The 41,259-nt window shown below is 74.9% G+C and carries 50 protein-coding genes, 3 tRNA genes and 1 pseudogene (1 of these 54 running past the window's edge); 21 read left to right on the forward strand and 33 right to left on the reverse strand.

Features of this window, described 5'->3' with window-relative positions:
• The 10 genes from rplK to rpsR form a co-directional block, all read right to left on the reverse strand.
• On the reverse strand, positions 1 to 253 hold the 5' portion of the coding sequence (gene rplK / locus KDL28_RS08110; protein WP_252436746.1) for a 50S ribosomal protein L11. 182 nt of this gene lie to the left of the window's left edge; the window shows 253 of its 435 coding nt (coding positions 1–253); its start codon is at positions 251 to 253; its stop codon lies off the left edge, out of view.
• 56 nt (positions 254 to 309) lie between these two features.
• Positions 310 to 1,188 (reverse strand): transcription termination/antitermination protein NusG, encoded by an 879-nt coding sequence (gene nusG, locus KDL28_RS08115; protein WP_372496917.1) that lies wholly within the window; start codon positions 1,186 to 1,188, stop codon positions 310 to 312.
• Between the two features lie 38 nt (positions 1,189 to 1,226).
• On the reverse strand, positions 1,227 to 1,391 hold the full coding sequence (secE, locus tag KDL28_RS42075) for a preprotein translocase subunit SecE (RefSeq protein ID WP_372496918.1): 165 nt from the start codon (positions 1,389 to 1,391) through the stop codon (positions 1,227 to 1,229).
• A 211-nt stretch (positions 1,392 to 1,602) separates the two neighbouring features.
• Positions 1,603 to 1,675: transfer RNA gene (locus KDL28_RS08125), tRNA-Trp, on the reverse strand.
• Positions 1,676 to 1,798: 123 nt separating this feature from the next.
• Complete coding sequence (locus KDL28_RS08130; RefSeq protein WP_252436748.1) at positions 1,799 to 2,236, reverse strand: MaoC/PaaZ C-terminal domain-containing protein; 438 nt, start codon at positions 2,234 to 2,236, stop codon at positions 1,799 to 1,801.
• Positions 2,233 to 2,679: an FAS1-like dehydratase domain-containing protein gene (locus KDL28_RS08135; RefSeq protein ID WP_252436749.1), complete on the reverse strand. Its 447-nt coding sequence runs from the start codon at positions 2,677 to 2,679 to the stop codon at positions 2,233 to 2,235. The genes KDL28_RS08130 and KDL28_RS08135 overlap by 4 nt, the downstream gene beginning before the upstream one ends.
• 2 nt (positions 2,680 to 2,681) lie before the next feature.
• Positions 2,682 to 2,849 carry a 50S ribosomal protein L33 gene (gene rpmG / locus KDL28_RS08140; protein ID WP_252436750.1) on the reverse strand — a complete coding sequence of 56 codons (168 nt, stop codon included), beginning with the start codon at positions 2,847 to 2,849 and terminating at the stop codon, positions 2,682 to 2,684.
• Positions 2,850 to 2,895: 46 nt separating this feature from the next.
• Positions 2,896 to 2,971: transfer RNA gene (locus KDL28_RS08145), tRNA-Met, on the reverse strand.
• A gap of 27 nt (positions 2,972 to 2,998) precedes the next feature.
• Positions 2,999 to 3,074: transfer RNA gene (locus KDL28_RS08150), tRNA-Thr, on the reverse strand.
• 54 nt (positions 3,075 to 3,128) lie between these two features.
• On the reverse strand, positions 3,129 to 3,374 hold the full coding sequence (gene rpsR / locus KDL28_RS08155; protein WP_252436797.1) for a 30S ribosomal protein S18: 246 nt from the start codon (positions 3,372 to 3,374) through the stop codon (positions 3,129 to 3,131).
• 446 nt (positions 3,375 to 3,820) lie between these two features.
• Here rpsR and KDL28_RS08160 point away from each other — a divergent pair, with 446 nt between their 5' ends.
• From KDL28_RS08160 to KDL28_RS08180, 5 genes are all read left to right on the forward strand, one after another.
• Positions 3,821 to 4,078 carry a hypothetical protein gene (locus KDL28_RS08160; RefSeq protein ID WP_252436751.1) on the forward strand — a complete coding sequence of 86 codons (258 nt, stop codon included), beginning with the start codon at positions 3,821 to 3,823 and terminating at the stop codon, positions 4,076 to 4,078.
• 11 nt (positions 4,079 to 4,089) lie between these two features.
• Complete coding sequence (locus KDL28_RS08165; protein ID WP_252436752.1) at positions 4,090 to 7,122, forward strand: helix-turn-helix transcriptional regulator; 3,033 nt, start codon at positions 4,090 to 4,092, stop codon at positions 7,120 to 7,122.
• A 133-nt stretch (positions 7,123 to 7,255) separates the two neighbouring features.
• Positions 7,256 to 8,485, forward strand: a complete 1,230-nt coding sequence (locus KDL28_RS08170; RefSeq protein WP_252436753.1) for a cytochrome P450 — start codon at positions 7,256 to 7,258, stop codon at positions 8,483 to 8,485.
• Positions 8,486 to 8,523: 38 nt separating this feature from the next.
• Positions 8,524 to 10,233 (forward strand): AMP-binding protein, encoded by a 1,710-nt coding sequence (locus KDL28_RS08175; RefSeq protein WP_252436754.1) that lies wholly within the window; start codon positions 8,524 to 8,526, stop codon positions 10,231 to 10,233.
• Between the two features lie 155 nt (positions 10,234 to 10,388).
• Entirely contained in the window at positions 10,389 to 10,634 is a 246-nt protein-coding gene (locus tag KDL28_RS08180; protein WP_252436755.1) for a hypothetical protein, read from the forward strand.
• 19 nt (positions 10,635 to 10,653) lie between these two features.
• On the opposite strand, the gene KDL28_RS08185 is transcribed toward KDL28_RS08180, so the two are convergent.
• Positions 10,654 to 10,869, reverse strand: coding sequence for a hypothetical protein (locus KDL28_RS08185; RefSeq protein WP_250557955.1), 216 nt, complete (start codon positions 10,867 to 10,869; stop codon positions 10,654 to 10,656).
• Positions 10,870 to 11,072: 203 nt separating this feature from the next.
• On the opposite strand from KDL28_RS08185, the gene tenA reads away from it, so the two are divergent.
• Positions 11,073 to 11,750, forward strand: a complete 678-nt coding sequence (gene tenA / locus KDL28_RS08190) for a thiaminase II (protein WP_252436756.1) — start codon at positions 11,073 to 11,075, stop codon at positions 11,748 to 11,750.
• A 2-nt stretch (positions 11,751 to 11,752) separates the two neighbouring features.
• Here tenA and KDL28_RS08195 read toward each other — a convergent pair whose 3' ends face one another.
• From KDL28_RS08195 to lppU, 4 genes are all read right to left on the reverse strand, one after another.
• Complete coding sequence (locus KDL28_RS08195; RefSeq protein ID WP_252436757.1) at positions 11,753 to 12,148, reverse strand: phage holin family protein; 396 nt, start codon at positions 12,146 to 12,148, stop codon at positions 11,753 to 11,755.
• Positions 12,148 to 13,386, reverse strand: coding sequence for a serine hydrolase domain-containing protein (locus KDL28_RS08200; RefSeq protein WP_252436758.1), 1,239 nt, complete (start codon positions 13,384 to 13,386; stop codon positions 12,148 to 12,150). Before KDL28_RS08200 ends, KDL28_RS08195 begins: the two co-directional genes overlap by 1 nt.
• A gap of 66 nt (positions 13,387 to 13,452) precedes the next feature.
• The gene (locus KDL28_RS08205; RefSeq protein ID WP_252436759.1) at positions 13,453 to 14,325 is read right to left on the reverse strand and encodes an LppU/SCO3897 family protein; all 873 of its coding nucleotides are present in this window, start codon (positions 14,323 to 14,325) and stop codon (positions 13,453 to 13,455) included.
• Between the two features lie 70 nt (positions 14,326 to 14,395).
• A complete protein-coding gene (gene lppU / locus KDL28_RS08210; protein ID WP_252436760.1) occupies positions 14,396 to 15,289 on the reverse strand; it encodes an LppU family putative lipoprotein in 894 nt (297 codons plus the stop codon).
• Between the two features lie 640 nt (positions 15,290 to 15,929).
• Here lppU and KDL28_RS08215 point away from each other — a divergent pair.
• Both KDL28_RS08215 and KDL28_RS08220 read left to right on the forward strand, forming a co-directional pair.
• Positions 15,930 to 16,883: a patatin-like phospholipase family protein gene (locus tag KDL28_RS08215; RefSeq protein ID WP_252436761.1), complete on the forward strand. Its 954-nt coding sequence runs from the start codon at positions 15,930 to 15,932 to the stop codon at positions 16,881 to 16,883.
• A 211-nt stretch (positions 16,884 to 17,094) separates the two neighbouring features.
• The gene (locus tag KDL28_RS08220; RefSeq protein WP_252436762.1) at positions 17,095 to 17,643 is read left to right on the forward strand and encodes a TetR/AcrR family transcriptional regulator; all 549 of its coding nucleotides are present in this window, start codon (positions 17,095 to 17,097) and stop codon (positions 17,641 to 17,643) included.
• On the opposite strand, the gene KDL28_RS08225 is transcribed toward KDL28_RS08220, so the two are convergent.
• Positions 17,640 to 18,368: a molybdopterin-dependent oxidoreductase gene (locus tag KDL28_RS08225; RefSeq protein WP_252436763.1), complete on the reverse strand. Its 729-nt coding sequence runs from the start codon at positions 18,366 to 18,368 to the stop codon at positions 17,640 to 17,642. The two genes, KDL28_RS08220 and KDL28_RS08225, sit on opposite strands and share 4 nt — an antisense overlap.
• 83 nt (positions 18,369 to 18,451) lie before the next feature.
• Here KDL28_RS08225 and KDL28_RS08230 point away from each other — a divergent pair, with 83 nt between their 5' ends.
• Positions 18,452 to 20,131, forward strand: coding sequence for an FAD-binding dehydrogenase (locus KDL28_RS08230; protein ID WP_252436764.1), 1,680 nt, complete (start codon positions 18,452 to 18,454; stop codon positions 20,129 to 20,131).
• 64 nt (positions 20,132 to 20,195) lie between these two features.
• Here the strand turns inward: KDL28_RS08230 and KDL28_RS08235 are convergent, their stop codons facing one another.
• The 3 genes from KDL28_RS08235 to KDL28_RS08245 form a co-directional block, all read right to left on the reverse strand.
• Positions 20,196 to 20,378 (reverse strand): DUF4236 domain-containing protein, encoded by a 183-nt coding sequence (locus KDL28_RS08235; protein WP_252436765.1) that lies wholly within the window; start codon positions 20,376 to 20,378, stop codon positions 20,196 to 20,198.
• A gap of 89 nt (positions 20,379 to 20,467) precedes the next feature.
• Positions 20,468 to 20,653 carry a DUF4236 domain-containing protein gene (locus KDL28_RS08240; protein ID WP_252436766.1) on the reverse strand — a complete coding sequence of 62 codons (186 nt, stop codon included), beginning with the start codon at positions 20,651 to 20,653 and terminating at the stop codon, positions 20,468 to 20,470.
• Positions 20,654 to 20,746: 93 nt separating this feature from the next.
• Positions 20,747 to 21,109: a VOC family protein gene (locus KDL28_RS08245; protein ID WP_252436767.1), complete on the reverse strand. Its 363-nt coding sequence runs from the start codon at positions 21,107 to 21,109 to the stop codon at positions 20,747 to 20,749.
• Positions 21,110 to 21,186: 77 nt separating this feature from the next.
• Between KDL28_RS08245 and KDL28_RS08250 the strand changes: the two genes are divergently transcribed.
• Both KDL28_RS08250 and KDL28_RS08255 read left to right on the forward strand, forming a co-directional pair.
• Positions 21,187 to 22,110 (forward strand): SDR family oxidoreductase, encoded by a 924-nt coding sequence (locus KDL28_RS08250; protein WP_252436768.1) that lies wholly within the window; start codon positions 21,187 to 21,189, stop codon positions 22,108 to 22,110.
• Positions 22,111 to 22,412: 302 nt separating this feature from the next.
• Positions 22,413 to 23,135 (forward strand): SGNH/GDSL hydrolase family protein, encoded by a 723-nt coding sequence (locus tag KDL28_RS08255; RefSeq protein ID WP_252436769.1) that lies wholly within the window; start codon positions 22,413 to 22,415, stop codon positions 23,133 to 23,135.
• Positions 23,136 to 23,139: 4 nt separating this feature from the next.
• Here the strand turns inward: KDL28_RS08255 and KDL28_RS08260 are convergent, their stop codons facing one another.
• Positions 23,140 to 23,901, reverse strand: coding sequence for an SDR family oxidoreductase (locus KDL28_RS08260; RefSeq protein ID WP_252436770.1), 762 nt, complete (start codon positions 23,899 to 23,901; stop codon positions 23,140 to 23,142).
• A 123-nt stretch (positions 23,902 to 24,024) separates the two neighbouring features.
• Between KDL28_RS08260 and KDL28_RS08265 the strand changes: the two genes are divergently transcribed.
• Positions 24,025 to 25,095, forward strand: coding sequence for a MerR family transcriptional regulator (locus tag KDL28_RS08265; protein ID WP_252436771.1), 1,071 nt, complete (start codon positions 24,025 to 24,027; stop codon positions 25,093 to 25,095).
• A 3-nt stretch (positions 25,096 to 25,098) separates the two neighbouring features.
• Here KDL28_RS08265 and KDL28_RS08270 read toward each other — a convergent pair whose 3' ends face one another.
• Entirely contained in the window at positions 25,099 to 25,383 is a 285-nt protein-coding gene (locus tag KDL28_RS08270) for a type III PLP-dependent enzyme domain-containing protein (protein WP_252436772.1), read from the reverse strand.
• Positions 25,384 to 25,529: 146 nt separating this feature from the next.
• Between KDL28_RS08270 and KDL28_RS08275 the strand changes: the two genes are divergently transcribed.
• Positions 25,530 to 25,718, forward strand: coding sequence for a hypothetical protein (locus KDL28_RS08275; protein WP_252436773.1), 189 nt, complete (start codon positions 25,530 to 25,532; stop codon positions 25,716 to 25,718).
• Here KDL28_RS08275 and KDL28_RS08280 read toward each other — a convergent pair.
• Together KDL28_RS08280 and KDL28_RS08285 are read right to left on the reverse strand one after the other, a co-directional pair.
• Positions 25,625 to 26,239: pseudogene (locus KDL28_RS08280) on the reverse strand (alanine racemase); the annotation flags it as partial. The gene KDL28_RS08275 and the pseudogene KDL28_RS08280 sit on opposite strands and share 94 nt — an antisense overlap.
• Positions 26,236 to 26,913: a class I SAM-dependent methyltransferase gene (locus tag KDL28_RS08285; RefSeq protein ID WP_252436774.1), complete on the reverse strand. Its 678-nt coding sequence runs from the start codon at positions 26,911 to 26,913 to the stop codon at positions 26,236 to 26,238. The pseudogene KDL28_RS08280 and the gene KDL28_RS08285, both read right to left, overlap by 4 nt.
• Positions 26,914 to 26,983: 70 nt before the next feature.
• Here KDL28_RS08285 and KDL28_RS08290 point away from each other — a divergent pair, with 70 nt between their 5' ends.
• Together KDL28_RS08290 and KDL28_RS08295 are read left to right on the forward strand one after the other, a co-directional pair.
• The gene (locus KDL28_RS08290; protein WP_252436775.1) at positions 26,984 to 27,880 is read left to right on the forward strand and encodes an AraC family transcriptional regulator; all 897 of its coding nucleotides are present in this window, start codon (positions 26,984 to 26,986) and stop codon (positions 27,878 to 27,880) included.
• A 42-nt stretch (positions 27,881 to 27,922) separates the two neighbouring features.
• Positions 27,923 to 28,894 carry a ketopantoate reductase family protein gene (locus tag KDL28_RS08295; protein ID WP_252436776.1) on the forward strand — a complete coding sequence of 324 codons (972 nt, stop codon included), beginning with the start codon at positions 27,923 to 27,925 and terminating at the stop codon, positions 28,892 to 28,894.
• A gap of 1 nt (position 28,895) precedes the next feature.
• On the opposite strand, the gene KDL28_RS08300 is transcribed toward KDL28_RS08295, so the two are convergent.
• Entirely contained in the window at positions 28,896 to 29,255 is a 360-nt protein-coding gene (locus KDL28_RS08300) for an STAS domain-containing protein (RefSeq protein ID WP_252436777.1), read from the reverse strand.
• Between the two features lie 311 nt (positions 29,256 to 29,566).
• On the opposite strand from KDL28_RS08300, the gene KDL28_RS08305 reads away from it, so the two are divergent.
• On the forward strand, positions 29,567 to 30,982 hold the full coding sequence (locus tag KDL28_RS08305; protein WP_252436778.1) for an alpha/beta fold hydrolase: 1,416 nt from the start codon (positions 29,567 to 29,569) through the stop codon (positions 30,980 to 30,982).
• Between the two features lie 29 nt (positions 30,983 to 31,011).
• On the opposite strand, the gene KDL28_RS08310 is transcribed toward KDL28_RS08305, so the two are convergent.
• Positions 31,012 to 31,497: a GNAT family N-acetyltransferase gene (locus tag KDL28_RS08310; RefSeq protein ID WP_252436779.1), complete on the reverse strand. Its 486-nt coding sequence runs from the start codon at positions 31,495 to 31,497 to the stop codon at positions 31,012 to 31,014.
• Positions 31,498 to 31,731: 234 nt separating this feature from the next.
• Here KDL28_RS08310 and KDL28_RS08315 point away from each other — a divergent pair, with 234 nt between their 5' ends.
• From KDL28_RS08315 to KDL28_RS08325, 3 genes are all read left to right on the forward strand, one after another.
• Complete coding sequence (locus KDL28_RS08315) at positions 31,732 to 32,529, forward strand: endonuclease/exonuclease/phosphatase family protein (RefSeq protein ID WP_252436780.1); 798 nt, start codon at positions 31,732 to 31,734, stop codon at positions 32,527 to 32,529.
• 137 nt (positions 32,530 to 32,666) lie between these two features.
• The gene (locus KDL28_RS08320) at positions 32,667 to 32,807 is read left to right on the forward strand and encodes a hypothetical protein (RefSeq protein ID WP_252436781.1); all 141 of its coding nucleotides are present in this window, start codon (positions 32,667 to 32,669) and stop codon (positions 32,805 to 32,807) included.
• A 220-nt stretch (positions 32,808 to 33,027) separates the two neighbouring features.
• Positions 33,028 to 34,323: a BtrH N-terminal domain-containing protein gene (locus KDL28_RS08325; protein WP_252436782.1), complete on the forward strand. Its 1,296-nt coding sequence runs from the start codon at positions 33,028 to 33,030 to the stop codon at positions 34,321 to 34,323.
• A gap of 71 nt (positions 34,324 to 34,394) precedes the next feature.
• Here KDL28_RS08325 and KDL28_RS08330 read toward each other — a convergent pair whose 3' ends face one another.
• Together KDL28_RS08330 and KDL28_RS08335 are read right to left on the reverse strand one after the other, a co-directional pair.
• Complete coding sequence (locus KDL28_RS08330; protein ID WP_252436783.1) at positions 34,395 to 34,535, reverse strand: hypothetical protein; 141 nt, start codon at positions 34,533 to 34,535, stop codon at positions 34,395 to 34,397.
• A gap of 48 nt (positions 34,536 to 34,583) precedes the next feature.
• Positions 34,584 to 34,928 carry a VOC family protein gene (locus KDL28_RS08335; protein WP_252436784.1) on the reverse strand — a complete coding sequence of 115 codons (345 nt, stop codon included), beginning with the start codon at positions 34,926 to 34,928 and terminating at the stop codon, positions 34,584 to 34,586.
• Between the two features lie 116 nt (positions 34,929 to 35,044).
• Here KDL28_RS08335 and KDL28_RS08340 point away from each other — a divergent pair, with 116 nt between their 5' ends.
• Entirely contained in the window at positions 35,045 to 35,593 is a 549-nt protein-coding gene (locus tag KDL28_RS08340; protein WP_252436785.1) for a DinB family protein, read from the forward strand.
• 71 nt (positions 35,594 to 35,664) lie between these two features.
• On the opposite strand, the gene KDL28_RS41375 is transcribed toward KDL28_RS08340, so the two are convergent.
• The 4 genes from KDL28_RS41375 to KDL28_RS08360 all read right to left on the reverse strand — a co-directional run bounded on the left by KDL28_RS41375 (position 35,665) and on the right by KDL28_RS08360 (position 37,645).
• A complete protein-coding gene (locus KDL28_RS41375; protein ID WP_252436786.1) occupies positions 35,665 to 36,261 on the reverse strand; it encodes a YdeI/OmpD-associated family protein in 597 nt (198 codons plus the stop codon).
• A complete protein-coding gene (locus KDL28_RS08350; protein ID WP_252436787.1) occupies positions 36,258 to 36,701 on the reverse strand; it encodes a VOC family protein in 444 nt (147 codons plus the stop codon). Before KDL28_RS08350 ends, KDL28_RS41375 begins: the two co-directional genes overlap by 4 nt.
• A 307-nt stretch (positions 36,702 to 37,008) precedes the next feature.
• Positions 37,009 to 37,350, reverse strand: a complete 342-nt coding sequence (locus KDL28_RS08355; RefSeq protein ID WP_252436788.1) for a cupin domain-containing protein — start codon at positions 37,348 to 37,350, stop codon at positions 37,009 to 37,011.
• Between the two features lie 22 nt (positions 37,351 to 37,372).
• Positions 37,373 to 37,645: a hypothetical protein gene (locus KDL28_RS08360; RefSeq protein ID WP_252436789.1), complete on the reverse strand. Its 273-nt coding sequence runs from the start codon at positions 37,643 to 37,645 to the stop codon at positions 37,373 to 37,375.
• A gap of 141 nt (positions 37,646 to 37,786) precedes the next feature.
• Here KDL28_RS08360 and KDL28_RS41380 point away from each other — a divergent pair, with 141 nt between their 5' ends.
• Complete coding sequence (locus tag KDL28_RS41380; protein WP_252436790.1) at positions 37,787 to 38,026, forward strand: CGNR zinc finger domain-containing protein; 240 nt, start codon at positions 37,787 to 37,789, stop codon at positions 38,024 to 38,026.
• A 28-nt stretch (positions 38,027 to 38,054) separates the two neighbouring features.
• On the opposite strand, the gene KDL28_RS08370 is transcribed toward KDL28_RS41380, so the two are convergent.
• Both KDL28_RS08370 and KDL28_RS42400 read right to left on the reverse strand, forming a co-directional pair.
• Positions 38,055 to 38,654: a CGNR zinc finger domain-containing protein gene (locus tag KDL28_RS08370; protein ID WP_252436791.1), complete on the reverse strand. Its 600-nt coding sequence runs from the start codon at positions 38,652 to 38,654 to the stop codon at positions 38,055 to 38,057.
• A 694-nt stretch (positions 38,655 to 39,348) separates the two neighbouring features.
• Positions 39,349 to 40,464, reverse strand: a complete 1,116-nt coding sequence (locus KDL28_RS42400; protein ID WP_252436798.1) for an ice-binding family protein — start codon at positions 40,462 to 40,464, stop codon at positions 39,349 to 39,351.
• Between the last annotated feature and the right edge of the window lie 795 nt (positions 40,465 to 41,259).

Here is a 41,259-nt window from a genome sequence, read left to right on the forward strand (position 1 = left end):
CCTTCAGCAGCAGGCGCGCCGCCGGAGGGGTCTTGAGGGTGAAGTCGAACGAGCGGTCCTCGTAGACCTTGATCTCGACCGGCACGATGTCGCCGCGCTGGGACTCGGTGGCGGCGTTGTAGGCCTTGCAGAACTCCATGATGTTCACGCCGTGCTGGCCCAGCGCGGGGCCGACCGGCGGTGCCGGGGTCGCGGCCCCGGCCTTGATCTGGAGCTTGATGATCGCGGAGAGCTTCCGCTTCTTGGGGGGCATCGCGTCATTCCCTGTTCGTGGTTGAGCGCCCGCGGCCATGGCGACCGCGGTAGGAATCAGATCTTCGAGACCTGGCTGAACGCCAGCTCGACGGGCGTCTCGCGGCCGAAGATGGACACCAGGACCTTGAGCTTCTGGGCGTCCACGTTGACCTCGTTGATGGTGGCCGGCAGCGTGGCGAACGGCCCGTCCATCACGGTGACCGACTCGCCGACCTCGAAGTCCACCTCGATCGTGGCCTTGCCCGGCGACGCGGCGACGTCGGACTTGCCCGAGCCCGCGGCCTGCTTCTGCTCGACCCGCGGCATCAGGAACTTCAGCACGTCGTCGATGGTCAGCGGCGACGGCTTCGACGTCGCGCCGACGAATCCGGTGACGCCCGGGGTGTTGCGCACGGCGCCCCAGGACTGGTCGTTGAGATCCATCCGGACCAGGATGTAGCCGGGCAGCACCTTGCGCTGCACCTGCTTGCGCTGGCCGTTCTTGATCTCGGTGACCTCCTCGGTGGGCACCTCGACCTGGAAGATGTAGTCCTCGACGTCCAGGGTCTGCACCCGGGTCTCGAGGTTGGTCTTCACCTTGTTCTCGTAGCCGGCGTAGGAGTGGATGACGTACCACTCGCCGGGGGCGCGGCGCAGCGCCGCGCGCATCTCCTCGACCGGGTCGACGTCGACCTCGGGCTCGGGGTCGGCGACCGCCTCGGCCGCGCCCGCGCCGTCGGAGGCCTCGACGACCTCGTCGGGGTCGGCGTCGTCGACGTCGCCCGCGTCCTCGAGGGCGTCGGCGGCCTCGGCGGAACCCGCGGCCTCCGCGTCGACGGCCGCGTCGATGTCGGCCTCAGCGGCGGGCGCGGACTCCGCGGTGGCGTCCTCGTCCTGCACGCCGTCGACACGGTCGACGTCGGTCGGCCACTGGCCGCCGTCCTGGGAGGTCACTGTGGTCTCGCTTCCTTGGATCCGGAGGTGGTGGCCGGTCAGGTGCCGAACAGGTACAGCACACCCTGGGCGAACACGAGGTCCAGCAGCCACACGAGCGCGACCATGAACGACACGAAGACCAGCACGACGATGGTGTAGGTGACCAGTTGCCTGCGGGACGGCCAGATGACCTTCCGCAGCTCGGCGACCACCTCGCGCATGAACCGCGCGAGCCTGGCGGGCGGCGAGACCTTGGCCTGCCTGCCCTCGCGGACCGCCGTGGACCTACCCCTTCCCGCATCGGGTGCCGAACCGGAGCGCCGGCCCCGACGGTCGGCGGCAGAGGTCGGACGCTCGCGCCCGTCCTCGTCCCCCTCGCGTTGCTCAGCCACGCATCCTCCAGCTCGTCACCCGACAGTCATGCATTGAGGGCAGGGGTGACAGGACTTGAACCTGCAACCTGCGGTTTTGGAGACCGCTGCTCTGCCAGTTGAGCTACACCCCTATGCCACACCCGCCGTGGGCCAGCGACCCACCGACGGGAGGTGCGTCGACCAGCGGCGCACCCAGCAGATCGAGTGTACGGCACCGCGATCGGCGACCTCCAACGCGTACCCCTGCGGGCGCGTCAGGACGGGAGCAGCACCTCGGCGGTGGCCCGGCCGAGCACCGTGCGGCCGTCGAACTTCGCGGTCACGGCCACGGTGGCGACCCGACCGGCGTCGCTCTCGTCGACGCCGGAGACGGTGCCGGAGAGCTCGATGGTGGCGCCGGTCCCGTCGTCCGGGACGACGACGGGCCGGGTGAACCGCACGCCCAGCCCCCGCACGGCGGCGGGCCCACCGGCCCACGCGCTCACGAAGCGGCCGGCGAGGGCCATCGTGAGCATCCCGTGCGCGATGACCCCGGGCAGCCCGACCTCACCGGCGACGCGGTCGCTCCAGTGGATCGGGTTGAAGTCGCCGGAGGCCCCGGCGTACCGGACCAGGTCGGCGCGGGAGACCCGGACCGAGGTGGGGGCGAGCTCGTCGCCCTTCGCCGTCTCCGGCCCGGCGCTCGCGCTCATGCCTCGTCCGCCTTGGTGACCAGGACGGCCTTGCAGGTGGCGACCGGGGCGCCGTGCCCGTCGGCCACCTCGCAGCGCAGCGTCAGCATGTGGCTGCCGGCGCGGGTGCGCAGGTCGTCGACGTGGATCGTGGTGGCCAGCTCGTCGCCGGCGTGCACCGGGCGGTGCAGGGTGATGGCCTGCTCGGCGTGGACCATGTGGGCGTAGTCCCAGCCGACCTCGGGGTCGCGCAGGAACGACTCGATCGCCGGCAGCACGAACGCGATGGTGAACGTGGGCGGCGCCACGACGTCGGGGTGACCCGCGGCGCGCGCCGCGTCGACGTCCAGACACACGGAATCGCCCTCGCCGATGGCGAGGGCGAACTCTGTGATCTTCTGCCGTCCGACCTGGTACGGAGCGGTGGCCGGCAGCGTGCGGCCGACCAGGGACCGGTCGACCACCCTCAGCGGGTCTCGCGGTGCTCGCGGTGGGTGCCGCAGTTCGGGCAGAACTTCTTCATCGCGAGCCGGTCGGGGTCGTTGCGCCGGTTCTTCTTGGTGATGTAGTTGCGGTGCTTGCACTGCTCGCACGCCAGCGTGATCTTCGGCCGGACGTCCGTGGCCTTCGCCATCGCGGGAGCCTCCTGTGAACGACTTTCGATGTGGAGCGGGTCTGTCTGGTAGCGGTGGCCGGACTTGAACCGGCGACACAGCGATTATGAGCCGCTTGCTCTACCAGCTGAGCTACACCGCTGCACGGGGTGAGTGGACGAAACCCCGCTGGAGCCCCTTTACGGAATCGAACCGTAGACCTTCTCCTTACCATGGAGACGCTCTGCCGACTGAGCTAAAGGGGCGGCCGGCCGCGCGGTCGGTCTCTCCCGAGCGGCTTCGACAACTCTACACGGCCCTCAGCCGCGCCCCGCGCGGGGGTAGGGCAGCAGGGCCATCTCCCGAGCGTTGCGGATGGCGATGGCCACCTGGCGCTGCTGCTGGGGGGTCAGCCCGGTGACCCGGCGGGCCCGGATCTTGCCCCGGTCGGAGATGAACTGCCGCAGCAGCGTCACGTCCTTCCAGTCCACTTCCTTGATCCGCTTCGCGTGCAGCGGGTTGACCTTCTTACGCGGCGCCCTCACGGGCTTGCCGGCGGGGGGCATCTGCTCTCCTCCTCGTCGCATCGGTGCCGGCAGCCGCCGGACCTGTCCACCGTAACGCCGTCGCGTCGCGGACGTGCAGGCGGCAGGGGGTGCGGGGTTCTCACAGCGCTAGCCGGTCCTCGCAGCACGAACCGGGCCCTCGCAGCGCGCCGGCGGGCTGCGAGGACCACCCCCGCGCTGCGCGACGCCAGAACGACCTCGGCAACCGGGCGAAACGGCCCCCGGGCACCGCGCGCACCTCTTGGTCTCCGTGCACACGCCCTGACATGTGCGCGGAGACCAGGCGCTGTGCGCGGTGGCCTGGAACCAGCGTCCGGCAAGAGCTCAGCCCCCTTACCCCCACCCGACCCGACGCACCGACCCCTTACCCAGCCCTCTCCCTCAGCCCCGGCTCCCGACGCGATCGTCCGATGCCGCACCTCCGGCCTCAGCGCGAGGCTCTCAGCATGTTCAACGACATCACCAGGACCGCGATCGAGACCGACCACCGCCGCCAGGCGCTGCTCGCCGAGGCGCGGGAGCACCGCCTCGCCATGCTCGCCCGGGCCGGGCGCCGGGCGCTGCGCCGCGCCGCCGACGAGGCTGTGGCCCAGATCGCCGCCCGGGAGGAGCACCGCGAGCGGCACTCGCCGCCCACCGAGCCGCAGCGGGAGGGCCCGTCCGAACTGTCCGCTGTGGGCAAAGCCGTCGGAAACCGTCGGTAACCCGTGTCACGATGAGGCCCGTGGGGCGGTTGGGGGTCGGGATCGAGCTGGTCGGGCGGCACGTCGAGGTCAAGGCGCTGGCCGCGGCGCTGGAACGCGCCGCGGTCGGCAGGCCGACGGGGGTGCTGCTGGCCGGCGACGCCGGCGTGGGCAAGTCCCGGCTGGTCGCCGAGGCCAGCGAGCGGGCCGCCGCGGCCGGGTTCACCGTGCTGGTCGGGCGCTGCCTCGACACCGGCGAGTCCGCGCTGCCCTACCTGCCGTTCACCGAGATCGTCGGCGCGCTGGCGGCCGCCCGCCCCGAGCTGGTGGCCGAGCACACCGCGCTGCGCCACCTGCTCCCCGGCGGCTTCCGGCGCACCGAGCAGCGGCCGGGGGAGCACCGCGAGCTGGGCCAGCTGCAGGTGTTCGACGCCGTGCTGTCCGCGCTCGCCGACCTCACCTCCACCGACCCGGCCCTGGTCGTCGTCGAGGACCTGCACTGGGCCGACCGCTCCAGCCGCGACCTGCTGGTCTTCCTGCTGTCCCGGCTGACCGGGCAGCGGCTGGTGGTGCTGGCCACCTACCGCTCCGACGACCTGCACCGCCGCCACCCGCTGCGCGGGGTGCTCTCCGAGCTGGTCCGGCTGCCCGCCGTCGAGCGCCTCGACCTGAGCCCCCTCGACCAGACCGAGGCGCTGCGGCTGGTGCGGCTGCTGGCCGCGGGCACCCTGTCGGAGGCGGCGCTGCACACCGCCGCGCGGCGCAGCGAGGGCAACGCGTTCTTCGCCGAGGAGCTGGTATCCGCCTCCGCCGACGGCATGCCGCACGGGCTCGCCGAGGTGCTGGTCGCCCGGGTGGAGGGCCTGCCCCCGGCCACCCAGCGGGTGCTGCGGATCGCCTCGGTCGCCGGGCGCCGGGTCCGCCACGACCAGCTCGCCGCCGTGTCCGGCCTCGACGTCGACGAGCTGGAGCAGGCCCTGCGCGACGCGGCGACGCACCACGTGCTGGTCGCCGAGGAGAGCTCCCCGACCAGCGGCGACACCTACCTCTTCCGCCACGAGCTGCTGCGCGAGGCGATCTACCACGAGCTGCTGCCCGGCGAGCGCAGCCGGCTGCACGCCGCCTACGCCGCGCTGCTGGCCGAGCTGCCCCCGGGCACCGGCAACCGGGCCGCCGAGCTGGCCCACCACGCGATGGCCGGCCACGACCTCCCGCTGGCGCTGGCGGCGTCGGTGCAGGCCGCGAACGAGGCCAACGAGCGCGAGGCCCCGGCCGAGATGCTCCAGCACGCCGAGCGGGCCATCGAGCTGTGGTCTGCCGTGCCCGACGCGGAGCGCGTCGCCGGCGTCGACGAGGGCACCCTCACCCGGTGGGCGGCGTGGGGCGCCAGCGCCACCGGCGACCCCGACCGCGGCATCGCGCTCGGGCGCCGGGCGCTGGAGCTGGCCGAGGAGCGCGGCGACCCGTTCCTGACGTCCTCGATCGCCCGCCGCTACACGCTGCGGCTGCTGGAGCTGGCCGGGCGCGAGCGCGAGGCGCTGGCCGCCGCGGAGCGGGCGCTGGCCGTGGTCGCCGACAAGCCGCCCGGCGAGCACCTCGCCTGGGCGCACGCGGTGCTGGCGCGCACGCTGCTGCGGCTCGACCGGCTCACCGACGCGGCCCGGGAGGCCCGCGCCGTCCTGGACGTCACCGGCACCATGCCCGACGAGGCCTCGGCGATGGCCTCGGCCAAGGCCTACGCGCTGACCGTGCTGGCCTCCTGCGACGAGTACAACGGCGACGCCGAGTCCGCCCGCGCGCGGCTGCGCAAGGCCAAGCCGCTGGCCCGCAGCTCCGGCAACCTGTCGGTCGAGCTGCGGGTCTACTACATCGGCGGCATCTCGCTGCTCGACGCCGGCCGGCTGGACGAGGCGGTCGACGAGTTCGCCGCGGGCGAGGCGCGCGCGGCGGCCACCGGTCTCACCTGGAGCGCCGACGGCCTCGACCTGCGCGTCGCGCACGTCATCGCCCGGTTCCTCCGCGGCGACTGGGACTCCGCCGAGGCCGCGGCCGAGATCGCGGGCGAGTCGGTGTCGGCGGTGGTGGCCACCCGGCTCTCCGCGGCCGGGATGCTGCCCGCGGTGGCCCGCGGGCGCTTCGAGCCCGCCGAGCGCAGGCTGGCCGAGCTGCGCGAGTTCGAGTCGGTCGACGAGCAGGTGATCCTGTTCGTCGGGCAGGCAGGCGGCGAGGCGGCGCTGTGGCAGGGCAGGCCGGAGCGGGCCGCGGAACTGCTGTCCCAGGCGCTCGACGCGCTGGCGAGCGGCCCGTTCGCCGACTTCGCCCCGCAGCTGGGCCGGATCATGCTCGACTCGCTGGCGATCGGGGCCGAGGCCGATCTCGTCGCCGTCGGGCGCAAGCCCGTGGCCGAGGCCACCCGGGCGGCCCGCGCGCTGCTGGCCGACGCCGAGCGCACCGCCCGCGACGGCATGCCCCGGGCGGGCGAGCTGGGCCCGGAGGGCCTGGCCTGGCTGTGCCGGGCCCGCGCCGAGCTGACCAGGGTCGAGGGCCGGTCGGACCCGCAGGCCTGGAGCGAGGTCGTCGAGGCGTTCGGCTACGAGGCGGGCGCCCCGGGCACCGCGCCCGGCCCGCCCCGCGGCTACCGGCAAGCGCAGGCCCTGCTTCGGCGGGCGGAGGCGCGGCTGGCCGCCGGTGCCGCGCACGCCGCCGCCGGCCCGGTGGAGGCCGACCTGCGCACCGCGCTGGAGATCGCCGAGCGCCTCGGGGCCGGTCCGCTGGAGCGGGCGGTGCTGGCGATGGCCGAGCGCGCCGGGCTGCGGCTGCGCGACGCCGAGCCCGCGCGCCCCACCGGCCCCGACCCGCTCACCCCGCGCGAGCGCTCGGTGCTCGCGCTGGTCGCGGAGGGCGGCACCAACCGCCAGGTCGGGCAGGCCCTGTTCATCAGCGAGAAGACGGTCAGCGTGCACCTGTCCCGGGTGATGGCCAAGCTGGGCGCGGCCAGCCGCACCGAGGCCGTGACGATCGCCTACAGCAGGGGGTTGCTGACCGCGCCGCGGGTCGGTGGTTGACGCGTTCGGACCTTGAGCCGTACCGGCTGGTAATTAGAGTGGTCTGATCTGTCCCGCCACCGAAAGGTCAGTGATGGCCACGCCGACGACAGCGCATCCGCCCACCTGGCCAGGACGTCCGAACCTGTCGGACATGGAGAGCTTCTGGAGGGCGCCCATCGCGGAGCGCGCTGCCGGGTTCGCCGCCCTGCGCGAGCGCGAACCGATCGCCTTCTACGAGGAGCCGCAGTTCTCCATCCTGCCGACCGGCCCGGGCTACTGGGCGCTGACCCGGCTCGACGACGTGGTGGAGGCCAGCCGCACCCCGTCGATCTTCACCTCGGGCAGCGGCTCCACCTCGATCACCGACATGCCCCCGGAGTTCAACGAGTTCTTCGGCTCGATGATCAACATGGACGACCCGCGGCACGCCCGGCTGCGGCGCATCGTCTCGCGCGGGTTCACCCCGCGCCGGCTCAGCCTGCTCACCGAGGACGTGCACCGCGTCGCCACCCAGATCGTCGACGACGTCATCGAGAAGGGCGAGTGCGACGCGGTCACCGAGATCTCGGCGAAGCTCCCGCTGGCCATCGTCTGCGACATGATGGGCGTGCCGGCCAGCCAGTACGACTTCGTCTTCGACCGGTCGAACATCGTGCTCGGCGCGGGCGACCCGGAGTACGTGCCAGAGGGCTCCGACATCATCACCGCGCTGCTCACCGCGGGCGGCGAGCTGGCCGAGCTGATGAAGGACCTGGGCCGCCACCGCGTCGAGAACCCGACAGACGACGTCACCTCGGCGCTGGTCAACGCCCAGATCGACGGCGAGAGGCTCACCCCCGACGAGCTGGCCTCGTTCTTCATCCTGCTGGTGGTGGCCGGCAACGAGACCACTCGCAACGCCACCAGCTGGGGCCTGCACCTGCTCACCGAGAACCCCGAGCAGCGCGCCGCCTGGCTGGCCGACCTCGACAGGGTCACGCCGACCGCCGTCGAGGAGATCGTCCGCTGGGCCTCGCCGGTGATCTTCATGCGGCGCACGCTGGCGTCCGACGCCGTGCTCGGCGGCCAGCCGATGTCCGCCGGCGAGAAGGTGCTCCTCTTCTACTGGGCGGCCAACCGCGACCCGAAGCACTTCACCGACCCCGACCGGTTCGACGTGCTGCGCTCGCCGAACCCGCACGTCGGCTTCGGCGGCCCGGGCCCGCACTTCTGCATGGGCGCGCACCTGGCCCGCCGGGAGATGTCGGTGATGTTCCGCGAGCTGCTGACCCGCGTCCCCGACATCCACGCCACCGGGGAGCCGCAGCGGCTGCAGTCGATGTTCATCAACGGCATCAAGCACCTGCCGGTGTCGTTCACGCCGGGCCGGCGCAGCAGCTGATCCCCCGCCCCACCCCCGATCACCAACGGAGGCGATCCATGACCGAGACCGTGCAGCAGCCCCGACACCGGACCTCCCTGGAGTACCCGGAGGTACCGGTCGGGGCGATCGTCGCCGGGGCGGCCCGCCGCTGGGGCGACCGCGTCGCGCTGCACTTCCTCGGTCGCGAGCTCACCTTCGCCGGCATCTACGAGCGGGCGTGCGCGTTCGCGAACGCGCTGCGCGCGGCCGGGGTGGGTCGCGGCGACGTGGTGGCCCTGCACCTGCCGAACTGCCCGCAGTACCCGATCGCGTACTACGGGACGCTGCTGGCCGGGGCCACCTTCTCGCCGACCAACCCGCTGCTGCCCCCGGCCGACCTGGCCGCCCAGCTGGCCGACTGCGGCGCCGTCGCGGCGGTCGGCTGGGTGCCGGCGGCGCCGGTGCTGGCCGCGGTGCGGGACCGCACCGACGTGCGGCTGGTCGTGCTGACCGACCGCGCGCAGGGCCTCGACCCGGACCACCGCGTCGCGCTCGACGCGGTGCCCGGGGCCGTCGACTTCGAGGAGTTCCACGCCGGCGCCCCGACGACCGACCCGCAGGTCGAGATCGACGTCCACCGCGACCTCGCGCACCTGGCCTACACCGGGGGCACCACGGGCCGCAGCAAGGGCGTGCAGCTGCCGCACCGCAACGTCGTGGTCAACTCGCTGCAGTACGCCTGCTGGGGCAGCGGCGCCGAGCCGCGGGTCGACGAGCACGGCGGGCTGTGGATCGAGCAGGTCGGCGACCCCGAGGAGTTCCCCACGGCCCTGGGCACCGGGGTGGCCATCAACCTGACCCCCTGGTTCCACGCCATGGGCACGATCGGCGGGATGAACGTCCCGCAGCTCACCGGCTCGACGAACGTGCTGCACGAGCGCTTCGACCCGGCCGCCTACCTGGCCGACGCGGAGAGGTTCCGGGTCACCGGGTTCGGCGGGGCCCCGCCGCTGTACGCCGTCCTGGTCCGCCACCCCGACTTCGCCACCCGCGACCTGTCGTCGGTGCGGGCGGTCTCGTCCGGGGCGGCGCCGCTGCCCGTCGAGATCATCCGGGCGCTGCGGGCGCGGCTGGGCGAGGACGTCCCCATCGCCGAGGGTTACGGGCTCACCGAGGTGACGATGGGCGCCACGTCGGCCCCGCCCGGGAGATCGGCGGTCCGCAAGATCGGCACGGTCGGCGTCCCGGTGTTCGACACCGAGATCCGCATCGTCGACCCGGCGGGCACCGACCTCACCCCGCTGCCGGCGGGCGAGGCGGGCGAGGTGGTCATCCGCGGGCCGCAGGTGATGATCGGCTACCGCAACCGGCCGGAGGAGAACGCGAGCACGCTGGTCGAGGGCTGGCTGCGCACCGGCGACGTCGGCGTGCTCGACGAGGACGGGTACCTGTCGATCGTCGACCGCAAGAAGGACATGCTCCTCTACAAGGGTTACAACGTGTACCCGCGCAAGCTCGAGGAGCTGCTGCACCAGCAGCCGGGCGTGGTCGGCGCGGCGGTGGTCGGCCGCCCCGACGTCGAGGCGGGCGAGCTGCCGGTGGCGTTCGTCGTGGCCCCGGCGATGGGCGAGGAGGCCGGGGCCGGGCTGATGGAGGCGGTGAACGCCCAGCTGGTGCCCTACAACCGCATCCGGGAGATCCACTTCGTGGACGAGATCCCGGTGTCGGCGGCGGGCAAGGTGCTCAAGCGGGAGCTGCGCGAGCGGTTGCGAACCCCGGACGAGTGACCCCCGATCCGGTGACGCACCGTTAACGGCCGTCGACCGTCCGGCGATCTACCCGTCGAACGGTCGACGGCTCGCGCGGGCCCGACCGGTCGGCCGGACCGCCGGACGGGCGGTGCGGTGGCCGTTGCCCCCTGCTCACGAACCGGGACCCCGCCATGCCCGACGCCGCGCACCCCGCCGCCCCGCACGCACCGCGCGCCGCCCACGGCGGCCAGCACCGCCGCCCGCCCGGCGCTCGCGCCCGTGCGCGTCGGGGCGTCGAACTGCTGGCCCGCGTCGGTGGTGCGGTGACGCTGGCGTCGCTGCTGGTGCTGGGGCTCGCGGTGGCCGGCGCCGTCGACGGCGTCGGCGCGCTCCGACCCGGCAACCCCACGGTCACCGTGACGATCGCCGACCGGTGACCGGCGGGGCGCCGGACCGTCAGGCGGCTTCGCCCTGCGCGATCGGCGTCTTGAGGACGTGGTCGACCAGGCGCATCACCAGCGCTCCCCCGCCGAGGCGGTAGCCGAACTCCTCCCAGGTGAGCAGCTCCCGGGAGAGCACCTCGCCGACGGGGCCCGGGTACAGGCGGGTCACGCGGAACGCGGCTGCCCGCAACCGCATCTTCTCGTGATGGTCCATCGGAACGGGGATCATCGACAATCACCTCCGCAGGGATGGTGCGGTCCGGTGCGGTCTCGGCGCTGAGTCGCGTGCCGTGGGGTGTCCATCGTGACCCGGTCGGATCACCACCCCGTTTCATGGTAAGCGAGAGTGAGCAAGGTCTCACCTTCTGCCGACCTTCCGTGCTCGAACCACTACGCATCGCTCCCACCGCCGTGCCCCCATAGGGTTCGGGGATGGTGACCGCCGCGACCCGCACCCGCGACCTGCTCTGGTCGGACATCGAGGACGTCTACGCCGCGATCCTCGACCACCCCTTCCTCGCCGGCCTCGCCGACGGCTCGCTGCCCCGCGAGGCGTTCCGGCACTACGTCGTCCAGGACTCGCACTACCTGCGCGGCTACGCCAGGGCGCTGGCGGTGTGCGCGGCCAAGGCCCCGGACGAGCGGGGCACAACCCTGTTCGCCGCGGGCGCGGGCAACGCCGTCGCCGCGGAGCAGGGCATGCACGCCGGGCTGCTCGACGGGCTCGGCACCACGGCGGAGGCGGCGGCCGCCGAGCCGATCGCCCCGACCACCCAGGCCTACCTCAGCTACCTGCTCGCGACCGCCTACGGCGGCTCGTTCCCCGAGGCGCTCGGCGCGGTGCTGCCCTGCTACTGGATCTACGCCAGGGTCGGCGCCGAGCTGGTGACCCGCGGCTCACCCGACCCGCTGTACGCCACCTGGATCGCCGCCTACGGCGGGGAGGCGTTCCAGGCCGTGGTCGACTCGGTGCTGGAGCTGACCGACCGGGTCGGCGCCGGCCTGGCCCCGACCGAGCTCGCCGCCATGCGCAGGCACTTCGCCACGACCGCGCGCTACGAGTGGATGTTCTGGGACGCCGGCTACCGCCGGGAGACCTGGCCGGTGTGAGGTCAGCGCTCGTCGTAGCGGTCGGGGATGACCACGTGCAGCACGAACGAGATGATCCCGACGACGATCGCCCCGAAGAACGCCGCGCCGAACCCGGACACCTCGAACGGCAGCCCGACGCCGTCGGCGATCGCCCCCACCAGCAGGAACAGCAGGGCGTTCACCACCAGCCCGATCAGGCCCAGCGTCAGCACGTAGAACGGGCAGCCGACCACCTTGATCAGCGGCTTGAGCACGGCGTTGACGATGCCGAAGATCAGCGCGACGCCCAGCAGCGTGCCGATGCCGCTGGCCGTGGTGTCGGCGCCGATCCCGATGCCGGGCACGATCAGGGTCGCCACCCACAGCCCGACGGCGATGACGACGACGCGGATGGTCAGGGCGAGAGCGTTGGGCATCAGTCCACCAGGGCCTGTTGGACCAGCGTGCGCAGCTGGGGGCGGATGGGGTAGGTGCTCGAGGGCATCAGCTGGGTGAAGAACAGCGCGGTGACGTCCTCGACCGGGTCGACGTAGAACGCGGTGCTGGCCAGCCCGCCCCAGGCGTACTCGCCGGGGCTGGTGAGCGACTTCGAGCCGGCGGCGTCCAGCACCACCGAGAAGCCCAGGCCGAAGCCGACGCCGGTGGTCTCGGACTCGGCGCTGATCGGGCGCCCGACCGCCTTCAGGTCCTGCCCGCCGGGCAGGTGGTTGCGGGTCATGTAGGCGACCGTGCGCGGGCCCAGCAGCCGCTCGCCGTCGAGCTCGCCGCCGCGGCGCAGCATCTGGGTGAAGCGGTGGTAGTCGGCCGCGGTGCCGACCAGGCCACCGCCCCCGCCGAGGAACACGGGCTTCCTGGTGGCGCCCACGCCCATCCGGTCGTGGCGGCGGATGCGCCCGCCGTCGCCCGGGTCGGGGATGTAGAGGGCGGCGAGGCGGTCGAGGTCGTCCTCGGCGGCCCAGAACGCGGTGTCGGTCATCTGCAGCGGCGCGAAGACCTCGTCGGCGAAGAAGGCGTCGAGCGACCTGCCGGAGACCACCTCGACGATCCGGCCCAGGACGTCGGTGGCGACCGAGTAGTTCCACTCGGTGCCGGGCTGGAAGACCAGCGGCATGGCCGCCCAGGCGTCGCAGGCCGCGGCCAGGTCCATGCCCTGGGGCACGCCGAACTCGTGGCCCGCGCTGCGGTAGATCTCGTCCACCGGGTGGGAGTGGTGGAAGCCGTAGGTGAGCCCGGAGCTGTGGTTGAGCAGGTGCCAGACGCGCACCGGCTCGGTGGCCGGGACCGTGGCCGGGTTGGCGGCCGGACCGGCCACGTAGACCCGCTGCTGGGCGAACGAGGGGATGTAGCGCGAGACCGGGTCGGTGAGCGCGAGCAGGCCGCGCTCGTAGAGCATCATCACCGCCACCGACGTGATCGGCTTGGTCATCGAGTAGTAGCGCCAGATGGTGTCGTCCGCGACGGCGCGACCGGCCTCGACGTCGGCCAGGCCGTGGTGGCTCAGGTGCGCGACCTTGCCGCGCCTGCTCACCGCGATGGTCCAGCCGGCCAGCCGGCCGTCGTCGACGTAGCGGCGGAAGTGCTCGTCCACGCGCGCCAACCGGGCCGCGTCGAAGCCGACCTCGTCCGGTTCGGTCTCCACCTTGAGCTGCGCCACGTCGCCGACATTACCGTCGGTGGATCACCAGGGGCACCGCCGTCGCCGAACGGAGCAGCCGCCCGCTCAGAACTCCTCCAGGCAGACGATGAAGTCGCGCACCTGGTACGGCAGGCCCGCGCCGGTGGAGCAGCGTTCGACGTCGACGCTGCCCCGCAGGGTCTCCGCGACCCGCACGGTCCGGGCGCCGGGGGGCGCGCCGCAGTCGACGCGCACCGGGGTGCCCGACAGCTCGAAGCAGTCGCCCTCGGCCCAGTCGATGTCCAGGCACACCGCGATCGGCGCCGCACCCTCGGCGACCTGGGTGAAGGCGTTGTCGACGTCACCGGGGCACGTCGCGGTGGTCGACCCGGTGCCGACGACCCGGAAGTTGGACTCCGGGCTGCCGCAGCCGGCGGACTCGACCGCCGGTCCGGTCGCCGCGCCGGTCACGGTCACGCTGACGCAGTCGCCGGTGGAGAGATCGGCGGCGTCGGTCCCGCCGCCCGCCCCGAGGATGACCCACAGCCCGAGCCCGGCCACGCCCAGGAACAGCAGGCCCAGCAGCACGCCGACCGCGATCAGCGCCCGGCTGGGCCCGGCGCGGCCGGGGGGCGGGGCGGGCGGCAGCGGGCCGGGCGGGGTGAACCGGGCCCGCGGCAGCCCGAACTCGTCGCGCTCGACCGCGGGCTCCGGCGCCCGCCCGCGCGGGCGCCCCGACGGCGGGCCACCCGCCCGCGGTCCGGCCCCACCCGCCGACGGCGGGGCGAGCCTGCGCAGCGCGCTTCGCCGCAGGTTGCGCGTGGGCTCCTCGGAGCCGCCCCCCGCCCCGCTCCGCCCCGGCTCGCGCAGGTGGCGGGTGACCTCGTCGGAGCCGGTGGGCACCACGCGGGTGGCCTCCTCCTCCGAGCCGGCCGGCTCGTCGCCTCCCCCGGACGACCCCGCAGCCGGTCCCGTCATGCGCATCCCCCTCCTCGGTCAGGCCACCCCCGGCCGGACCACCACACCCGTCACGATCACACCCGCCCGCTCAGACCGCCTCGATGCACACGACGAACTGGCGCTCGTCGTAGGCGAAGCTCTCATCGGGGCACGCCGTGAGCGACGTCGTGCCCTCGACGGTCTCCCCCACCCGCACCGTGTCCAGGCCCGGTGTCGAGCAATCGATCCGCTCCGGGACCCCGCCGGACAGCTCGAAGCAGTCGCCCTCGACCCAGTCGATGTCCAGGCACAACGCGCCCTGCTCGCTGCCGCCCAGGGTCTCGTAGTAGGTCTGGTCGGCGTCGGTCGGGCACCCGTCGGAGTTCTCGGTCTTGGCGATCACCTTGAAGTTGGACTCCGGGCTGCCGCAGGTGGCCTCGTCGGCGGTGGCGGCGAACTGGCTGCCGCCCAGGGTGATGCACTCGCCCACCTCCACGTCGACGCTGTCCACGTCGCCGCCGGAGTCGGCTCCCGGGAGGATGCCCGGCGAACTGGTGGGGGCCGTCGCGTTCGTTGCCGCCGGCGACGACGGGGCCTGCCCGGAGGCCGTCGGCGTGGCGCTCCCGTCCCCCGAGCCCGGACCGGCCAGGAAGTACCAGGCCGCACCGCCCCCGCCGAGCAGCACGACGACCGCCACCACGATCCCGATGACCAGCCCGCTGCTCGACGACGGGCGCCCGGGCGGCGGCTGGAAGGGCGGCGGGAACTGGCCGGGGCCGGGTGGGGGCCAGCCGCCGCCCGGCTGGGGCCACCCACCGCCCTGACCGCCGTACTGGCCGGGCGGCGGGTAACCACCGCCACCCGGACCGGGATACCCGCCGCCGGCGGGCGGCCCGTACTGGGTGCCGCCCGGGCCCTGCTGCGGGTGGCCGCCGGGCGGGTTCACCGGCCGGGTGGGCCCGTCGGTCCCAACCGGGCCGCCGTACTGGCCGGGTGTCGTCATGCCGTTCCCCTCACGTGTCGTCGCGACCGCCCCGGCTCCTGCTCCGGGTGCGACGCCGGTGCCCCCGCCGCGCGGACCGCGGTCGCGCCCGGGCCTGGTCCCCCCCGCCCGCGCGCGCCGACCGGTGTCGCCGCCGGCCGGCCGGCCGGGTGGTGTCGTGCTGTGCGCTCCGGTCCCCACCGGGGCGTCGGGTCGTCGGGTCGTCGACGGGCCCGCGGCTGTCGCCGTCGGGGCGGGCGCCGTCACCGTCGTGCGCGGACCCGGCGCGCCAGTAGGGATACCAACTCGGCCGAGCCGGTGACCAGCGCATTCGGTCGGTTGGCGATTCCCGCCACCACCGACCGGGCGGGCGCACGGCGCACCGTCGAGGGGGTCGGGGGTGTTGCGGGTGCTCGTCCGGCTGCCGATACTCGTGGGGCCGCTACCAGCCCGTCCTCGATCCGGCCCGCCCCCGGGAGGGGTCCTGTCATGGGCGTCCTTCTGGTGATCCCGCCGGGCGCGCCTCGGCCGGGAGAGGGGACGGTATGTCCGCGGAAAGGGTCATGACAGCTCCGAATCCGGATCGTTACCGCCCCGCACCGGCCGACCCACCGAACCCGCACCCCAGCGCCCCGCCGGGACGTGGCGGGTTCCCGCCGCGGTGACGTCGGACACGCCCCCCGCCCTGCCCGGCGACGACGAGGTCCTGCGCGTCCTCGTGCGCAGGCGCGACCGCGGCCGCCGCGACGACGGCCACCGCGTCGTCCTCGTCGTCGGCGGCGGGGGCATGCGCGGCGCCTACTCCGGCGGCATGGCCCACGCCCTGGAGGACGCCGGCCTCGCCGGCTGGTTCGACGCCGTCTACGGCAGCTCGGCCGGGGCATACGTCGGCTCGGCCACCCTGCTCGGCAGCGGCCGCGGCTCGGCGCACATCTTCTTCGAGGACATGGCCTGCCGCGCCTTCATCGACCCGCGCCGGCTGGGCACCCGCCACCCGATGGTCTCCCTCGACCACCTGCTCGACCACGTCCTCGTGCACTCCAAGCCGCTGGCGTGGGACCGGCTGCGCGACTCCCCCGTCCCGCTGCGCGTGCTGGCCACCGCCGTCGACGACCTGAGCGCGCACGTGCTGGAACCGCGCACCTCCGCGGAGTGGAAGCTCGCCCTGCGCGCCACCGCGTCCATCCCGCTGCTGGCCGGACCGGCCGTCGAGCTGGGCGGGCGGCACTGGATCGACGGGTCGGTGGCCGAACCGCTGCCCGTGCTGCCCGCGCTGCGCGAGGGCGCCACCCACGTCCTGGCCCTGGTCAACCGCACCGGCCCGGAGCTGCGCCGGGCCGCCCCGCCCGGCCCGGCCCGCTGGGCCAGGCTGCTCGACCGCCTCACCCCCGGCCTCGGCTCGATCGCCCAGCAGCAGCACCGCCACGCCGCCGCGGTGGCGCTGATCGACGACGCCGCGCACCCGTCGCGGCGGGGGGCGCACCTGCTGCCGGTCGTGCCCGGGAGCGACGCCGGGGTGCGCGGGCTGACCACCGACCGGGCCCGCGTCGAGCACGCCGCCCGCATCGGCTACCGCTCCCTCACCGCCGCCGTCGCCCGCGCCACCGCCGCCTGAACCCTTCCGCCCCCCGCCCCGCCCTCCCTTCCGACGTTCAGGAAGGCCACCTTCAGGTCCCGTGGGGGCAGGAAGGCCACCTTCCTGAACCGCCGGGGTCAGGAAGGTGGCCTTCCTGACCTTGCGGCCCGGAGGAGGAGGCCGGGTGCGGGTGGGGAGGCGCCGGGCTCGACGCGCGGGAGCGGCAGCGGGCGGGCGGGATACTCGGGCGGTGGGAGCCCGCACGCGAACGCCGCGCAGCCGATGGATCGAGCAGGGGCTGGCGGTGCTGGCCACCGGTGGTCCCGACGCCGTGCGCGTGGAGGTGCTGGCCGCCGGGCTCGGCGTGACCAAGGGCGGCTTCTACGGCCAGTTCGCCGACCGGGGCGAGCTGCTGGAGGCGATGCTGGACACCTGGGAGCGGGAGAGCGTCGACGACGTCGACGCCGCACTCGCCGGCCTGGACGGCGACGCCAGGACCCGGATCCTGCGCGCCGGCCTGCTCACCTTCCACGAGCGGCTGCGCGCCGTCGACCTGGCCGTGCGCGACTGGGCCCGGCGGGACCCGGCCGTGGCCGCCCGCCTGCGCCGGGTGGACAACCGGCGGATGGCGTTCCTGCGCGAGCAGTTCGCCGCGCTCGGCGCCGACGAGGTCGAGGCGGAGGCGCGCGGTGTGCTCGCCTTCTGCCTGGCCGTCGGCCACGAGCTGCTGGCCGCCGATCTGGTCAGCGCGCCGCGCGCGGAGGTGCTCCGGGCGGCGATGCGGGTGGTCTCGGGCTAGGCCGCGGGGGTGTGCGCGCCGAGGGCGCCGAGCGCGATGCCGGGGGCGATGAACAGCCGGTAGAGCGGGCGGACCAGCGCGGCGGGCAGGTGCGGGTGGCGCTCCTCGCGCCACACCCTGGCCCGCCGGTGCCCGTGCACGAGCCCGCCGGCCACCGTGGTCGACCGGGTGCGCCGGTGGCCCGCAGGCGGGGTGGACCGCGCTTCGATGCCGCGCAGGTGCTTGACGCTCACGAACCCGTACTGCGACGGGCTGACCAGCCGCAGCGGTGCCCCGTGCGCGGGGGTCAGCGGCGCCCCGTCCAGGCCGGTGGCCAGCAGGACGTCGGGTTCGCGGAGGTCGGCCAGCGCGACGCGGACCCGGTACCCGTCGTGCGCGGTCAGCACGACGTGCGTGACGTCGGGACCCGGCCGCAGTCGCGGCGCGACGACGTGGTCGTAGAACGCGCCGAACCCGACGCCCGTCCAGCGCAGGCCGACCGCCGACCAGCCGGAGACGCAGTGCAGGTCGCTGACCTGCTCGGTCGTCGGGAGGTCGAGGTCGGTGAGGTCGACCGGGAACGGCTCGTCGAACTCCCCGCCGACGAGCAGCACCGGGCGGTCGGGGACCGGCGGGGGCGGGCGGTGCAGGTGGCTGCCGAACCGGGGGAAGCCGGCGACGGCCCGCTGCCCCGGCGGCAGGAGCGGTGTCGACATCGGTGGGACGTGGACGTCCGGGTGCGCCATGACCCCGATAATATACGGCACCGTATAGATGGCAAGGGACGCTCTCCTTGACCCCCGTCCCCGGTCGCCACCAGGGTGGCGGCATGGATGCCGACGCGATCGTCGTGGGAGCCGGGCTGGCCGGGCTGGCCGCCGCCGCCGAGCTCGCCGACGCGGGCAAGAAGGTGCTGCTGCTCGACCAGGAACCCGAGACCAGCCTGGGCGGGCAGGCCTTCTGGTCGTTCGGCGGGCTGTTCCTGGTCGACTCGCCCGAGCAGCGCCGGATGGGCATCCGCGACTCCCACGACCTCGCCATGCAGGACTGGCTGGGCAGCGCGGGCTTCGACCGCGGCGTCGACGACCCGGTCGGGCAGGACTACTGGGCGCGCCAGTGGGCCACCGCCTACCTGGACTTCGCCAACACCGAGAAGCGCACCTGGCTGCACGGGATGGGCATGCGCTGGTTCCCGGTCGTCGGCTGGGCCGAGCGCGGCGGCGGGGCCGCCGACGGGCACGGCAACTCGGTCCCCCGCTTCCACATCACGTGGGGCACCGGCCCCGGCGTCGTCGCGCCGTTCGAGAGGCGGGTGCGCGCGGCCGCGACGAAGGGGCTGGTGGAGTTCCGGTTCCGGCACCGGGTCGACGGGCTCACCAGCACCGACGGCGTCGTCGACGGCGTGCGCGGTGCCGTCCTGGAACCCTCCGCCGCCGCCCGCGGCACCGCGAGCTCCCGCACCGAGGTCGGCGAGTTCACGCTGTCCGCCCCCGCGGTGATCATCACCGCCGGCGGCATCGGGGCCAACCACGACATGGTCCGGGCCGCGTGGCCCGAGCGGCTCGGCGAGCCGCCGCGACACCTGATCTCCGGCGTCCCCGAGCACGTCGACGGCCGCATGCTGGGCATCGCCGAGGAGGCGGGCGGCCGCGTGGTCAACCGCGACCGCATGTGGCACTACACCGAGGGCATCGCCAACTGGGACCCGATCTGGGCCCGGCACGGCATCCGGATCCTGCCCGGGCCCTCGTCGCTGTGGTTCGACGCCACGGGCCGGCGGTTCGCCGCCCCGAACTACCCCGGCTTCGACACGTTGAGCACGCTCGGCGCGATCACCGCCAGCGGCTACGACCACTCCTGGTTCGTGCTGACCCGCACGATCGTGGAGAAGGAGTTCGCGCTGTCGGGCTCCGAGCAGAACCCCGACCTGACCGGCAAGAGCGTCGTGGGCACGCTCAGCCGGGTCCGCCCCGGCGCCCCGGCCCCGGTGCAGGCGTTCCTGGACAAGGGCGAGGACTTCGTCGTCGCCGACACGGTCGCCGAGCTGGTGGCGGGCATGAACAAGCTGGCCCGCCCCGGCCGCGACGGCACCGAGCCGGTGATCGACGCGGCCGACCTGGAGCGCCAGATCGCCGCCCGCGACCGCGAGATCGAGAACCCCTTCGCCAAGGACCTCCAGGTCACCGCGATCCACGGCGCCCGCCGCTACCGCGGCGACCGCCTGGTGCGCACCGCGGCCCCGCACCGGATCCTGGACCCCAAGCACGGCCCGCTGATCGCCGTCCGGCTCAACGTCCTCACCCGCAAGACCCTCGGCGGCCTGCAGACCGACCTGTCCGGCCGCGTCCTGCGCGCCGACGGCACCCCGCTGCCCGGGCTGTACGCGGCGGGCGAGGTGGCCGGCTTCGGCGGTGGCGGCGTGCACGGGTACCGGGCCCTGGAGGGCACGTTCCTGGGCGGCTGCATCTTCTCCGGCCGCCAGGCCGGCCGGGCCGTCGGCCTGCTCTGACCGGTCGCCCGGGCACGCGAACGGCGCCCCCGCGGGTGCGGGGGCGCCGTCGTGTCGCGGCGGGTCAGCGCCTGCGGCGGCCGCCGGACTCCACGTAACCCGGGCCGGGCGTGTCCAGGGTGTGGCGGCGGGTGCGCGAGTTCCAGGACCAGCGGCCGATGCTCAACCCCCAGGACGAGAACCCGTTCTCGGTGAAGTTGAAGCGGAACGGGCCGATGTTGCGCGACTTGCGGTACCGGAACCTCATGGCCTCTCTCCTCAGGAAGGGGGCACGCTGCGTTGTCCGGCTAGTACCCGATCGCGTGAACCGCTACACGCCGTGAACCTCCGGGTGCGTCAGCGGCGGCGGCGCCGCCCCCTGCCCAGCTCGACGTAGCCCAGGCCAGGGGTGTCGACGTAGTGGCGGCGCGAGCGCGAGTTCCACGACCAGCGCCACAGCGACACCCCCCAGGACACCCCTCGGTCGTCGACGTACAACCGGAACGGGCCGAAGCGGCGGGACCGGTGGAACCGGAACCTCATCTGTCTCCTCGGGTCGGCGGGTCTGCACCCCGACAACGCGCGGGGACGCCGGGAGGTGCCCGGCCGCGGGTCGGACCGGCCGGTTCGGCCGGGTCAGATCGGCTGCGTCAGGTTGACCGGGTTGCCGTCCGGGTCCTGAACGTGGGCGACGCGCTGCCCCCACGCCATGTCGTTGGGCGGCCCCAGCACCTTCCCGCCGAGCTCGCCGACCCGGTCGAGCAGGGCGTCGACGTCCGGGACGTCGATGCTGATCAGGACGCGCGGGGTGACGGTGGTGTCGACGGAGGCGTCGGCGACGACGCCGACCTCGGCGTCGTCGACCGTGAGCCCGATGAAGAACACCGGGCCGTCGGCGGGCACCCGGCGGGTCTCGGTGGCCCCGAGCAGGCCGGCGTAGAAGGCGGCGAGGCGCTCGGCGTCGGTGGTCAGGATGATCGGCTGGATCGTCGTGGGCATGGGGTGCTGACCTCCCCGCGGTCCCGTACTCATCGGTGGCGCCGGAACTGTCGGTGTCCCGTCCTAGGGTCGCGCGCATGACGGTTGCGGCGGCGGGGGCACTCTCGGGGCGGGTGGCGTTGGTGGCGGGGGCGACCAGGGGCGCGGGTCGCGGCATCGCGATCGGCCTCGGCGAGGCGGGGGCCACGGTCTACGTCACCGGCCGCAGCGGCGGCGGGGTGACCTCGGAGATGGACCGCCCGGAGACCATCGAGGAGACGGCCGAGCTGGTCGACCGGGCGGGCGGGCGGGGCATCCCGGTCCGGGTCGACCACCTCGTCCCCGAGGAGGTGCGCGCGCTCGTCGAGCGCGTCGAGCGCGAGCAGGGCGCGTTGCACGTGCTGGTCAACGACATCTTCGGGGCCACGAAGGTGGAGTGGGACGCCACCGTCTGGGAGTCCGACCTCGACTACGGCCTGCGGATGCTGCGGCTCTCGATCGACACCCACGCCATCACCAGCCACTTCGCGATCCCGCTGCTGATCAGGACGCCGGGCGGGCTCGTCGTGGAGGTCGGCGACGGCACCACCGCGTACAACGACAGCACCTACCGGGTGTCGTTCTTCTACGACCTGGCCAAGGTCGCGGTCAACCGGATGGGCTTCGCCCTGGGCCACGAGCTGGCCGGCCACGAGGCCACCGCCGTCGCGCTGACGCCCGGCTGGCTGCGCTCGGAGGCGATGCTGGAGGCGTTCGGCGTCACCGAGGAGAACTGGCGCGACGCGATCGAGGGCCGCCCCGGCTTCGAGGTGTCCGAGACGCCGCTCTACGTGGGCCGCGCGGTGGCGGCCCTGGCCGCCGATCCGGAGGTCGCCCGGTGGAACGGGCAGTCGCTGTCCAGCGGCCAGCTGGCGAAGGTCTACGGCTTCACCGACGCCGACGGCAGCGCCCCGGACGTCTGGCGCTACATCACCGAGGTGCGCGAGGGCGGCCAGGAGGCCGACCCGGCCGACTACCGCTGAGCGCCGGGCCGCGCGCCCCGATCGTGCGGTGGAGGTTCGCCGCGTGCCGCTCGACGGTGTGCACCGCGAGCGCGAGCCCGCGCGATCTCGGCGTTGGAGCCGGGCAGCACCCACGGCGTCACGTCCGGGAGGGCGTCGGCGAGCCGTCGGGAGAACCTCCACCGGGATCTGCCGCTCGCCCTGCCACTGCAGCACGAGCGTCGGGGCGAGCACCCGCGGCAGGCGGTCGGCCACGTCGACGGCGGCGGCCGCACGTGCGCGATCGTGCCGCCGCGCCGGTCGGGGCCACTAGCGTCGTCGGCGTGGGCGAGGTGGGGGTGCGGGTGTCCCGTCCGGCGGCGGTGCGGCTGGCCCCGGTGCTGCTCGGCCAGGGGGTGCGGGTGCGCAGGCGCATCCCGGTGCTGCCCGAGGCCGCCGGTCCGCGCGCGGGCTCGGTGGGGGCGGGTGGGCCGCTGGCGCCGGCGGTGCTGGGCGAGTCGACGGCCGCCGGGGTCGGGGTCGAGCGCATCGAGGACGGCCTGGCCACCCGGCTCGCCCACGAGCTCGCCGACCGGGGCGGGCGGCGGGTGGGCTGGCGGGTGTCGGCCCGCACCGGCGCCACGGCCCGCGAGGCCCGCTCCGAGCTGCTGGCGGCGGCCGCGGCCGAGCCGTCCGACGTCGCCGTGGTCGTGCTGGGCGTCAACGACACCCTCCGGCTGACCGGGCGCGCCGGGTGGCGGCGGGACGTCGCGGCGATGGTGGCCGCGCTGCGCGCGGTGCAGCCGCCCGACGGGCGGGTGGTCCTGGCCGGGGTGCCCGACCTGGGCGCCTTCCCCGCGCTGCCGCGGCCGCTGCGCACGGTGCTGGGCCGGCACTCCCGCGCCCTCGACCGCGAGCTGCGCGCCCTGGCCCGCGCCCCCGGCGTGCTGCACGCCCCCGTGCCCACGCTGACCGGCGCCGACGCCCTGGCCACCGACGGGTTCCACCCCGGCGCCACGTCCTACCGGGACTGGGCCGCCGCCCTCGCCGACCGGCTCACCCCGTGACCGGTCAGGGGCCGCCGCCGGTGGAGTTGATTACCTCCCCGGTCACCCAGCCCGCGTCCGGCCCCACCAGCCAGCCGATCAGCCGGGCGGCGTCCTCCGGCGTGCCCCACCGCCCCATCGGCTCCACGTCCAGCACCGCCCGGTGGACAGCCGGGTCGGCCCACCCGGTGTCGGTCGCTCCCGGGTTGACCGTGTTCACGGTGATCCCGCGGGGGGCGAGGTGCGCGGCCAGGCTCGCGGTGAGCTGGTGCAGCGCGCCCTTCGAGGCGATGTAGGGCAGCTCGCCCGGCATGGGCCCGCGGTGCTGGCCGGAGGTCATCATGACCACCCGGCCGGGGTGGGTGCCGCCGTGCCTAGCGGCGAACTCCTTGACCAGCAGCAGGGTCGCCCTGGTGTTGACCGCGAAGCTGAGGTCGATCTCGGCCGCGGTGAGCTGTTCGAGGTCCTGGTCGCTGCTGCGGGCGTGGTTGGCGACCAGCACGTCCACGCCGCCGAACCGCTCGACGGCCGCCGCGACCACCCGCCGCGGGGCGTCCGGGTCGGCGAAGTCGGCCTCCACGTGCACGACCGACCGTCCGCCCGCCCTCAGCTCCTCGAACAGCGGCGCGGGCCAGCCGGGATCGGCGCCCCACGGTTGGCCGGCGTCGTGCGCGGGCCAGGACTGGATGAGCAGGTCGACGCCGTCGGCGGCGAGCCTGCGGGCGATCGCGGTGCCGATGCCGACGCGACGGCCCACTCCGGTGACGATGGCGACGGGGGCACGCACGGCCCGCACCCTGCCCCACGGGCCGACGGGACGGCCACCGAGTTCGGCTTGACCTTGCCCGAGGGGAAGGCCCGACGGTCGTGGGGCCGGGGCACGAGCACCCGGCGACGAGGAGGGACGTCGATGGAGCTGCTGACCATCGGGGCGTTCGCCCGCGCGTGCGGGCTCTCGCCCAAGGCGCTGCGGCTCTACGCGGAGCTGGGGCTGCTCACGCCCGCGGTCGTCGACGAGCGCACCGGCTACCGGCACTACCGGCGCGACCAGCTGGAGCACGCGCTGCTGGTGGCCTGGCTGCGCCGGATCGGCATGCCGCTGGCCCGCATCCGGCTGGTCACCGGCCAGTCGCGGGCCGACGCGGCCCGCGAGGTGGCCGCCTTCTGGCGGGAGGTCGAGGCGGACGTCGCCGCGCGCCGACCGCTGGCGTCCTTCCTCGTCGACCACCTGACCGGGAAGGGACCCGAGATGACCGACACCCCACGACCCCTGGTGCTGCGCTGCGCCGCCCGCACCGACCGCGGGCTGGTGCGCGAGCAGAACCAGGACGCCGCGCACGCCGATGCCCGGATCGTCGCCGTCGCCGACGGCTTCGGCCCGTCCGGGGAGCGGGCCAGCAGCCTGGCCGTCGACACGCTGGTGGACGGGCCGCCGGCCACCGGCGACGTGCTGGGCGCGCTGCGGCTGGCCGCCGAGCGCGCCGAGCGGTCCGTGCGCCTGCTCACCGCCGACGAGCCGGACCCCGGCTCGGGCACGACGCTGACCGCGCTGGCCTGGTCGGGCTCGGAGCTGGCGCTCGTGCACATCGGCGACTCCCGCGCCTACTTGCTGCGCGACGGGGAGCTGACCCGGCTCACCCACGACCACACGCTGGTGCAGACCCTGATCGACGAGGGCAGGCTCAGCGCGGCCGAGGCCGAGTCGCACCCGCAGCGCACGCGGTTGGTGCGGGCGCTGCACGGCGGCGCCGACGCGGCCCCGTCCCGGCCGGACTCGCTGCTGCAGCAGGCCCGGGCCGGCGACCGCTACCTGCTGAGCTCGGACGGCCTGCACCGGGTGCTGCCCGACGACGTGCTGCGCTCGGTGCTCCTGGAGCCGGCCGATCCGGAGGCCGTGCTGGACGAGCTGGTGCGCCGGGTGCACGCGGCCGGCGCCCCGGACAACGTCTGCTGCGCGCTGGCCGACGTCGTCGCCGCGTAGCGGTCAGCGGTTCGCGCCCCGGGCGGCCACCGCCCACCGGTCGACGGGCAGGCCGGCGCGCAGCACGACCAGGTCGTCGGCGAGGTTGACCGCGGCGCAGACGTGGTTGGGCGCCACGCGCACGACGTCGCCGCGCCGGACCGGCGGCTCGCCGTCGAACAGCACGGTGGCGTGGTGCTCGGACAGCGCCACCACCCGGGCGCCGGGGTGCTCGGGCAGCCGGCCGCCGCCGCTGGCCCAGGCCGGCTGGTCGGCGCCGAGTACCTTGCTGCCGGTGTCCAGCACCACCTGCCGGCCCGTGGGGGGGCGCCCCCCGCCCCCCCGGGGGGGGGGGGGCGGGGGGGGCGGGGCGGGGGGCCCCCCCCCCCCGCGCCGGCCGCGCCCCCACCCCCCGCGCCCCCCGGGGGGGGCCCCCCACGTCGGCGAAGTCGCAGGTGCCCAGCTCGACCTGCTGGGCGTCGTTGAGCGCGGAGACGCCGGGGCGCACCTCGGTGAGCACGGCGGCGTCGGCGGCGTCCAGGGTCGGGGTGGAGCCGCCGCTGCGCAGCGGGCCGGGCAGGTCGACGGCGCCCAGCGCGCGGGCCTCGTCGGCCGCGGCGGCGTGGCGCCTGCCGGGGCCGTAGCCGTGCCCGGGGAAGGTGAACGCGCCGGCCACGGCCAGCCCGGCCCGCTCGGCCGCCTGCGCCACCCCGCCGGTCCGGCCGGGCTCGACGCCGCTGCGGTGGTGCCCGCTGTCGACCTCGACGACGACCTCGGCCGGGGTGCCGCGCAGCGCGGCCGCCAGCACCTCGACGGCGTCGGCGGAGTCGACGCCGACGCGCAGCGAGGCCCGCCCGGCCAGCGCGCGCAGCCGGTCGGCCCGGCGCCCGGCGGCCCAGACGGGGTAGGCGATGAACAGGTCGGTGCAACCGGCGTCGGCGAACACCTCGGCCTCCCCCACGGTGGCCACGGTCAGCCCGACGGCCCCCGAGTCGAGCTGGCGGCGGGCGATCTCCACGCACTTGTGCGTCTTGGCGTGCGGGCGCAGCGCCAGCCCCCGCTCCCGCGCCGACGCCGCGGTCCGGCGCAGGTTGCGGTCCAGCACGTCGAGGTCGAGGGCCAGGTAGGGGGTGTCGTCGAGATCCACCGGGCCATCCTCGCTCACGACCTCCGGGCGGCGCGGACGATCGCGACGGTGCCGACGCGCAGCTCGAAGGGCGCCGGCTCGTCGGGGACGAGCCCGGCGGCGGCGATCCGGTCCGCGATCCCGGCGTTCTCCCGCAGCCGCTGGCTGACCTCCATCCGCCGCCCGAACGGCAGCCGCCGGTGGCCGTGCCCCCGCCCGTGGCCCTGCCCGTGGCCGTCGAAGTCGGCCAGCACGAGCGCGCCGCCCGGGCGCAGCACCCGGCGCACCTCGGCCAGCGTCGCGTCCTTCACCGGCGGGTCGAGGTGGTGCAGCATCAGGCTGGAGAACACCCGGTCGACGCTGCCGTCCGGGTAGGGCAGCGTGTCGGCGAAGCCGCGGTCGAAGCGCACCGCCACACCGGCGCGGCGGGCCTTGCGCGTGGCCCGGGCCAGAGCCTTGGGGTCGGGGTCGATGCCGGCCAGGTCGAGGTCGGGGCGGCGGGCGCCGAGTGCGAGCAGCAGGTTGCCGGTGCCGCAGCCGATGTCGAGCACCCGCTGGCCGGGTTCCAGCTCGGCGCGCCGGACCATCTCGGCGTGCAGCCGCCCGACCCGAAACACCCGGTGCACGACGTCGTAGAAGGGGATCAGGATGTCCTTGCCCATCCCGGGGAGGTAGGGCCGGTCGGTGTCCGAATGCGCTGTTGTGGCGTCCATCCCTCGAGTCTGGACCCGCCATGAGCAGCGATGCTGTACCTATCATCGGCCCGGGTGGGACGATCCGACGATGCGCACCGTACGGGTCGACACCGTCCCCGGCCACCCGCCGACCTACGCCATGGCGCCGCGGCCCGGCGAGCTGCCGGTGGCCGTCTGGGGCATGGGCGGCGACACCGGCGCCGGCATGCGCGACGTCCAGCACGCCCACGACTTCGCGGTCATCTCCTACCTCACGGCGGGCGGCAGGCTGACGACCGGCGGGCGCACCCTGACCGTCGCGCCCGGCGACGTGCTCGTGGTCGCCCCGGGGGAGGTCATGGGCCCGTTCGAGATGCCGATGCGGCTGAACGGCTGGGGCGTGTCGTTCACCCCGGACGCGCTGGGCCCCGACGTCCCCGGCGCCTACCTGGCCTGGCGGGCGCACCCCCTGCTGTTCCCGTTCGTGCGCGGCGGCGCCACGGGCGCGCTGCGGCTGTCGGTGCCGGTCGAGGCCCGCCCGGAGTGGGAGGCGCGCATCCGGACGCTGCGCCGCGAGCTGGCCGAGCGGGCCGACGGCCACCGCGAGGCCGCGCTGGCGCACCTGGTGCTGCTGCTGGTCGAGGTGTCCCGGTTGGCCGCCGACGTCGTCGACGACCTGCGGGTCAACGCCGAGCCGCTGCTGGCCGAGGTGTTCGCGGTGATCGAGGAGCGCTACCCGCAGCCGCTGTCGCTGCGCGACGTGGCCAGGGCGGTGAGCATCACGCCGGGCCACCTGACGTCGACCGTGCGCAGGCGCACCGGGCGCACCGTCCAGGAGTGGATCACCGAGCGACGGATGGTGCAGGCCAGGCGGCTGCTGGCCGCCACCGCGCTGCCCGTCGGCGAGGTCGGTCGGCTGGTCGGCTACCCCGACCCCGGCTACTTCGCGCGCGTCTTCGGCCGGGCGAACGGGGTGAGTCCGGCCCGCTGGCGCGGCGGGCGCTGACCCCGGCTGGACGCCGCGACGATCACCGGCGAGGCTGCTGCGGTGAGGTACGTGGTGATCGGGGCCGGGGCCATCGGCGGGGTGGTCGCCGCCCGCCTGCACGAGGCGGGCCGGGAGGTGCTGGCGGTGGCCCGCGGGGCGCACCTGGCGGCGATCCGCGAGCACGGGCTGCGCCTCGACGAGCCGGACGGCTCCCGGACGGTGGCGCTGGCGGTGGCCGGGACGGTCGCCGAGGTCGACTGGCGGGCCGACGACGTCGTGCTGCTGTGCACGAAGTCCCAGGACAGCGAGGCCCTGCTCGACGAGCTGCGCGCCGCGGCCCCGGACGTGGCGGTGGCCTGCGTGCAGAACGGGGTGGCGAACGAGCGGACGGCAGCGCGCCGGTTCGAGCGGGTGCAGGGCGTGTACGTGATGGTGCCCGCCGAGCACCTGGAGCCGGGCCGGGTGGCCGGATTCTCCGCACCCGTCGCCGGGGTGCTCGACGTCGGCCGCTACCCGTCCGGCGCCGACGAGCTGAGCACCCGCATCGCCGACGACCTGACCGCGGCCGGGTACTCGTCCCGCGCGGTCGAGGCGGTCATGCCGTGGAAGTACGCCAAGCTGCTGGTCAACCTGGGCAACGCCGCCGACGCCGCCTGCGGGCCCGACGATCCCGACCTGCCGGAGCTGACCGAGCGGGCCCGCGTCGAGGGTGAGCGCTGCCTGGACGCCGCCGGGATCGGGTTCGCCGGACCGGCCGAGGTGCGCGAGCGGCGCTCGGGCAACGTGTCGGTGCGGCCGGTGGGCGGCCGCGACCGCCCGGGTGGTTCGTCGACCTGGCAGAGCCTGCGCCGCGGCTCCGGCTCGGTGGAGGCCGAGCACCTCAACGGCGAGATCGTGGCGCTGGGCCGCGCGCACGGCGTGCGGACGCCGGTGAACGAGGTGCTGCTGCGAACCGTGGTCGCGATGGCCCGTGACGGGGTGCCACCGGGCAGTCGCACGGCGCGGGAGCTGCTGGTCGAGGCCGGGGGCTGACTCAGCCGAACGCGGCCGCGGCGCAGGCCAGCCTGGCCTGCTCGACGTCGGGGTGGACCGACCAGCGCGCGCTCATCCCGGCCGCGCGCAGCACCCGCAGGACGGCGCCGTCGGCCGCGCAGACCAGGTGCATCGGCCGGGCCGCGGCGGCCGCCTGCTCGGCGGCCTGGTCGAGGCAGTGCAGCCCGGCCGCGGAGAAGTAGTCGACGCGGGCCAGGTCGACGATCACCGCGCCCGTGCCGCGGGCGACGGCCTGCCCGAGCGTCTCGGCCAGCAGGCCGCAGTTGAACGCGTCCAGCTCACCACCGACCTCGACGACGACGGAGTCGTCGGCGGGGCGGCAGAGTGCGACGATCAGCATGGGAACCGTTTCGCCGGGTCGACCGCGGCCAGGCCGACGTGGTTTGCAGGTGATCGCTGCGCACGGTCCTCGTCCCGATACTCTCCGCGCAACCGCCGTCGCAGTGAATGCCCCGGATCAGCCATCCTTCGATCGGCCGAACTGCGGCACGGGCGTCCTCCCGACCCGGGCACCACCCGGCTCGACGCAACGTCTGATCAGTCTAGGAGCTGAGACTGTTCAGTTCACAGTGCGTACCGACGTCGATCACCCGATCGGTCTAGTTGCGCCTACGACAGGGCCCGTTGCGCCCTCTGTGGTGAGCTGTCGGTATGGAACCTCCCGCGTCCGGCCGGGTGCCCGCCGCAGCGGCCTGGGGACTGCTGGTCGCCTGGGCCGTGCACGACGCCGAGGAGATCGCCACCACCCCGGGCTGGGTCGAGCGGGCCCGGCCGCGACTGCGTCGCCGGCTGCCCCGGGTGCCCGACGCCGTGTGGGACCGCATCGGCGCCGGCGGCGAGCGGATGACCGTCGCCGTCGCGCTGATGGGCGTGCTGGTGGCCGCGGCCGCCGCCGACGGCGCGCGCACCGGCGGGCGCAGCCGCCTCTACCAGGGCGCCCTGGCCGCGTTCGGCGCGCACGCGGCCGGGCACGTCGGGTCGGCCCTGCTGACCGGCGGGTACACCCCCGGTGTCATCACGGCGCCGACCGTCGTGGTCCCGTTCACCTGGTGGGCGCGGCGCGCGCTGCGGGGCGCCGGGGTGGAGCCCGCGCGGTTCTCCCCCGCCACGCTCGCGCTGGTCCCGCTCTCCATCGGGGCCGCGCACGCCGGCGCCGCCGGGCTGCTATGGCTGCGGGACCGGGCGCGGAGACCGCACCGGCGTTCCCGCTCGGCCTGGTCGGTGGTCGGACGCGCCTGCGATGATCACCCGATGCTGGACCGGGAGTTCGCCTGGAAGGGCGACCGCATCCGCTGGACCCGCCTGGGCGCCGGCCCACCGCTGGTGCTCTGCCACGGCACCCCGTGGTCGTCGGCGCTGTGGGGCCCCATCGCCCGGGTGCTGGCCGAGCGGTTCACCGTGCACCTGTGGGACATGCGCGGCTTCGGCGCCTCGACGATGGCCGCCGACCAGGACGTCTCGCTGGGCGAGCAGGGCCAGCTGTTCGCCGAGCTCGTCCGGCACTGGCGGCTGCCCGAGCCGCCGCGGGTGGTCGCGCACGACGTCGGCGGGGCGGTGGCGCTGCGCGCGCACCTGCTGCACGGGCTGGAGTACCGGTCGCTGGCGCTGGTCGACGTGGTCGCGCTGGCCCCGTGGGGCTCGGAGTTCTTCCGGCTCGTGCACGACAACGCCGAGGTCTTCACCCGCCTCCCGGCCCCGCTGCACGAGGCGCTGGTGCGCGCCTACATCGCCGGCGCCGCCCACCGGCCATTGCCGCCCGCCGCGCACGACGCGCTCACCGCGCCCTGGCTGGGCCCCGCCGGGCAGCCCGCCTTCTACCGCCAGATCGCCCAGGCCGACCAGCGCCACACCGACGCCGTCGAGCCGCTGTACCCCTCGATCGCGCTGCCGGTGCTCGTCGTGTGGGGAACCGAGGACGCGTGGATCCCGGTCGCCCGCGCCCACCAGCTGGCCGGGCTCATCCCCGGGGCCGCGCTGCGGCTGGTGCCCGGGGCCGGGCACCTGATCCAGATCGACGCCCACGACGCCCTGCTGGAGATCCTGCGGGACTGGCTCGCCGCCCCGTGAACCGCGGGACCTCGACTGCAGGGCCGTGACTACAGGGCCGCGAAGTACCGGACGACCGGCATCGCGGTGAAGCCCGCCCGCTCGTAGGTGCGCCGCGCCGGTCCGTGCCCCGGGTCGCCGCCGGTCTCCACCATGGCGACCGACATGCCGGCCTCGCGGATCCGGTCGAGGGCGAACGCGGTCAGCGCCGAGCCGACGCCACGGCGCTGGTGGTCGGGGTCGACGGCGACCATGTGGATCTCCCCCAGCCCCTCGGCCCGGTCGAGCCGCACGGCCACGAACCCCGCGACGGCCCCACCGACCTCCGCCACCCACACCAGGGTCGCCGCGTCGGTGCAGGCGGCGAGCACCGCGGCGCGCTGGGCGACGCGCCAGTCGGGGTAGAAGCGCTCGAACACCCCGGACGGGCCGAGCACGGCCTCCATCGAGGCGAACACCGGCGCCCACGCCCGCAGCGACAGCGCGACGACGGGCTCGTGGTCGCCCCCGGCCAGCTCGCGGATCGGCACGTCCATACCGGGATGCTCCCGCAGCCCCGGCCCACCGCGCACACCTTTTGGCCACCGCGCACACGTCCCGCGGTCTGCGCGGTGGCCACTGGGTGCGCGCGGTGGTGGCGGACCACGCGGCGTTGCGGCGGGGCGCGCTCCTGGCGGGCGGCGTCGGCGAGCGTCCGGAGCGAGCACGGCCAGGCCAGGTGCGGGCGCGTAGCCTCCTGGCGTGGCGGTGCGGAGAGCGGGAGTGGCCACGTGCGGATCGTGACCTGGAACCTGTGGTGGCGCTTCGGCCCGTGGGAGGCCCGTCAGCACGCGATCCTGGCCTCCCTGCGCCACCTCGCCCCCGACGTCGTCACCCTCCAGGAGGTCTGGGCCGACGACCGCGACAACCAGGCCGCACTGCTCGCCGCCGAGCTGGGCCTGCACTGGACGTGGGCCGAGTCCCCGACGCCCGAGCGCTCCCAGCGCCGCATCGGCGACTTCTCGGTGCGGATCGGCAACGCCGTGCTGAGCCGCTGGCCGGTCCTCGACCAGCAGGTCCACCACCTCCCCGGCGACGACGGCCGGCTCGCCCTGCACGCCCGCCTCGACGCCCCCGGCCACCCGGTGCCGGTCTTCACCACGCACCTGTCGTCCGCGCCCGCGGCGTCGGGGCAGCGCCAGCAGCAGGTCCGCGCGCTCGTCGGGTTCGTCGCCGAGCACCGCGGCGGCACCGCGCACCCGGCCGTCGTCACCGGCGACCTCAACGCCTGGCCCGACTCCGACGAGGTCCGCCTGCTCGGCGGCTACAAGACCGCGCCCGCCGTCGCGGACGAGACGCTGCTGGACGCCTGGGAGTACGCCGACCCGGCGCAGCCCGCCGCCACCTGGGACCCGGCCAACCCGTTCGTCGCCGAATGGAACCCCGCGGTCCGGATCGACTACGTGTTCGTCGGCCCGCCCGCCCCGGACGGCACCGGCCGCGTGCGGTCGGTGCGGCGCGCCACCGGCCACGCGGTCGAGGGCGTGTGGCCGTCCGACCACTACGCCGTCGTCGCCGACCTGGCCTGAACCGCCGTGCGGCCCCGCCCACCCGACGAGCGCGAGCTCGCCTTCGCCGACGCGCTGCTGCCCGGCACCGCGCTCGGCGGGGCCACGGTCGTCAGCGGCGGCTCGCACGACGTCGTCCGCGTCCCGGGGTCGCGGCCGTGTGCATCGCCCGCAGCGCCCCGGCCGTCGAGGCGCTGCCCCGGCGCACCGCCCTGCTGGGCGCGCTGGCCGGGGCCGGGCTGCCCCGCTCGACGGCCTGCTCGACGTCCCGCTGGATGGACGTCGACGGCCACGGGTGAGCCCTTTCTGGTCCTCGGGCGCGTGTGCCAGAATCCCGGCACGGCGTCGGCCACGCCGGACCTCCTGATCGGGCCCCCACGCGACCCGGCGGTGCGGAGGCGGAGGGGACCACGAGAGCCTCGGCCCGAGCCCACGACCGGTGCACGACCAGCTCAACCGGCCGGGGGCGGTGCGCGGGGCGTGGGTGTCCGCGCCCGCCGCCCGGCCGTGGGAGCGGTCATGACCCGTCAGAAGCAGCTCAAGCTCCGCATCCGCGCGCGGATGGCCCGCACCGGCGAGAGCTACAGCACCGCGCGCCGGCACGTGGCCGGCGCGCCCGCACCCGTCGCGCACGGGGGCTACCGGCTCCGCGGCGGGACGCACCCGGTCTCGGCGGCGCTGGCCGGCGTCCTGGCCCACCACGGCGTCCGCGCCGCGGGGGCGGAGCTGTCCGAGGCGGTGCTCTTCGGGCTGGCCGGCGGGCCCGGGGCCGGCTACATCCTGTGGGAGTTCGAGCGCGACGGCAGCCGGCCGGTGGTGCTCGGGTTCTCCGCGCAGTGGCAGTACATCGACCGGGCGCCGCTGGCCGCGCTGCAGCGGCTGGGCGTCCCGGCCGCCGTCGAGCGCACGGGCGGGGCGGTGACCGCGGCGCGCACGCTGGGCGCCGCCCTCGACGCGGGCACACCCGCCCTGGTGTGGCCGGACCGGTACGTCGCCGGGTACTGGCACCTGCCGGCGATCCTCGACGGGATGGGCGGGCACCCGGTCGTCGTGCACGGGCGCGACGGCGACCGCTACCGCCTCGACGACCGCACCCTGGCCCCGCTGACCGTGCCCGTCGGCCGGTTCGACGCGGCCCGCGCCCGCGTCGGCTCGTACCGGAACCTGATGGTGGTGCCCCGCCCGGAGGGCGATGTGCCGGAGGAGGTGCTGCGCGGCGCGGTGCTGGAGGCGATCGCGGACTGCGCCACCCGCCTCGGCGGCACGTCGACGTCGTTCGCGCTGCCCGCGTGGGCGAAGTGGGCCCGCACGGTGACCGACGCCCGGGCCGCGAAGGGCTGGCCGCGCGTGTTCGCCGACGGCCACGGCCTGGCCTGGGCACTGACCTCGGTGTGGGAGGGCGCCTCACCCGCCGGCATGACCGGCGGTCACCTGCGCGACCTCACCGCCGCGTTCCTGGAGGAGGTCGAACCCCTGGTCGGCGCCACGGCCCCGGCCGCACGCGCGTGGCGAGCCGCCGCGGCGGCGTGGCACGAGGTCGCGGAGACCGCACTGCCGGTGGACGTCCCCGAGTTCGCGCGGCTGCGGGAGCTGACCGCGGCCGTCCAGCAGGCCGTCGTGGCCGAGGGCGACGCCGGGGCAGGTGATGCCGAGGCGGCCGCCGCCGAGCTGTGGGCGCTGCGCGCCGAGGTGGACGCCGCCCCGCCGCTGACCACGCCCGAGCGCGACGACCTGTTCGCCGGGCTGGCCGACCGGCTGCGGGCCGCGCACGCCGCGGAGAAGGCGGCGGTCGGCGAGCTGGCCGCGATCGGCTGAGCCCGGACGTGGAACGGCCCCCGGCCGCGGGGGGTGCGGTCGGGGGCCGTTGTCTCGGGGTGCCGCGGGCGTCAGCGCCGGCGCAGGCGGGCGAGCATGCCGCGGGCGCGCTCGCGGTTGCGCGGGTTCGCGGCGGCGCGGCGGCCCTGGTCGGTGACCCGGCGACCCTGCGGGCTGGAGAGGAATCCTCGGATGCGGTTCATGATGGGCATGGACCGGGAGTACCCGCGGATCCCGAACCGGACACATCGTCGCGGCGATCAGCCGCTGACCAGGCAGAACTCGTCGCCCTCCGGGTCGCGCAGCACCTGGAACGAGCCCTGCGCGTCGGTCGTGGCGCCGCCGACGGCGACCGCCCCGAGGCCGATCGCGACCCGCGTGGCGTCCGGGATCGCGTCGACCTCGACGTCGAGGTGCAGCCGGTTCTTGACCGCCTTCGCCTCGGGCACCGGCTGGAATGCCATCCGCGGGAACCCGGGGGCGTCCAGGTGCGACCAGCCCCGGGCGCGGTCGACGGCCTCGCCGCCGAGCAGGGCGGCCCAGAAGCGGACGAGCGCCGCCGGGTCGGTGGAGTCGACGACGATCTGGCTCAGCCGGGTCCGCACCGCGGCACCGTATCCACGGCGGTCGGCGGCCCGGGTCGATTTCCACGCCACCGCGGGTGGGCGTGCCGACCCGAAACCGGCTGCCCGTCCCGGGCGGCGGCTGGCACGATCCGCCGGTGCCCGGCTCGCGCTCCGACCTGCTGCGCCGGCAGCTCGACCTGACCTGGTCGCTGCTGGAGTACCACCTCGACCGCCTCGACCCCGACGACCTGCTGTGGGAGCCCGCCCCGCTGTGCTGGACCGTCCGCCCCGGCCCGGACGGCGCGTGGGTGCCCGACTGGTCCGACCAGGAGCTCGACCCCGTCCCGGTCCCGACCGGGGCCTGGCTGACCTGGCACATCGGCTGGTGGTGGGGCACCGCCCTCGACCACGCCCGCGGCCGGCCTCCCCGCGAGCGCACCGCCGTCACGTGGCCGGGCAGCACGTCGGGCACCGTCACGTGGCTGCGCGAGCTGCACGCCGACTGGGTGGTCGTGCTCGACGAGCTGACCGACGACGCCCTCGACGCCCCCGCCCCGTTCCCGTGGCCGCCCGGGTCCGACCGGACGGTCGCCGACATGGCCGCGTGGGTGACCGCGGAGCTGATGAAGAACGCCGCCGAGCTGGGGCAGCTGCGGCTGCTGCGCCGGGTGTCGGTGGCGGACCCGGTGACCGGGCCCCGGTAGCCGGGCGCCCTGCCGCGGGGCTGTGGATCGGTGCGGTCGCGGGCTCCTGGTGAGGTGGCCCGCGCCCGGGTTCACCGGGGCGAGGGAGCGCCGCCGACCGGCGCGGCCGCCGCCGCGGTGACGACGGCGGCGATCCGCCGGGTCCGGGTATCGGGCCGCTTGGCGCGGGCCAGCGACTCCAGGGCCGCGCGGCGGGCCGAGGGCGACCACGCCAGCCAGCCCCGGGCCGCGCCCGGCACCTCGTCGAGCGCCGCGCGCAGCTCCGGCGGGACGATCCCGGCCTGGGCGTCGGCGAGCAGCTCCCACATGCCGGTGCGCTGGGCCGTCGCCACCGCGGCCAGCCCCGCCGGAGCCATCCGGCCCTCCCGCGTGAGCTCCGCGACGAGCTCCCGGTTGATGCTGCTCCAGGCGCTGCGCGGCGAGCGCGGGCTGAACCGCTGTCGCCACGAGGTGGCGTCGTGCCGGCGGGCCAGGCCGTCGATCCAGCCGAAGCACAGCGCCTCCTCGATCGCCTGGCGGTGGGAGACCCCGGCCCGCCCGGAGCGGGCGTGCGGGATCACCAGCCAGGCCTGCGGCCGCGAGGCCGACCGCTGCTCCAGCCAGGCGCGCCACTCGGCGGGGCAGCTCGCGTGCACGACGTCCACCGCCCCGCCGTCGGCGATGCTCACGACACGGTCTCCACGGCGGGCTCGCGCGACTGCGCGATCTCCAGGAAGTGCGGGTTGTGCATGACGCCCAGCACGTTGCCGAACGGGTCGACGACCGAGGCGGTGGCGAACCCGGAGCCGTCGCCGTGCTCGACGATCGGCTGGTACTCGGTGGCGCCCAGCTCGAGCAGCCGGGCCAGCGCGCCGGGCAGGTCGTCGACGTGCCAGTGCATGACGGCGCCGCCGGGCGAGCCGGTGCGGGCGCCGGGCGGGGCGTAGCGGCGGTCGATGAAGCCGATCTCGTCGGCGTCGTCGCCGATGCGGAACTCGACGTAGGCCGGCGCGGCCGGGGCCGCCGGGTAGGCGTAGTAGGCCTCGACGCCGAACAGCTGCGAGTACCAGTCGCGGGCGGCGACGAGGTCGTCGGCGTAGAGGTTGAGGGTCGCGAAGCCACGGAACACGTCGGCCACTCCTTCGGTCTTCCGGCGCGGCGCTGGTGTGACCGCCCAATTAACGTATCCGGTCACACTGTGACCCGTCAACAGCTTTAGCTGGTCACAAGTGACCGGGTGATCTGCGGGATGAGGACCAGCACGGCCTTGACCGGACTGGTGGCCCGGTGCGGGCAGCAGCGGATCTTGCGGAGGATCTTCCAGCGCGTTGCGGGCGGCGAACCCCGCGCCGCGTCAGCCGTTGTCGTGGCGGCATCACTCATCTCGAGGACACCGCACCGCGTCGGCCCGAGCCCGCCCAGCACGCTGGAGAGGCTCAGTGGGCGGGCACCGACACACAGACCATCGTGGTGTCCTCGAGGGCCTCGACGATCCCGGGCGCCTGCTCCGGGACGTGCACGAAGTCGCCTGCTCGCACTGTCACGGCGTCACCCCCGGCGCCCACCCGTAGCGCCCCACTGAGCACCACCCAGACCTCCTCGTACGGGGCCGGCAGGTCGGCACGCGCCCCCGCGTGGAAGAACGACGTGTAGGCGCTCATCGACCTGCTGTCCTCTCTGCCGAGGGCGGGGGCGATGAGGATCCGGTCTCCGAAGTGGACGGCGTCGTCGCCGATCGCCGAGCTGAACCTGCGAGCCTGCGAGGGCGTGACAGCCATGGGGAAGCTCCCGGTGTGGCGGTCAGGCGTCGAGCTCGGTAGCGGCGACGGCGTGCACCGGGGGCGCCTGGAGCCCGAGCTCTCGTGCGATGGCCGGGATGTCAGGGTCTGCGAGGAACCCTTCGTAGTCCTTCGCGTCCCAGTCGAAGACGGACCACACCCGGTGCGCGTCGTCGGGGTCGAAGTAGGCCCGGGCGCCCCGGCAGCCGTGTTGCCGCCGCTTCTCCACGCCGACGGTCTCGAAGACCTTCAGGAATCGATCGGGGTCGGAGACCCTGGCGATGGTGACGATCATTGCCTGCTCCTCGAACGTCGTGTGCACGACTTCGCGCCAGTCGATCAGGACCGTAGAACTTCAACTCCGGTTGAGGTCAAGTGCCGGCGGGGGCGAGGTGATGCCCGCGGAACCCGTCCTGGCCGCAGCGGGGTGCGCACGGTGCGGGCCGCCGCCCTGGCCGCCGCGGTCACCGCCGGCCCGACGCAGTGGCGACGGGCGCGGATCTGCCGCGACGCGAGGTGCCGCACCGCGTTCTACGACCGGTCGCGCCACGGGTCCGGGGTGTGGTGCTCGATGGCGGGCCGCGGCACGGCGAGCAAGCACCGTAGCTTGGTCGAGCGCCGCCGCGAGCGCGCGGGCGCCCGACCGCGACGGGACCCGTCCGGCGCCGCCGGATGAGAGGTGGACGGGTGCCTGGTCGGCTCCGCTACGCCCCCCGCGCGGCGCGCGCCGCGATGGTGCGGTCGCGACGGCGCTCGACGAAGGCCTTCTGCTTGTTCGCGGCCCCGCAGGCCGCCATCGAGCACCACACCCCGGACCCGTTGCGGGAGTAGTCGTAGAACGCCGTGCGGCAGCGGCAGTCCCGGCACACCTTCAGGCGCCGCCAGGTCTGGTCGCCCGCGACGACGGGACCGGCCAGCACCCGGGCCAGCATCGCCCGCACCCCGGACCCGACCGGCACCAGCGCCGGCTGCGCCGCGGCCAACGACACCGCCAGGGTCAGCTCGCCGGCGACGTCCCGCAGCCGGGCCAGCGCCTGCGCGTCCTGGGGCTGCACCGAGTCGTTGTGCGGAGCGAGCGCGGCCCGCACGCCCTCCCGGACCACCAGGGCCAGGTCGAGGTCGGCGTCGGTGACCCCGTCGTCGGCGACGTCGACGCCGTGGGCGCGGCACCACCGGGCGAGGTCGACCGGGGTCGCCAAGCCCTCCTCCGCGTCGCCTGCGAGCCGGCCGAACCAGGTGTTGACCAGGTCCTGGGCCGGGACCAGCGGTTCCGGGGCGGGGTCGAGCGGCCGGTTCTCGCGCACGAACCCATGTTACCTCTGATCAGACTTCACTGGTAACCGATCGGTTCCGACCACCCGGTTCGGCCGCTCCCGGATCGGGCGAACTCCCCGTGCCGGCACGGCCGCGCCCACGACGCTACGGGTGTGCCGTTGAGGTTCGCCGCCGCCGTCCTGGCCTCGATCGTCCGGGGAGTTCCCGCTCCACCCGTGAGCACCGCCAGCCACCCGCCCTGCCGGGGCTCGAGGCGCCGCCGTGCCGTGCAGGGACTACGGACACCGTGCTCGGCCGTTGACGGCCACGCGTCCCGGAGCCGACGAGAACGGCCCCCGACCGGCGTCTCCGCTGGTCAGGGGCCGTCGACCCTGGGGTGTGGCAGGTGAAGGATTCGAACCTTCGCGGGCTGAGCCGACGGACGTGCAGTCGGGAGATCAGCCGTCCGGAGTAGCAGCCGTCGACAGAAGGCGGGGCTGTGTCAGGTCGACAGCACTTCGTCCACCCGCTTGCCCGCTCCATGGCCGAACCCCCGGCAAGTCCGTCGGCTCAATCCAGGAAGGTCGGATCCTTCACCGCCACACGCGGGCGAACGGCCCCTGACCAACGCAGGCGCGGGTCAGGAGCCGTTCGTGTGTTGTCCGACGCGGCGGCGATCAGCCCATGTCGCCGGTTTGCTGCGGCTCTGGAGCCGCGGTCAGCCGCTGTGGTGGTGCGCTGGCCCTACGAGGTCTTGTGGTGCTGCTGGTTGTCCTGGTGGCCCTCGTCCTGGTGGCCTTCGTCCTGGTGGCCCTTGTCCTGGTGGCCCTTGTCGTCCTGGTCCTTGCCGTCGTGGCCCTTGCCCTCCTGGCCCTTGCCCTCGTGGCCCTTGCCATCGCCATCACCAGGGGCGCCGTCATCGTCACCGCCACCAGGCGTGCCGTCATCGTCACCATCACCAGGGGTGCCGTCATCGTCACCGCCACCAGGGGTGCCGTCATCGTCACCGCCACCAGGGGTGCCGTCATCGTCACCATCACCAGGGGTGCCGTCATCGTCACCATCACCAGGGGTGCCGTCATCGTCACCATCACCAGGGGTGCCGTCATCGTCACCATCACCAGGGGTGCCGTCATCGTCACCGCCACCAGGGGTGCCGTCATCGTCACCATCACCAGGGATGACGTCGTCATCACAGGTCGCCCTCGTGATGACGTTCGAGTCCAGCGTGACGGCGCCGGTCAAGGCCAGCAGCCTGCCGGACACGGTCGTGCCGGTCGTCGCCGTGATGGATGCCTCGGCGATGACGTTTCCGACGAACGTGGTGTCGGTCCCGAGGGTCGCGGAGCTGCCGATCTGCCAGAAGACGTTGCACGCCTGGGCGCCGTTGATCAGAACGACGTCACTGCCCGAAGCCGTGGTGAGCGTGGACCCGGTCTTGAAGATGAATACGGCGTCGGGATCCCCTTCGGCGTCGAGGGTGAGGGTGCCGGTCAACTGGGCCGACGACGAGAAGCAGTAGACACCAGACGTGAGCGTGAGGCCGCCCAGATCCTGACCCGTGAGGTCGGCATCGCAGGGCTGTGCCGCGAGAGCGATGAACGCGGCCCTCGCGCCACCCTGGGCCATGGCCGCGACGGCATCGCCCGCGTGGATCGTCCCGTTCACGATCCCGGGCGGAAACCCGGTGATCGCGGAACCGGGGGACACCCCGAGGTCGCCGTTCACCACCGTGGGGCCGGTGTTGGTGACCTCCTCCGCGCCGAGAACCGCGAAGCTTTCGGCGGTGCCCAGCGACACCGCCGTCTGCGCCTGAGCGCTCCCCGCGACCGCCAGCAGTGCCGCTGAGGACAGCGCCACCAAGCCGGTCAGCATGGCGGCGGCCCGCGTTCCACGCCTACCCGGTAGGTACCTGGACAATGACGACATTCGACTCTTCCCTCAATTCTGTACGCCAGCGCGGCGACCACGGAACAACGACCGGGTTGCGCAGCGGTTTCGTCACCAACGGGCGACACTGCGCCACGAAGGGGTGGCTGTTGCCGAACCGAGGTGTGCCAGGCGGCCAACCCACGCCTGGACTCGCTACCTACCACACCCGACGGACCGACGCCCTCGCCTCGGCTACACCTCCCGTCGACCCTCGATCACCCCGCAACCGGAGGACCGGTCATGACCGAACTGACCGAGGACCCAACTCGAACGGCGATCTCCGCATCCACCATTCGGAACTCGAAAGTCGTCTCGATTCCTGCGAGGATTCCGCACGGCGAACGAGTCCCGATTCGCCGTTCAGCCAGTCGGGACCAGGAGCGTGTTGAGATGGGTCAGCCGCGCGCCGGGAACGTCCGGCGCCGCCGGCGGATGGCTGGTCGTCCGCCGCGGCCGAGACGGCGGGCATGGTGTTGATCGCGGCCCAGCAGATCATCGCATCGAACACCGCGGGGTCGCGTTCGTAGTCACAGGCCAGGCGGCGGCGCGCGGTCAGCCAGGCCAACGTGCGCTCGACTGCCCAGCGGCGCGGGATGGGGACTGCTGCACCGATAGGTGACAGGTCAGTCAGGCCGCCTGTGCGGCAGGTCTGGTGATCATTGCTTCGTACTCAACCGGGGTCAACCGGCCCAGCGTGAGCTGGCGGCGGCGCCGGTGGTAGGT

Source organism: Pseudonocardia humida (genome assembly GCF_023898865.1).
Classification (GTDB): domain Bacteria; phylum Actinomycetota; class Actinomycetes; order Mycobacteriales; family Pseudonocardiaceae; genus Pseudonocardia; species Pseudonocardia humida.

Coding starts and splice junctions, on each gene's coding strand:
- secE (WP_372496918.1), bottom strand. CDS start 1,391: ATGCGCGAGGTGGTCGCCGAGCTGCGGAAGGTCATCTGGCCGTCCCGC.
- KDL28_RS08130 (WP_252436748.1), bottom strand. CDS start 2,236: ATGAGCGCGAGCGCCGGGCCGGAGACGGCGAAGGGCGACGAGCTCGCC.
- rpmG (WP_252436750.1), bottom strand. CDS start 2,849: ATGGCGAAGGCCACGGACGTCCGGCCGAAGATCACGCTGGCGTGCGAG.
- rpsR (WP_252436797.1), bottom strand. CDS start 3,374: ATGCCCCCCGCCGGCAAGCCCGTGAGGGCGCCGCGTAAGAAGGTCAAC.
- KDL28_RS08160 (WP_252436751.1), top strand. CDS start 3,821: ATGTTCAACGACATCACCAGGACCGCGATCGAGACCGACCACCGCCGC.
- KDL28_RS08165 (WP_252436752.1), top strand. CDS start 4,090: ATGAGGCCCGTGGGGCGGTTGGGGGTCGGGATCGAGCTGGTCGGGCGG.
- KDL28_RS08170 (WP_252436753.1), top strand. CDS start 7,256: ATGGAGAGCTTCTGGAGGGCGCCCATCGCGGAGCGCGCTGCCGGGTTC.
- KDL28_RS08175 (WP_252436754.1), top strand. CDS start 8,524: ATGACCGAGACCGTGCAGCAGCCCCGACACCGGACCTCCCTGGAGTAC.
- KDL28_RS08180 (WP_252436755.1), top strand. CDS start 10,389: ATGCCCGACGCCGCGCACCCCGCCGCCCCGCACGCACCGCGCGCCGCC.
- KDL28_RS08185 (WP_250557955.1), bottom strand. CDS start 10,869: ATGATCCCCGTTCCGATGGACCATCACGAGAAGATGCGGTTGCGGGCA.
- tenA (WP_252436756.1), top strand. CDS start 11,073: ATGGTGACCGCCGCGACCCGCACCCGCGACCTGCTCTGGTCGGACATC.
- KDL28_RS08195 (WP_252436757.1), bottom strand. CDS start 12,148: ATGCCCAACGCTCTCGCCCTGACCATCCGCGTCGTCGTCATCGCCGTC.
- KDL28_RS08205 (WP_252436759.1), bottom strand. CDS start 14,325: ATGACGGGACCGGCTGCGGGGTCGTCCGGGGGAGGCGACGAGCCGGCC.
- lppU (WP_252436760.1), bottom strand. CDS start 15,289: ATGACGACACCCGGCCAGTACGGCGGCCCGGTTGGGACCGACGGGCCC.
- KDL28_RS08225 (WP_252436763.1), bottom strand. CDS start 18,368: ATGGCGCACCCGGACGTCCACGTCCCACCGATGTCGACACCGCTCCTG.
- KDL28_RS08230 (WP_252436764.1), top strand. CDS start 18,452: ATGGATGCCGACGCGATCGTCGTGGGAGCCGGGCTGGCCGGGCTGGCC.
- KDL28_RS08235 (WP_252436765.1), bottom strand. CDS start 20,378: ATGAGGTTCCGGTACCGCAAGTCGCGCAACATCGGCCCGTTCCGCTTC.
- KDL28_RS08240 (WP_252436766.1), bottom strand. CDS start 20,653: ATGAGGTTCCGGTTCCACCGGTCCCGCCGCTTCGGCCCGTTCCGGTTG.
- KDL28_RS08245 (WP_252436767.1), bottom strand. CDS start 21,109: ATGCCCACGACGATCCAGCCGATCATCCTGACCACCGACGCCGAGCGC.
- KDL28_RS08250 (WP_252436768.1), top strand. CDS start 21,187: ATGACGGTTGCGGCGGCGGGGGCACTCTCGGGGCGGGTGGCGTTGGTG.
- KDL28_RS08265 (WP_252436771.1), top strand. CDS start 24,025: ATGGAGCTGCTGACCATCGGGGCGTTCGCCCGCGCGTGCGGGCTCTCG.
- KDL28_RS08285 (WP_252436774.1), bottom strand. CDS start 26,913: ATGGACGCCACAACAGCGCATTCGGACACCGACCGGCCCTACCTCCCC.
- KDL28_RS08290 (WP_252436775.1), top strand. CDS start 26,984: ATGCGCACCGTACGGGTCGACACCGTCCCCGGCCACCCGCCGACCTAC.
- KDL28_RS08300 (WP_252436777.1), bottom strand. CDS start 29,255: ATGCTGATCGTCGCACTCTGCCGCCCCGCCGACGACTCCGTCGTCGTC.
- KDL28_RS08305 (WP_252436778.1), top strand. CDS start 29,567: ATGGAACCTCCCGCGTCCGGCCGGGTGCCCGCCGCAGCGGCCTGGGGA.
- KDL28_RS08310 (WP_252436779.1), bottom strand. CDS start 31,497: ATGGACGTGCCGATCCGCGAGCTGGCCGGGGGCGACCACGAGCCCGTC.
- KDL28_RS08325 (WP_252436782.1), top strand. CDS start 33,028: ATGACCCGTCAGAAGCAGCTCAAGCTCCGCATCCGCGCGCGGATGGCC.
- KDL28_RS08330 (WP_252436783.1), bottom strand. CDS start 34,535: ATGCCCATCATGAACCGCATCCGAGGATTCCTCTCCAGCCCGCAGGGT.
- KDL28_RS08355 (WP_252436788.1), bottom strand. CDS start 37,350: ATGGCTGTCACGCCCTCGCAGGCTCGCAGGTTCAGCTCGGCGATCGGC.
- KDL28_RS08360 (WP_252436789.1), bottom strand. CDS start 37,645: ATGATCGTCACCATCGCCAGGGTCTCCGACCCCGATCGATTCCTGAAG.